Source organism: Bradyrhizobium sp. MI1.10, from assembly GCF_055811035.1.
This window is the reverse complement of the sequence record NZ_JBVVPN010000039.1, coordinates 1-57,094: the sequence shown is the minus strand read 5'-3', so window position 1 is coordinate 57,094 and position 57,094 is coordinate 1. Positions and strand designations below refer to the sequence as shown.

General features: G+C 64.6%; 49 protein-coding genes and 1 pseudogene. 25 read left to right on the top strand and 25 right to left on the bottom strand.

Annotation, left to right across the window (positions count from 1 at the left end; all coding sequences use genetic code 11):
• Positions 1-353: 353 nt before the first annotated feature.
• A complete protein-coding gene (locus AC0L3K_RS31370) occupies positions 354-1,502 on the bottom strand; it encodes an ROK family protein (RefSeq protein WP_219681798.1) in 1,149 nt (382 codons plus the stop codon).
• Positions 1,503-1,836: 334 nt separating this feature from the next.
• Between AC0L3K_RS31370 and rplU the strand changes: the two genes are divergently transcribed.
• From rplU to AC0L3K_RS31355, 3 genes are all read left to right on the top strand, one after another.
• A complete protein-coding gene (gene rplU, locus AC0L3K_RS31365) occupies positions 1,837-2,226 on the top strand; it encodes a 50S ribosomal protein L21 (protein ID WP_007598925.1) in 390 nt (129 codons plus the stop codon).
• Positions 2,227-2,323: 97 nt separating this feature from the next.
• A complete protein-coding gene (gene rpmA, locus AC0L3K_RS31360) occupies positions 2,324-2,593 on the top strand; it encodes a 50S ribosomal protein L27 (RefSeq protein ID WP_007598923.1) in 270 nt (89 codons plus the stop codon).
• Positions 2,594-2,747: 154 nt separating this feature from the next.
• Positions 2,748-3,341, top strand: coding sequence for a GNAT family N-acetyltransferase (locus tag AC0L3K_RS31355; protein ID WP_007598921.1), 594 nt, complete (start codon positions 2,748-2,750; stop codon positions 3,339-3,341).
• Between the two features lie 169 nt (positions 3,342-3,510).
• Here AC0L3K_RS31355 and AC0L3K_RS31350 read toward each other — a convergent pair whose 3' ends face one another.
• Positions 3,511-4,425 carry a DMT family transporter gene (locus AC0L3K_RS31350; RefSeq protein WP_354169779.1) on the bottom strand — a complete coding sequence of 305 codons (915 nt, stop codon included), beginning with the start codon at positions 4,423-4,425 and terminating at the stop codon, positions 3,511-3,513.
• A 272-nt stretch (positions 4,426-4,697) separates the two neighbouring features.
• Here AC0L3K_RS31350 and AC0L3K_RS31345 point away from each other — a divergent pair, with 272 nt between their 5' ends.
• The 3 genes from AC0L3K_RS31345 to AC0L3K_RS31335 all read left to right on the top strand — a co-directional run bounded on the left by AC0L3K_RS31345 (position 4,698) and on the right by AC0L3K_RS31335 (position 8,175).
• Positions 4,698-5,177, top strand: coding sequence for a MaoC family dehydratase (locus AC0L3K_RS31345; protein WP_354201497.1), 480 nt, complete (start codon positions 4,698-4,700; stop codon positions 5,175-5,177).
• Positions 5,178-5,278: 101 nt separating this feature from the next.
• Entirely contained in the window at positions 5,279-6,319 is a 1,041-nt protein-coding gene (gene obgE / locus AC0L3K_RS31340; RefSeq protein WP_354201498.1) for a GTPase ObgE, read from the top strand.
• 221 nt (positions 6,320-6,540) lie between these two features.
• Complete coding sequence (locus tag AC0L3K_RS31335; protein ID WP_354201499.1) at positions 6,541-8,175, top strand: alkaline phosphatase family protein; 1,635 nt, start codon at positions 6,541-6,543, stop codon at positions 8,173-8,175.
• Positions 8,176-8,308: 133 nt separating this feature from the next.
• Here AC0L3K_RS31335 and AC0L3K_RS31330 read toward each other — a convergent pair.
• Positions 8,309-9,120, bottom strand: a pseudogene (locus AC0L3K_RS31330) (tripartite tricarboxylate transporter substrate-binding protein).
• A gap of 319 nt (positions 9,121-9,439) precedes the next feature.
• Between AC0L3K_RS31330 and proB the strand changes: the two are divergent.
• The 10 genes from proB (at position 9,440) to AC0L3K_RS31280 (ending at position 19,174) form a co-directional block, all read left to right on the top strand.
• Positions 9,440-10,561, top strand: a complete 1,122-nt coding sequence (gene proB / locus AC0L3K_RS31325) for a glutamate 5-kinase (RefSeq protein WP_354169787.1) — start codon at positions 9,440-9,442, stop codon at positions 10,559-10,561.
• Between the two features lie 227 nt (positions 10,562-10,788).
• A complete protein-coding gene (locus tag AC0L3K_RS31320; RefSeq protein WP_354201501.1) occupies positions 10,789-12,084 on the top strand; it encodes a glutamate-5-semialdehyde dehydrogenase in 1,296 nt (431 codons plus the stop codon).
• 20 nt (positions 12,085-12,104) lie between these two features.
• Complete coding sequence (locus tag AC0L3K_RS31315) at positions 12,105-12,749, top strand: nicotinate-nucleotide adenylyltransferase (protein WP_354201502.1); 645 nt, start codon at positions 12,105-12,107, stop codon at positions 12,747-12,749.
• 238 nt (positions 12,750-12,987) lie between these two features.
• Complete coding sequence (gene rsfS / locus AC0L3K_RS31310; RefSeq protein ID WP_007598906.1) at positions 12,988-13,344, top strand: ribosome silencing factor; 357 nt, start codon at positions 12,988-12,990, stop codon at positions 13,342-13,344.
• Between the two features lie 96 nt (positions 13,345-13,440).
• Positions 13,441-13,923 carry a 23S rRNA (pseudouridine(1915)-N(3))-methyltransferase RlmH gene (rlmH, locus tag AC0L3K_RS31305; RefSeq protein ID WP_007598905.1) on the top strand — a complete coding sequence of 161 codons (483 nt, stop codon included), beginning with the start codon at positions 13,441-13,443 and terminating at the stop codon, positions 13,921-13,923.
• Positions 13,924-13,956: 33 nt separating this feature from the next.
• Positions 13,957-15,303, top strand: coding sequence for a murein hydrolase activator EnvC family protein (locus tag AC0L3K_RS31300; RefSeq protein WP_354201503.1), 1,347 nt, complete (start codon positions 13,957-13,959; stop codon positions 15,301-15,303).
• On the top strand, positions 15,300-16,655 hold the full coding sequence (locus tag AC0L3K_RS31295; protein ID WP_007598902.1) for a S41 family peptidase: 1,356 nt from the start codon (positions 15,300-15,302) through the stop codon (positions 16,653-16,655). The genes AC0L3K_RS31300 and AC0L3K_RS31295 overlap by 4 nt, the downstream gene beginning before the upstream one ends.
• Positions 16,656-16,798: 143 nt before the next feature.
• A complete protein-coding gene (locus AC0L3K_RS31290) occupies positions 16,799-18,031 on the top strand; it encodes a divergent polysaccharide deacetylase family protein (RefSeq protein ID WP_473367506.1) in 1,233 nt (410 codons plus the stop codon).
• A 75-nt stretch (positions 18,032-18,106) separates the two neighbouring features.
• Entirely contained in the window at positions 18,107-18,610 is a 504-nt protein-coding gene (locus AC0L3K_RS31285; protein WP_007598900.1) for an RNA pyrophosphohydrolase, read from the top strand.
• A gap of 63 nt (positions 18,611-18,673) precedes the next feature.
• On the top strand, positions 18,674-19,174 hold the full coding sequence (locus AC0L3K_RS31280; protein WP_007598899.1) for an RNA pyrophosphohydrolase: 501 nt from the start codon (positions 18,674-18,676) through the stop codon (positions 19,172-19,174).
• 77 nt (positions 19,175-19,251) lie between these two features.
• Here AC0L3K_RS31280 and AC0L3K_RS31275 read toward each other — a convergent pair whose 3' ends face one another.
• The 6 genes from AC0L3K_RS31275 to AC0L3K_RS31250 all read right to left on the bottom strand — a co-directional run bounded on the left by AC0L3K_RS31275 (position 19,252) and on the right by AC0L3K_RS31250 (position 26,142).
• The gene (locus AC0L3K_RS31275; protein ID WP_473367505.1) at positions 19,252-20,883 is read right to left on the bottom strand and encodes an adenylate/guanylate cyclase domain-containing protein; all 1,632 of its coding nucleotides are present in this window, start codon (positions 20,881-20,883) and stop codon (positions 19,252-19,254) included.
• 151 nt (positions 20,884-21,034) lie between these two features.
• Positions 21,035-21,442: a F0F1 ATP synthase subunit epsilon gene (locus tag AC0L3K_RS31270; protein ID WP_007598897.1), complete on the bottom strand. Its 408-nt coding sequence runs from the start codon at positions 21,440-21,442 to the stop codon at positions 21,035-21,037.
• 86 nt (positions 21,443-21,528) lie between these two features.
• Complete coding sequence (gene atpD, locus AC0L3K_RS31265) at positions 21,529-22,971, bottom strand: F0F1 ATP synthase subunit beta (protein WP_007598896.1); 1,443 nt, start codon at positions 22,969-22,971, stop codon at positions 21,529-21,531.
• Positions 22,972-23,023: 52 nt separating this feature from the next.
• Positions 23,024-23,899, bottom strand: a complete 876-nt coding sequence (locus AC0L3K_RS31260; RefSeq protein ID WP_007598895.1) for a F0F1 ATP synthase subunit gamma — start codon at positions 23,897-23,899, stop codon at positions 23,024-23,026.
• Positions 23,900-24,052: 153 nt separating this feature from the next.
• Complete coding sequence (gene atpA / locus AC0L3K_RS31255) at positions 24,053-25,582, bottom strand: F0F1 ATP synthase subunit alpha (RefSeq protein WP_007598893.1); 1,530 nt, start codon at positions 25,580-25,582, stop codon at positions 24,053-24,055.
• Positions 25,582-26,142 (bottom strand): F0F1 ATP synthase subunit delta, encoded by a 561-nt coding sequence (locus tag AC0L3K_RS31250; RefSeq protein WP_007598889.1) that lies wholly within the window; start codon positions 26,140-26,142, stop codon positions 25,582-25,584. Before AC0L3K_RS31250 ends, atpA begins: the two co-directional genes overlap by 1 nt.
• 647 nt (positions 26,143-26,789) lie before the next feature.
• Here AC0L3K_RS31250 and AC0L3K_RS31245 point away from each other — a divergent pair.
• On the top strand, positions 26,790-27,299 hold the full coding sequence (locus AC0L3K_RS31245) for a septal ring lytic transglycosylase RlpA family protein (RefSeq protein ID WP_007598887.1): 510 nt from the start codon (positions 26,790-26,792) through the stop codon (positions 27,297-27,299).
• Positions 27,300-27,650: 351 nt separating this feature from the next.
• On the opposite strand, the gene AC0L3K_RS31240 is transcribed toward AC0L3K_RS31245, so the two are convergent.
• Positions 27,651-29,861 (bottom strand): primosomal protein N', encoded by a 2,211-nt coding sequence (locus tag AC0L3K_RS31240; RefSeq protein ID WP_354201507.1) that lies wholly within the window; start codon positions 29,859-29,861, stop codon positions 27,651-27,653.
• 111 nt (positions 29,862-29,972) lie between these two features.
• Here AC0L3K_RS31240 and AC0L3K_RS31235 point away from each other — a divergent pair, with 111 nt between their 5' ends.
• Both AC0L3K_RS31235 and AC0L3K_RS31230 read left to right on the top strand, forming a co-directional pair.
• Entirely contained in the window at positions 29,973-30,938 is a 966-nt protein-coding gene (locus AC0L3K_RS31235; RefSeq protein WP_219681807.1) for a tyrosine recombinase XerC, read from the top strand.
• A 100-nt stretch (positions 30,939-31,038) separates the two neighbouring features.
• On the top strand, positions 31,039-31,629 hold the full coding sequence (locus AC0L3K_RS31230) for a DUF4337 domain-containing protein (RefSeq protein WP_007598882.1): 591 nt from the start codon (positions 31,039-31,041) through the stop codon (positions 31,627-31,629).
• Between the two features lie 119 nt (positions 31,630-31,748).
• Here AC0L3K_RS31230 and AC0L3K_RS31225 read toward each other — a convergent pair whose 3' ends face one another.
• From AC0L3K_RS31225 to zapE, 10 genes are all read right to left on the bottom strand, one after another.
• The gene (locus AC0L3K_RS31225; RefSeq protein WP_219681808.1) at positions 31,749-32,279 is read right to left on the bottom strand and encodes a hypothetical protein; all 531 of its coding nucleotides are present in this window, start codon (positions 32,277-32,279) and stop codon (positions 31,749-31,751) included.
• 33 nt (positions 32,280-32,312) lie between these two features.
• Positions 32,313-33,710 carry a dihydrolipoyl dehydrogenase gene (gene lpdA / locus AC0L3K_RS31220; RefSeq protein ID WP_473367504.1) on the bottom strand — a complete coding sequence of 466 codons (1,398 nt, stop codon included), beginning with the start codon at positions 33,708-33,710 and terminating at the stop codon, positions 32,313-32,315.
• Positions 33,711-33,766: 56 nt separating this feature from the next.
• On the bottom strand, positions 33,767-34,528 hold the full coding sequence (locus AC0L3K_RS31215; protein WP_088941101.1) for an SDR family oxidoreductase: 762 nt from the start codon (positions 34,526-34,528) through the stop codon (positions 33,767-33,769).
• Between the two features lie 52 nt (positions 34,529-34,580).
• Entirely contained in the window at positions 34,581-35,825 is a 1,245-nt protein-coding gene (gene odhB, locus AC0L3K_RS31210) for a 2-oxoglutarate dehydrogenase complex dihydrolipoyllysine-residue succinyltransferase (RefSeq protein WP_473255393.1), read from the bottom strand.
• Between the two features lie 182 nt (positions 35,826-36,007).
• Positions 36,008-38,977 (bottom strand): 2-oxoglutarate dehydrogenase E1 component, encoded by a 2,970-nt coding sequence (locus tag AC0L3K_RS31205; protein ID WP_007598875.1) that lies wholly within the window; start codon positions 38,975-38,977, stop codon positions 36,008-36,010.
• Positions 38,978-39,114: 137 nt separating this feature from the next.
• Entirely contained in the window at positions 39,115-39,999 is an 885-nt protein-coding gene (gene sucD, locus AC0L3K_RS31200) for a succinate--CoA ligase subunit alpha (RefSeq protein WP_007598874.1), read from the bottom strand.
• 34 nt (positions 40,000-40,033) lie between these two features.
• Entirely contained in the window at positions 40,034-40,513 is a 480-nt protein-coding gene (locus AC0L3K_RS31195) for a DUF1579 family protein (protein ID WP_007598873.1), read from the bottom strand.
• A 4-nt stretch (positions 40,514-40,517) separates the two neighbouring features.
• On the bottom strand, positions 40,518-41,714 hold the full coding sequence (sucC, locus tag AC0L3K_RS31190; RefSeq protein ID WP_473367503.1) for an ADP-forming succinate--CoA ligase subunit beta: 1,197 nt from the start codon (positions 41,712-41,714) through the stop codon (positions 40,518-40,520).
• Positions 41,715-41,931: 217 nt separating this feature from the next.
• Complete coding sequence (gene mdh, locus AC0L3K_RS31185; protein ID WP_007598869.1) at positions 41,932-42,900, bottom strand: malate dehydrogenase; 969 nt, start codon at positions 42,898-42,900, stop codon at positions 41,932-41,934.
• A 262-nt stretch (positions 42,901-43,162) separates the two neighbouring features.
• Positions 43,163-44,347, bottom strand: coding sequence for a cell division protein ZapE (zapE, locus tag AC0L3K_RS31180; protein WP_007598866.1), 1,185 nt, complete (start codon positions 44,345-44,347; stop codon positions 43,163-43,165).
• 139 nt (positions 44,348-44,486) lie between these two features.
• Between zapE and AC0L3K_RS31175 the strand changes: the two genes are divergently transcribed.
• A complete protein-coding gene (locus AC0L3K_RS31175; RefSeq protein ID WP_007598864.1) occupies positions 44,487-44,741 on the top strand; it encodes a type II toxin-antitoxin system VapB family antitoxin in 255 nt (84 codons plus the stop codon).
• A gap of 68 nt (positions 44,742-44,809) precedes the next feature.
• Here AC0L3K_RS31175 and thpR read toward each other — a convergent pair whose 3' ends face one another.
• Entirely contained in the window at positions 44,810-45,346 is a 537-nt protein-coding gene (gene thpR, locus AC0L3K_RS31170) for an RNA 2',3'-cyclic phosphodiesterase (RefSeq protein ID WP_007598862.1), read from the bottom strand.
• Positions 45,347-45,520: 174 nt separating this feature from the next.
• On the bottom strand, positions 45,521-46,156 hold the full coding sequence (locus tag AC0L3K_RS31165) for an arylesterase (protein WP_219681960.1): 636 nt from the start codon (positions 46,154-46,156) through the stop codon (positions 45,521-45,523).
• Between the two features lie 55 nt (positions 46,157-46,211).
• Here AC0L3K_RS31165 and AC0L3K_RS31160 point away from each other — a divergent pair, with 55 nt between their 5' ends.
• The 4 genes from AC0L3K_RS31160 to AC0L3K_RS31145 all read left to right on the top strand — a co-directional run bounded on the left by AC0L3K_RS31160 (position 46,212) and on the right by AC0L3K_RS31145 (position 51,378).
• Positions 46,212-46,934, top strand: coding sequence for an ABC transporter ATP-binding protein (locus AC0L3K_RS31160; RefSeq protein ID WP_007598857.1), 723 nt, complete (start codon positions 46,212-46,214; stop codon positions 46,932-46,934).
• The gene (locus AC0L3K_RS31155) at positions 46,931-49,501 is read left to right on the top strand and encodes an ABC transporter permease (RefSeq protein ID WP_473367502.1); all 2,571 of its coding nucleotides are present in this window, start codon (positions 46,931-46,933) and stop codon (positions 49,499-49,501) included. Before AC0L3K_RS31160 ends, AC0L3K_RS31155 begins: the two co-directional genes overlap by 4 nt.
• Before the next feature lie 270 nt (positions 49,502-49,771).
• On the top strand, positions 49,772-50,563 hold the full coding sequence (locus AC0L3K_RS31150; RefSeq protein WP_007598855.1) for a Bax inhibitor-1/YccA family protein: 792 nt from the start codon (positions 49,772-49,774) through the stop codon (positions 50,561-50,563).
• A 284-nt stretch (positions 50,564-50,847) separates the two neighbouring features.
• Positions 50,848-51,378 (top strand): GNAT family N-acetyltransferase, encoded by a 531-nt coding sequence (locus tag AC0L3K_RS31145; protein WP_473367501.1) that lies wholly within the window; start codon positions 50,848-50,850, stop codon positions 51,376-51,378.
• 93 nt (positions 51,379-51,471) lie between these two features.
• On the opposite strand, the gene AC0L3K_RS31140 is transcribed toward AC0L3K_RS31145, so the two are convergent.
• The 3 genes from AC0L3K_RS31140 to acnA form a co-directional block, all read right to left on the bottom strand.
• Positions 51,472-51,840, bottom strand: coding sequence for a DUF2794 domain-containing protein (locus AC0L3K_RS31140; RefSeq protein WP_007598853.1), 369 nt, complete (start codon positions 51,838-51,840; stop codon positions 51,472-51,474).
• A 596-nt stretch (positions 51,841-52,436) separates the two neighbouring features.
• Positions 52,437-53,213 carry a DUF1223 domain-containing protein gene (locus AC0L3K_RS31135; protein ID WP_473367500.1) on the bottom strand — a complete coding sequence of 259 codons (777 nt, stop codon included), beginning with the start codon at positions 53,211-53,213 and terminating at the stop codon, positions 52,437-52,439.
• Positions 53,214-53,447: 234 nt separating this feature from the next.
• Positions 53,448-56,168: an aconitate hydratase AcnA gene (gene acnA / locus AC0L3K_RS31130; protein ID WP_354201513.1), complete on the bottom strand. Its 2,721-nt coding sequence runs from the start codon at positions 56,166-56,168 to the stop codon at positions 53,448-53,450.
• A gap of 242 nt (positions 56,169-56,410) precedes the next feature.
• Between acnA and ccmA the strand changes: the two genes are divergently transcribed.
• Positions 56,411-57,013 carry a heme ABC exporter ATP-binding protein CcmA gene (gene ccmA, locus AC0L3K_RS31125; RefSeq protein WP_007598847.1) on the top strand — a complete coding sequence of 201 codons (603 nt, stop codon included), beginning with the start codon at positions 56,411-56,413 and terminating at the stop codon, positions 57,011-57,013.
• Positions 57,014-57,094 lie beyond the last annotated feature (81 nt).

Here is a 57,094-nt window from a genome sequence, read left to right as displayed (position 1 = left end):
CGCGAAAATCCGCTGCCCGTTTCACCGCTTTCGCTCTGTTTCTCGCCGCGCAATCAATAACCGGCACGTTTTCCTGGGCTACCCCCCTCCCTGGCCCTCCCCCACAAGGGGGGAGGGAACGCACCTTTATCGGGGCACGAGGCCCGTCTCATTCATTATGCGCTGAAAAAGGGGTGGGACCGCCAGACGCGGTAAACACTGGCGGTCCCGTGCCGCTCATTGAAATACTGGCTGGGAAGGGCGGCTTCGCCGGCCAGGTGAGGCGACGGTTCCACCGTAGCGTGTAACCCGTGCACCGCAACGCAATCCGTTTCTTAACCTAACCAGACAAGGTTACTCCTTGTCATTCTTTGTCATTCTTTGCCTTTTTTCTTCCCGTTCTCCGTGGACTCCCGGTCTTTGCCATTATCTTTGCCGTTACCTTTGCCTTGGCCGTTGTCCTTGCGGCGATTGGTGAAGCGGGCATTGCCGAGGCCGGTGCCGATGGTGAGCACGCCCCAGCGATCGACGTCCTGCATGAACGGCACCTCGGAGAGGCCCTGAACCACGCCGTCATTGTGCATCAGGATCGCGGTATCGTGCTCGCCGATGGAAGGGATGCCCTCGAGCAGGCTCGCCGGCAGGTTGAACTTGCTGCTCTCCCAATTGCCCGGCAGGTTCTGCGCGCCTTTCTCGATCGAGCCGTCCGCGTTGATCACGCCGGGACAGGCAATGCCGATGAACGGCGCCAGCTTGTAGCCTTCTTTTTCGGCCTCGGTGATCAGCCCCTTCAGCATCTTGGTGAGCCGCTTCACCGCGCCTTCGCGCGTCGGCTCGTCGTCGGCATGGCGCCACAGCTCGGACTTCACGACCTTGGCTTTCGACAGGTCTTTTGCCTTTTTCCAGCTGGTCTCCACCAGGCCGCAGCGGATGTTGGTGCCGCCGATATCGACGGCGAGGATGCTGTCATGGGCCTCGAAGATCCAGGACGGCGCCAGATGCAGCGCGCCGATCAGGCCGGCTTCGTCGGGGTGATGGCGGATCGGCATCATGTCGATCTTGAAGTCCTCGGATTTGAGGATGATCTCCGCGCGCGCGATCGCGAGCTCGCCCAGCCGGGAATCGCGGAAACCGCCGCCGACCACGATGCGCTCGGTCTTGGCCCAGGCCTTGGACTTGAGGAAACGGCGGGTGACATAGGCGAGCTCCTGGGCAAAGTCCTCGATCGCGCTGTGCACCAGCGCGGAGGCCTCGGTGTCGTCGCCGACCAGGATGGCGTCCAGCGTCTTCTTGCTGATCTCATCCGACGGCTCCTTGCCGAAAGGGTCCTCGCCGGTCTTGCGCAGCGGCTTGCGCCAGCGATCGAGGATCTCGCGAAACGCGCCCTTGCTGGCGCGGTCGCCGAGAAACCCGTCCTCGTCCTTCATCTCGATGTTGAAGCTGTCGATGTCCACCGACGGCAACCGCTCCGCGCCGTGGGTGGCGATGCCCGTCGTCGTCTTGACCAGCTCGTCCGTTGCCATGGTAAGCCCCTTGCCCGTCTGACTGAATTCGCGGGGACAACGGCGGGGGAACCTGTTGGTTGCCGCGCGGGCCGAAATTCGCCTGCGGGGCCGGATCGGGCCCAAATGCTTCAAATCCGGGCCGTTTTCGCCGGCTTTTCCTTGACTCCGTGCTGTCAGCGGCTATAAATCCCGCAACCGGCGCGGGGCGTTTCTCGCGCCGCTTGTTTTTGTGTGGGTTTTCAAAGGGATAACTCCCGCCCGCACAAAACTCGCATAAACCCATAACGACTGACAAAAAGCCGGCCCCGACGATAAGTCGCGAGGCCGGGAATGAACACGAAGGAAAACAACGATGTTCGCAGTCATCAAAACCGGCGGCCGGCAGTACCGCGTCGTTCCGGATGATGTCCTGGAAGTAGGCAAGATCGAAGGCGAAGTCGGCTCGATCGTGCAGCTCAATGAAGTTCTCCTGGTCGGCGGCGACACGCCGATCCTGGGTCTGCCCACGGTCGCAGGTGCGTCCGTTGCGGTCGAGGTGCTCGACCACAAGCGCGGTCCCAAGGTCATCGCTTTCAAGAAGCGCCGCCGCAAGAACTCGCGCCGCAAGCGCGGCTATCGCGACGAGATCACCGTGCTGCGCATCTCGGAGATCCTGACGGACGGCGCCAAGCCCACCAAGGGGCCGCGTCCGAAGCGGGAAAAGGTCGTCAAGGAAACGACCACCGAAGAGGCCGCCGCATAATTTGATCACGCGCCATCACGAATTGATGCGTGAGAAATTGTGAAATGATTCCGTCAAGGAATTGATCTAGAAATACTCAGGATTTCGGAGACGAGCCATGGCTCACAAAAAAGCAGGCGGTTCATCGCGCAACGGTCGCGATTCCAAGGGCAAGCGCCTCGGTATCAAGGCGTTCGGCGGGGAAGTTGTGATTCCCGGCAACATCATTGCGCGTCAGCGCGGCACCACCTGGCATCCCGGCCTTAATGTCGGCATGGGCACGGACCACACCTTGTTCGCCAAGGTCGAGGGCCGCGTAACGTTCCAGGCCAAAGCCAACGGCCGCACCTTCATCTCGGTGCTCCCGCTCGCAGAGGCGGCTGAATAGACGGTGGATCAAATTTGGAGTCCGCCGGGTCCCAGACCGAACCGGCGGAGTCCTTTAGATCCTAGAGATCGAAGGCTCCAGGGGAGGCGGGAAACCGGCCTCCCCTTTCGTTTGCGTGCTCACTTTCACTTTAGTGACTTCGACGGAGCCGGACATGTTGCAGGATTTTTCGAGCGTGACCTTGCGGGAGGCGAGACCGAGCGTCGTCGCCACCGAACGGCTGACCTTGCGGCGGCCGACCCTCGCCGACGTCAGGACCATCGCCCTCCTCGCCAACGACCGCCGTGTCGCCGAAAACACAAGGCGCCTCCCGCATCCCTATTTGCAGGACGACGCTATCGCCTTCGTCCGCGCCACCGCCGCGCCCGGCGGCGAGACGGTGTTCCTGATCGAGCATGACAACGGCCCCGTCGGCGTGGTCGGCATCGACCGCTCGACGCCCGACAATGCCGAGCTCGGCTATTGGCTCGGCGTCGAGCATTGGGGCCGGGGCTTTGCCACCGAGGCCGCGCGCGGCGCGATCGACTTCTTCTTCGAGGAGTTCGAGGACGATCATCTCTATGCGGGCGCGCGCGTCACCAACCCGGCGTCGCGCAACGTGCTGGAGAAGTGCGGCTTCCAGTGGAGCGGCGTCCAGCTGCATCGCTTCCTGGCGCTGGGCTCGTCCACGCCCGTCGACTGCTTCCGCCTGTCACGCAGTGTGTGGGCGTCGCTGAAGAGCTGGAGCAGTGCGCGGAGGGTGAGGTAGGCGGAAGCGCCTCAATCACAATCGTCGTCCTGGCGGAAGCCAGGACCCATTACCCCAGGGTGAAGTCGTGGCGCGAACTATCAACCACGAATCTTCATCAAACTCCTCCCTGGGGTAATGGGTCCTGGATCTGCGCTCCGCTTGTCCAGGACGACGCCGATGACTGTGATTACGCCGGCGGATTCACATCCACGTCCCCGCGCCCCAGATCGCGCTCACGCAAGTAAATATAGAACCCGGCGCCGATGATGATGGCGGCGCCGACGATGGTGGCGATTTCGGGCACGTCGCCGAACACGACGAAGCCGAAGATCACCGCCCAGACGATCATCGAATATTGATAGGGCACGACGACGCTGGCCGGCGCGAGCTTGAGCGAGCGGTTGACGCAGAACAGCGCCGTGACCGAGACGCATCCCGCCAGCGCGAAGATCACGAGGCTGCCCGGTGTCGGCGGCACCCAGTGGAACGCCGACAGCACCGCACCCAGCAAGAACGTGCCGACGAATTGCGACGACGCCATCACGATATCGGGCGTCTTGCGCAGGCTGCGCGTGATCAGCATCAGCGTTGCGAAGGAAAGACTGCCGCCAAGCGCGATCAGCGCCGGCAGGCTCACCGTCTGTGCCGACGGCCGCAGCGCGATCAGCACGCCGCAGAAGCCGATCAGGATCGCCGTCCAGCGCCGCCAGCCGACCTTCTCGCCGAGAAAGATCGCCGACATCGCGGTGACGAAAATGGGCCCGGCGAGATAATAGGTGATGACGTCGGCGAGCGGCAGGTAGACCGTCGCAAGGAAGAAGGCCGCCACTTCCAGCGTCGACAGCACGACGCGAAAGAGCTGGAGGCCCGGCCGCTCCAGCTGCAGGAACTGGTGACGCTGCCGCCAGACCAGCGGCGACAGCAGCAGCAGCGCTGCGCAGGCGCGCAGGAACAGCAGCTGCCCCACCGAATAAGTCCCGACCAGGAACTTGCCCATGGCGTCGCCGAACGAGAACATGAAGATCGACAGCACCATGAGTGCGATCCCGGCGAGGCGCGCCGAGCGTTCGTCATAGGCCGAGAGATTCTTGAACAGGGGCATTGCTGTCGTTCGTGGAAACTCGTCATTGCGAGGAGCTCTTGCGACGAAGCAATCCAGACTGTTGCCGCGGAGACAGTCTGGATTGCTTCGCTTCGCTCGCAATGACGAGCGGAGAGAGCGTCGGAATGGCGACCGGAGTCGCTTGCGGTCGTTTTAATGACGTGAGCGCCCGCGACAAGCCCGCGCAAGCCGAATTGAACGGATTGCCGCACTCTTCGCGTCGCGGTAGCGATAGGCGACACCGAACGAAAGAGCCAGGAAAGAGCTTAGCCATGACCGACTTCGACCCGGCCCGGCATCGCATGATCCCCGCGCAACGCTGGTTTGAGGATTTCGTGGTCGGCGAGCGCTTTGTGCTGCCGAGCCGCACGCAGACGACGGCCGTGTTCGCGGCGTTCCAGACCGCAAGCGGCGACACCCATCCGGTGCATTACGATGTGGAGTATTGCCGCAGCCGCGGCATGCCGCATCTGCTCGCCCACGGTTTCCAGACGCTGATCCACACCGCACCCGGCGCAGGCCTGTTTCCGTTCATGGTCGAGGACTCCCTGGTCGGCTTCCTCGAGCAATCGAGCCGGTTCCTCAAGCCGGTGTTCGCCGACGACACAATCTATCCCGCGCTAGAGGTCACCGAGCTGGTGCCGGGACGCTCGACCGGCGCCGTGACGCTCAAAAGCACCGTGTTCAACCAGCGCAAGGAGCTGGTGCTGGAGGGTGTGCAGAAATTCCTGATCCGGCGCCGGCCCAACTAACGTCGTCCCGGGGTTAAGCACGCCCCAAAATCGCGGAAATTCGGCCGATTTGCGGGTCTATCCGGGTTGCCGCGCGGGACCGGCTGGCCTACCTATGGCCCATGAAATTCCTTGACGAAGCAAAGGTCTATATCCGCTCCGGCGACGGCGGAAACGGCTGCGTGGCGTTCCGCCGCGAAAAATTCATTGAATTCGGCGGCCCCTCCGGCGGCAATGGCGGCCGCGGCGGCAATGTCATCATCGAGGTCGCAGACGGCCTGAACACGCTGATCGACTATCGCTACCAGCAGCACTTCAAGGCCCAGAAGGGCGAGAACGGCTCGGGGTCGGACCGCCACGGCGCCAACGGCAAGTCGATCGTGCTGAAGGTCCCGATCGGCACGCAGATCTTCGACGAAGATCGCGAGACCATGATCCACGATTTCACCACCGTCGGCGAAAAGTTCGTGCTGGCCGAAGGCGGCAATGGCGGCTTCGGCAACGCGCATTTCAAGACCTCGACCAACCGCGCGCCCCGCAATGCCAATCCCGGCCAGCCCGGCGAGGAGCGCTGGATCTGGCTGCGGCTGAAGCTGATCGCGGATGCCGGCCTCGTCGGCCTGCCCAATGCCGGCAAATCGACCTTCCTCGCCAAGGTCAGCGCGGCCAAGCCGAAGATCGCCGACTATCCCTTCACCACGCTGCATCCGCAGCTTGGCGTCGTGAATGCCGACGGCCGCGAATTCGTGCTGGCTGATATCCCCGGCCTGATCGAGGGCGCGCATGAAGGCGTCGGTCTCGGCGACCGCTTCCTCGCCCATGTCGAGCGCTGCCGCGTACTGCTGCATCTCATCGACGCGACCTGCGAGCACGCCGGCAAGGCCTACAAGACGGTGCGAACCGAGCTGGACGCCTATGCCGGGCAGCTCACCGACAAGATCGAGATCGTCGCGCTGAACAAGATCGACGCGGTCGAGCCGGACGAGCTGAAGAAGCAGAAGGAACGGCTGAAGCGCGCCGCCAAGAAGACCCCGCTGCTGCTCTCCGCCGCCACCGGCGATGGCGTGCAGGAAGCGCTGCGCGCTCTAGCGGATGTGATCGGCGAGAGCCCGGTCTCGGCGAAAGCCAAGAGCGCGGCCGAAGCGGAGCCTTGGTCGGTTTGAACAATCCGGCTTGAAGACCCTCATGGTGAGGAGCGCGGAACGCGCGTCTCGAACCATGAAGGCCCGGCTCTCGCCCGTGGCCATCCTTCGAGACGCCCGCTTGTCGCGGGCTCCTCAGGATGAGGTTCGTTGCTTGTGACGCAGCGGAATCGGACCCCCTGCTTGTCTTCGCGCCCTCGATAGCGCAGCATCGGCCAATCAAGAAACGGCAGGGATGATTCATGGCGCGCGCGAAGAACGTTCTCTGGATCATGTGCGACCAGCTTCGCTATGACTATCTCGGCTGCACCGGCCACCCCACGCTGAAGACACCGAACATCGACGCCATGGCGAAGCGCGGCGTGCTGTTCAGCAAGGCCTATGTGCAGTCGCCGATCTGCGGCCCGTCGCGCATGTCGTTCTACACCGGGCGCTACATGCGTTCGCACGGCTCGCACTGGAACGGCTGGCCGTTGCGCGTCGGCGAGCCCACCCTCGGCGATCACCTCAACAAGCTCGGTGTGCGCAACGTGCTGGTCGGCAAGACCCACATGGCGCCCGATCTCGAAGGCATGAAAGCACTCGGCATCCCGCCGGAATCGATGATCGGCGTGCACGTCGCCGAATGCGGGTTCGAGCCCTATGAGCGTGACGACGGCCTGCATCCCACGGGGCGGCCGCGCCCGAAATACGACGAGTATCTGCGCCAGCAGGGTTTTGATGCGCCCAATCCCTGGGAGCATTGGGCCAATTCCGGCGCGGCCGAGGACGGCTCGCTCCAGAACGGCTGGCTGCTCGTGCATGCCGACAAGGCCGCGCGCGTGCCGGACGAGCATTCCGAAACGCCCTACATGACGCGACGCGCGATGGACTTCATCGGCGAAGCGGAGACCGACGGCAGGCCGTGGTGCCTGCATCTGTCCTACATCAAGCCGCACTGGCCCTACATTGCGCCCGAACCTTACGCCAGCATGTATTCCAAGGATGACATGATTCCGGTGATCCGCTCCGAACGCGAGCGCCAGAATCCGCATCCGGTATTCGGCGCCTATATGGACATGCGCTACTCCCGCAACATGGCGCGCGACAATGCCCGTGAGAAGGTGATCCCGACCTATATGGGTCTGATCACCCAGATCGACGACCAGATGGGCGTGCTGATGAAGTTTCTGGAGGAGCGCGGCCTCTCGGACACCACCATGATCGTGTTCACCTCCGATCACGGCGATTATCTCGGCGATCACTGGATGGGCGAGAAGGACCTGTTCCACGAGCAGTCGGCGAAGATCCCGCTCATCATCATAGACCCTTCGAAGGAGGCGGATGCGACGCGCGGCACGCGCAACGATGCGCTGGTCGAAGCCATCGATCTCGCGCCGACGTTCGTGGATTATTTCGGCGGCAAGGTGCCGGGCCATATCCTCGAGGGACGCTCGCTGCTGCCGCTGCTGCGCGGCGAGAGCCCGCCCGATTGGCGCAAGGTGGCGTTCTCCGAATACGACTATGTCATGCAGGACGTGCGGCTGAAGCTGAACCAGCCGATCGAACGCTGCCGCCTGTTCATGGTGTTCGACGGCCGCTGGAAATACATCCACGCGTCAGGCTTCCGCCCGATGCTGTATGACCTCGAAACCGATCCGGAAGAGTTTCTGGATCGCGGCGACGATCCAGAGTGCGCCGGCATCATCGCACGACTGCAAGCCGAATTGTTCGACTGGGCGCTGCATCCCAACGACCACATCACAACACCGCGCGAGAAGATCGCGGCCTATGCCGACAACCAGCTCCAGGTGAAGGGCGGGATTTTGATCGGCATCTGGGACGAAGCGGAGCTGGCGTCGATCAAGGACGGCATCGCGCAACGCGCGAAGCTCTAAGACCCTCATGGTGAGGAGGCGCGAAACGCCGTCTCGAACCATGCAGGCCGCGCTGTGGCAGTCGGGCCTTTCATCCTTCGAGACGCGCGCAAGAGCGCGCTCCTCAGGATGAGGAGAGAGTGAAGCGCTCGGGTCAATTCTCGATCTTGTACCCCGTCGCCTTCACGATCGGCTGCCAAAAGGCGGTGTTGGCGGCGAGCTCCTTGGCCAGACCTTCCGCACTGCTGCCGACCGGGATCAGCCCGATCGCGGTGAGCTTCTCCTTCACCTCAGGCTTGGCGAGCACGGCGCTTGCGGCCGCGCCGAGCTTGCTGGCGAATTCCGGCGCGCTGCCGGCGGGAAGCCACATGCCGTACCAGGCGTCGGCGACGAGATCGATGCCGCTCTCCTTCAAGGTCGGTACCTCCAAGGCAAACGGCGAACGTTCGGCGCTCGCGACCGCGATGATCTTCACGCCCTTGGCGCGATGCTGCGGCAGCGCATCGGCCAAAGTGACGATGCCGAAGGAGATGTGACCGCCGATGATGTCGTTGAGGAGGGCGCACTGCCGCGATAGGGCACGCGCGTCATGGGAATGCCGAGGTCCTTCTCGAGCTTGGAGCCCATGAAATGCGGGATGGTGCCGTTGCTCGGCACACCGAACGATGCCTTGTCCGGATGCGCCTTCAGCCAGGCGACGAATCCCTTGAAATCCGCGGCATCGATCGTCGGACTGATCACGACGGCGAACTCAAACCGCGCCAGCAGCGAGACCGGGACGAAATCTCTTGCGGTGTCGAAGCTCGGGGTCGTCTCCACCATCGGCAGCAGGTACATCGTGGGCCCGGTGGTCACCAGCACCATACTGCCGTCGGGGCTGCCCCCTTTCACCGCCTTGATGCCGATCAGGCCGTCTCCGCCGGTGCGGTTCTCGACCACGATGGTCCGCTGCAGCGCCGGCGCCATCTCCTGCGCGATCAGCCGGCACAGCGTGTCGCCACCCGCTCCCGCCGCGAACGGGAAGATCATTTTTGTCAGCCCGGTCTGTGCTTGCGAACCGCCCACCTGCGCCAACAACGGCAACCCGAGGCATCCGGCGATGAAGTTGCGGCGATCCATTGGTTTCCTCTTTGAGCCCATTATGGTTGGCGACAGTTAGAGCCAGACGGGCGCTCCGGACAAGCGCCGTTTACCGGGCCTGCCGCCTTGCGCCGGCCATCGTCCTGCTGCAAAAGCAGGCCTTACCGGCGCCGCTCTCCAGCACATACACACACCACATACACACATGGCCAGCCCCGAACTCAGTCAATTCCGCCGCATCGTCGTCAAGGTCGGCTCCGCGCTGCTGGTCGATTCCGACAAGGGCGAGGTGCGGGCGTCCTGGCTTGCCGCGCTCGCCGACGACATGGCCAAGCTGCATCGCGAGGGACGTGACGTGCTCGTCGTGTCCTCCGGCTCGATCGCGCTCGGCCGCAGCCGCCTGAAATTGCCGCGCGGCCCGCTGAAGCTGGAGGAGAGCCAGGCGGCCGCCGCCGTCGGTCAGATCGCGCTGGCGCGGATCTGGTCGGAGGTCCTTGGCGCCCACGGCATCGGCGCCGGCCAGATCCTGGTGACGCTGCAGGACACCGAGGAGCGCCGCCGCTATCTCAACGCGCGCTCCACCATCGGCAAGCTCCTGGAGTGGCGCGCGATCCCCGTGATCAACGAGAACGACACGGTCGCCACCAACGAGATCCGCTACGGCGACAATGACCGCCTCGCCGCGCGCGTCGCCACCATGGCGAGCGCCGACCTGCTGGTGCTGCTATCGGACATCGACGGGCTCTACGACGCCCCGCCGAAGAACAACCCGAACGCCAAGCTCATTCCGGTCGTCGACAGCATCTCCTCGGAGATCGAGGCCGTTGCAGGCGACGCCGAATCCGAGCTCTCGCGCGGCGGCATGCGCACCAAGGTCGAAGCCGCAAAAATCGCGACCACCGGCGGCACGCATATGCTGATCGCCTCGGGCAAGATCGAGCATCCGCTTCAGGCGATCGCCGATGGCGGCCGCTGCACCTGGTTCCTGACGCCGGCCAATCCCATCACGTCGCGAAAACGCTGGATCGCGGGCTCGCTGGAGCCGAAGGGCACGCTGACGATCGACGCCGGCGCGGTCGCGGCGCTGCGCGCGGGCGCCAGCCTGCTGCCGGCCGGCGTGATCAAGGTCGAGGGCCAGTTCGCCCGCGGCGACGCCGTGATCGTGCGCGGCCCCGACACCAGCGAGGTCGGCCGCGGCCTGATCGCCTACGACGCCGACGATGCCGAGCGGATCAAGGGCCGCTCCTCCCCGGACGTGATGGCCATCCTCGGCATCAGCGGGCGGGCGGAGATGATCCACCGGGATGATCTGGTGGTGGGCGGGTAGGGGCCGGCAGGCGCCCAGACCGTCATGCCCGGGCTTGTCCCGGGCAACCACGTTCTTTGCACCGCGTGGCAATCCGTGGATGGCCGGGACAAGCCCGGCCATGACGCCGTAGATGGGTCATTGGCCCAGCCGAACCAACACGTGAAGCCCTGCCATACCCTCCCCGCCCTTCGCAAAAGCGGGATTTCCGTGCTAGGACACCGCCTTAGCAGAAGGTTGAACTCCCCATGGCCGCCCCCCTCAAAGCCGTCGACGGCAATGCCGATCTTCAGGCGCTGATGACCGATCTCGGTACCCGTGCCCGCGCTGCCGCGCGCGTGCTCGCGCTGGCGCCGCCGGAGCAGAAGAACCGGGCGCTCGAGGCCATGGAGCGGGCGATCCGCAACAATGCAGCTACGATCCTTGCTGCCAATGCCGAGGACGTCACCGATGCCCGCGCCTCCGGCAATGCCACCTCCTCCTTCATCGACCGCCTGACGCTGACGTCGGCCCGCGTCGAGGCGATGGCCGAGGGCATCGGCATCGTGCGCGGCATTGCCGATCCGGTCGGCATCGTCACCGAGAGCTGGCAACGGCCGAACGGCATGACCATCGAGCGCGTGCGCGTGCCGCTCGGCGTCGTCGGCGTGATCTTTGAGAGCCGGCCGAACGTTGCGGCGGACGCCGGCGTGCTGTGCCTGAAGTCCGGCAATGCCGTGATCCTGCGCGGCGGCTCCGACAGTTTCCGCTCCTGCCGCGCGATCCACGAATGCCTGGTGCAGGGCCTGCGCGAAGCGGGCCTCCCCGAGGCCGCGATCACGCTGGTGCCGACCCGCGACCGTGCGGCAGTCGGCCAGATGTTGTCGGGGTTGAACGGCGCCGTCGACGTGATCGTGCCGCGCGGAGGCAAGAGCCTGGTCGCGCGCGTCGAGCAGGAAGCGCGCGTGCCGGTGTTTGCGCATCTCGAAGGCGTCAACCATGTCTATATCGACGGCAGCGCCGACCTCGCCATGGCGAAGTCGATCGTGCTCAATGCCAAGATGCGCCGTACCGGCGTCTGCGGCGCCGCCGAGACGCTGCTGGTCGATCGCGCCGCTGCCGGTAAAAACCTGAAGCCGCTGGTCGAGATGCTGATCGAGGCCGGCTGCGAAGTGCGCGGCGACGATGCCGTGCAAAAGACCGATGCCCGCGTCAAACCCGCGAGCGCGGACGATTGGGACACCGAATATCTCGATGCGATCATCGCAGCGAAGGTGGTGGACGGCGTCGACGGCGCGATTGCGCATATCCAGAACCACGGCTCGCACCATACCGATGCGATCGTGAGCGCCGATGAGACCGCTGCGAAGAAATTCCTGAGCGAGGTCGATTCGGCGATCGTGCTGCACAACGTCTCGACGCAGTTCGCCGACGGCGGCGAGTTCGGCTTCGGCGCCGAGATCGGCATCGCCACCGGCAGATTCCATGCCCGCGGCCCGGTTGGCGCCGAGCAGCTGACGAGCTTCAAATATCGCGTTCACGGCACCGGGCAGACGCGGCCGTAGACGACGCAGGGCTCGGGGCATTGAGCAACAATTTCGTCGCGCCACGTTTCTTCGCGCAGGCCATACCAAGCCACACTTCGGGCATGCGCATCGGCCTGCTCGGCGGCTCGTTCAATCCGCCGCACCAGGCCCATCGCGCGATCAGCCAGTTCGCGCTGAAACGTCTCCAGCTCGATCGCGTGTGGTGGCTGGTGACGCCAGGCAATCCGCTGAAGGAGAACGGCGCGTTGCACGAGCTCGGCGAGCGCATGCAGGCGGCGCGCGAAATGGCCGACGACCCCAGGATCGAGGTGAGCTGTCTCGAATCCGTCATTCGCACGCGCTATACTATCGACACGATCAACACCTTGCGCCGCCGCCTCTCGGGCTTGCGCTTTGTCTGGATCATGGGCGCCGACAACCTCGCTCAATTCCATCGTTGGCAGCACTGGCGGCGCATCGCCGGTCAGGTGCCGATCGCGGTCATCGATCGCCCGCCGCAGAGCTTTCGTGCCCTCGCCTCTCCCGCCGCCCAGGCGCTCAGGCGCTACCGCTTGCCGGAGAATGAGGCGCCATTGCTTGCCGATCGGGCCGCCCCGGCCTGGGTATTCCTGACCGGTATGAAGCTGAATCTCTCGTCGACCGGCTTACGGAACCCGGACGGAAGCTGGAAAGGTACGAAGTGAGTCGGATTTGTGCGAACGCCATGCGGCCTTCGGCTCTCTGGCATATTGAAACCCTTAACCCCACATGATGTAGTGTAACCAGTGAGCGCCGGATTCGGCGTTCGCGATACAGTGAAAGGAATGGTCCCTGACCACATCTGTATTGTCCAAGACAGCATCACCCAAGACGGCTTCACCGAAGTCTGTTTTACCCAAGGTTGCCAAGCCGACGCGTAAAACATCGACCAAAGCTGCGGCCTTGAAGGCGCAACCCGACGCCGACAAGACGCTGAGCCTGATCCTCTCCCGCCTCGACGACATGAAGGCGGAAGAGACGGTTACCATCGACCTTCGCGGCAAATCGGCCTACTCCGACTACATGATCGTCACGACCGGCCGGGTGAACCGGCACGTCGGCGCGATCGCGGAGAACGTCGCCAAAGGCCTCAAGGAAAACGGCATCAAGAACATCCACGTCGAGGGCTTGCCCAATTGCGACTGGGTGCTGATCGATTCCGGCGATGTGATCGTGCACGTGTTCAGACCCGAGGTCCGCGAGTTCTACAGTCTCGAGAGATTGTACACGCAGGGCCCAGGGGCGGCGAAGGCGATCTGAGAGGCTGCTGGCCGATTTCGAATCGGCTGACGCGCATGCTAGCGTCGTGCGCGCGCATATCGCGCGCGGTCCAGAAAACGCGACCCTGAACATATTATGCGCATAGCCGTCATTGCGGTGGGCCGGCTGAAGCAGGGCCCCGAACGGGAGCTTGCCGACCGCTATTTCGAGCGGTTCGACGAGGCCGGCCGCAAGCTCGGATTCCGCGAGCTCGCCATCCACGAATTGCCCGAAAGCCGTGCGCGCGATACCGCGACGCGGATGGCCGAAGAGGCCGCGGCGATCTCGGCGCATATTCCCGAAAAATCGGTCCTGGTGGCGCTGGACGAGCGCGGCCAGAATCTGGATTCGACCGTTTTCGCACGGCATCTCGGCCGCTGGCGCGACGAGGGTGCCGGTCACACTATCTTCATGATCGGAGGGGCGGACGGACTTTCGCCCGAATTGCGCCGTAAGGCCAAGCTCGCGATCGCGTTCGGCTCTGCGACCTGGCCGCATCAAATGGTCCGCGTCATGCTTCTGGAACAGCTTTATCGGGCCGCCACCATTCTGGCCGGCCACCCCTATCACCGCGCGTGATCCGCGCCACAACGAGCACCTTTGCCTAAAGCGATGCGAGCGCCTGTCCTCAACCTGCTGCTGATCGCCGGCATGACCGGCGCAAGTATTTTGGGCGCAAGCCTTGCGCAAGCTCAGACGCCTGCACCGCAGACTGCGGCCGTCGCGCCCGATGCGATCAAGCAGCGCGAGCAGGAGCTCGAAGCCACGCGCGCCAGCAAGAAGAGCGCGGAGGAAGCGCAGGCCAAGCTCAAGGCCGAGATCACCTCGCTCGGCCAGGACCGCACCCAGCTCAATCAACAGTTGATCGACACCGCCGCCAATGTGCGCACCGTCGAGACCAAGATCGACGAAGCCGAAGCGCGGCTGCGATCGCTGAACGGCCGCGAGCAGGCGATGCGCAGCTCGCTCGATTCGCGCCGCGCCGACATCGTCGAGGTGCTGGCGGCCTTGCAGCGCGCCGGAAGGCGGACGCCGCCGGCGCTGTTGGTAAGGCCCGAGGATGCCCTGCAATCGCTGCGCACGGCGATGCTGCTCGGTGCCGTGGTGCCGGAATTGCGCGGCCGCGCCGAGAAGATCGCAAGCGAGCTCGGCGAGCTCGTGGCCTTGCGCAAGACCATCGCGACCGAGCGCGACCAGCTTGCCTCCGACCGCGACAAGGTGCGCAACGACCAGACCCGGCTCGCAGCTCTGGTCGACGAGCGGCAGCGCCAGCAGGCGTCGCGCGAAAAGGACCTCGACGCCGAGAATGCGCGCGCCGTCGCGCTCTCACGACAGGTCGGCGATCTCCAGGGGCTGATCGCCAAGATGGAGCAGGATCTGCAAAGTGCCGCCAAGGCGGCTGAGAAGGCGGCTGAGGCCGCCAAGCAGGCCGAGGCAAAGGCCGCTGCAAACGCGGCCGCCAGCGCCAAGACCGGCCCTGGCGCTTTCAAGGATCGTTCCCGGACCACCCCCGCGATGGCCTTTGCCGCGGCCAAGGGTCTGCTGCCTCTTCCGGTTAACGGTAACAAGATCAGGGATTTCGGCGGTTCGGACGGGCTCGGCGGGGTCCAGAAGGGCATTTCGCTGGCGACCCGGCCCGGCTCCCAGGTCACGACGCCGTGTGATGGCTGGGTAGTCTATGCCGGCCCCTTCCGCAGCTATGGACAACTCTTGATCCTCAATGCCGGGGGCGGGTATCATGTGCTGATCGCCGGGATGGAGCGCATTTCGGTCAACATCGGTCAGTTTGTGCTCACGGGGGAGCCTGTCGCGACCATGGGGTCGACTTCTCAAGTCGCCTCCATTCTCGCCACGAACGCGAGTCAACCTGTGCTCTATGTCGAGTTCCGCAAAGACGGCACTCCAATCGATCCAGGCCCATGGTGGGCCGCAAATGAAGGCGAGAAGGTTCGCGGATGATGCGCAAGACTTCAGTTATCCTCCTCAGCGCGGCCACCGGTGCGGCGCTGACGCTGTTCGTGACGCAACCGCGCGCAGTCTTCATGGGCTCCAGCGCGCGAGCCGCCACCGCGGACACCTATCGCCAGCTCAATTTGTTCGGCGACGTCTTCGAGCGCGTCCGCTCGGACTATGTCGAGAAGCCCGACGACACCAAGCTGATCGAATCCGCGATCAGCGGCATGCTCACCGGTCTCGATCCGCATTCGAGCTACATGGACGCCAAGAGCTTCCGCGACATGCAGGTGCAGACCCGCGGTGAGTTCGGCGGCCTCGGCATCGAAGTCACGATGGAAGACGGCCTGATCAAGGTGGTCTCCCCGATCGACGACACCCCGGCCTCGCGGGCCGGCGTCATGGCCAACGACATCATCACCAATCTGGACGACGAAGCGGTGCAGGGCCTGACCCTGAACCAGGCGGTCGAGAAGATGCGCGGCCCCGTCAACACCAAGATCAAGCTCAAGATCATCCGCAAGGGCCAGGACAATCCGATCGACGTCACGCTGGTGCGCGACAACATCCGCGTCCGTTCGGTGCGCGCCCGCATCGAGGCCGACGACATCGCCTATATCCGCATCACCACCTTCAACGAGCAGACCACCGAAGGCCTGAAGCGCGAGGTCGCCAACCTCTCGAATCAGATCGGCGACAAGCTGAAGGGCTACGTCATCGACCTCCGCAACAACCCGGGCGGCCTGCTCGAGGAAGCGGTCACCGTCTCCGACTCCTTCCTGGAGAAGGGCGAGATCGTCTCGACCCGCGGCCGCAATGCCGAGGAGACCCAGCGCCGTACCGCGCATACGGGCGACCTCACCAAGGGCAAGCCGGTGATCGTGCTGGTCAATGGCGGCTCGGCTTCGGCGTCGGAGATCGTCGCCGGCGCGCTGCAGGACCACAAGCGCGCGACCATCGTCGGCACGCGTTCGTTCGGCAAGGGCTCGGTGCAGACCATCATTCCGCTCGGCTCCGGCAACGGCGCGCTGCGTCTGACCACGGCGCGCTACTACACGCCGTCGGGCAAGTCGATCCAGGCCAAGGGCATCGTGCCTGACATCGAAGTGCTGCAGGACGTGCCGGACGAGCTGAAGTCGCGCACCGACACCAAGGGCGAAGCTTCGCTGCGCGGCCATCTCAAGAACGACGGCGACGAGAAGACCGGCTCGCAGTCCTACGTTCCGCCGGACGCCAAGGACGACAAGGCGCTCAAGCTCGCCGACGATTTGCTCCACGGCATCAAGAACAGCGCCTCCGCAGCGCCCACCCCGGGCGGCGACAAGGCCACGACCGACAAGCCCAAAGCGGCGAACTAAGTCGGCGCATCGCGATCTGACGAAAAGGGCGGCTCCCGGAGCCGCCCTTTTTGCTTGGAGCTCCTGATATCCCCGGCCTATCCCGGCCTGCCGCCGCTTGACCCCGGCGTGGTATCGTCATCTCGAGTGATTCGGGATCGCGCATGACTGAAACGGCCGATGATCTGAGCGCCCCGCTCGGACGGGACAAGCCGCGCCGGAAACGCCGGCTGCGGCTGCCGTTCACCGCCATGCAGCTGCTCGCAGTCCTGCTCGGCCTGTTCCTGGTCACCTTTGCCGGCTTCGCCATCTTCAACAAGGACCCGCTCGGCGGCGAGCCGATGACGCGGCTCGCGATCCGCGAGCCCGGTGCCGCAGACAAGGCCGGCGACGACAAGCCGGCCGCCGCCAGCCACGGCCAGGACAGCAAGCAGGAAAGCAAGCACGAGGCCAAGGAGGCACTGAAGCAGGCGGGCGAGCAGAAGACCGTCACCATGATCGACGGTTCCACCGGCACCCGCCACGACGTGGTGATCGGCGGCGATGCCGCCGGCAAGAGCGAGGCGGCCTCAGCCTCCGCACCGCCGCCCGTCATGGCCGGGATCGACACAAAACTCCTCGAGAAATCGCGCTACGGCATGATCCCGGCGATTTCCGGGGATCTGAAGCCGTTCAACGTCTATGCGGCGGATGCCGATCGCGCCAAGGCCGCCAAGATGCCGGTGGTCGCGATCCTGATCGGCGGCCTCGGCGTCGGCGCCGCCAAGACCACCGATGCCATCATGCGGCTGCCACCGGCGGTGACGCTGGCCTTCACGCCTTATGGGTCCGATCCAGGAAAACTCGCCGAGCGCGCCCGCGCCCAGCGCCACGAGATCTTCCTCCAGATTCCGATGGAGCCCTACGACTTCCCAGACAACGATCCGGGACCGCAGACGCTGCTGACTTCGCTGAGCGCCGACCAGAACATGGACCGCCTGTACTGGCATCTGAGCCGGATGCAGGGCTATGCCGGCCTCACCAATTTCATGGGTGCCCGCTTCATCGCAACGGAGCCGGCGATGCAGCCGATCATCCGCGAGGCGGCCAGGCGCGGCCTCGGCTTCTTCGACGACGGCTCCTCGCCCCGCAGCATCGCACCCCAGGCCGCCGGCAGCCTGGCGATGCCGTTCGGCAAGGGCGATATCGCGATCGACGCAGTGCCGACCCCGGCGGAGATCGACCGCGCCCTGACCAAGCTCGAAGCGGCGGCACGCGAGCGCGGCGTGGCCGTAGGCACCGCCTCCGCCCTCCCGGTCTCGATCGAGCGCATTGGCGTCTGGACCAAGACATTGGGCGACCGAGGTATCCTTTTGGTGCCATTGACAACCGCGATGCTGAAATCAAAATCCAGCTAAATCAACGGATTGGTACGGCACAGGCCCGCGGGGCCTGCTTCAGCCTTACCGACGGCATGCGAGAGGTCTGGCGGAATGGCGCGTTACGAGGATCTGCCCTACCGGACCTGCGTCGGCGTGATGTTGCTCAACAAGGACGGACTGGTGTTCATCGGCCGGCGTGCCGGCGGCATCGAGCATGTCGACGACACCCATGTCTGGCAGATGCCGCAGGGCGGCGTCGATCCCGGCGAGGATAATTGGGAGGCCGCCAAGCGCGAGCTCTATGAGGAGACCAGCGTGCGCTCGGTCGAGCGGCTCGGCGAGGTTCCGGACTGGCTCACTTACGACATTCCGCGCACGGTTGCCGGGCGCGCTTGGAAGGGCCGCTACCGCGGCCAGCGCCAGAAATGGTTCGCGGTCCGCTTCACCGGCAAGGACAGCGAGATCAACGTCGAAAAGCCCGGCGGCGGCCACAAGGCCGAGTTCGTGAGCTGGCGCTGGGAACCGATGAAGAACCTGACCGGGCTGATCATCCCGTTCAAGCGTCCGGTCTACGAGCGCGTGGTGAAGGAATTTTCCGCGCTGGCGCGGGATTAGTTCAGGTCGCCATTCCAGCTTGATGCTAATGCATCGCCTGAAATGACGACGAGAGATCCACGCGTGACCCATGAAAAGCCTTACCGTCCCAATGTCGGAATCGCGCTGTTCAACGCCGATGGCCGCGTGCTGATCGGGCACCGCTTCAAGGGCGACGGACCCGAGATCATCCTGCCGGGCCTCGACTGGCAGATGCCGCAGGGCGGCGTCGACGAGGGCGAGGATTTGCGCGATGCCGCGCTGCGCGAGCTCTGGGAAGAGACCAGCGTCAAGAGCGCAACCTATCTCGGCGAGACCGACTGGCTGACTTACGAATTTCCGCCCTATGACGGGCCGCAGACGCATCGGCTGGCGAAATTCCGCGGTCAGCGCCAGAAATGGTTCGCGCTGCGCTTCACCGGCAAGGATGACGAGATCGATCCGCTGACGCCGCGCAACGGGCAGCCCGCCGAGTTCGACGCCTGGCGCTGGGAGCGGCTCGACCGCGTCCCCGATGTCGTGGTGCCGTTCCGCCGCCACGTCTACAGCGCAGTGGCGCAGCAGTTTGCGCCCTTCGCCAACTAAAAACGCGAAAACAACCCCATGCACAGTAGAACGGGGTTGAAATCATTAGAGAACTTTCGCCGGAAATTTGCGCGAGCCTAATTGATCGGTCCCACCGTGAACGGGCCGATCGCGATGACGTGGCAGTCGCTGTCGCGCTTGGCGCAGTCGGCGAGCGCGGAATTGACGGCGGTCTGCTCGTCCGCGGCCTTGAGGCCGAGGCCCGGCCGGCCCGCGGTGCCGACCGCGACGGCGTTCCAGCCCATGCCGTCGGCGAGCTTGCGCACGACCTCGTCGCGCGCATCTGCGACGATCGAGGCGTTGGACGCCGCGTGGAAGAAGCCGGTGATCCTCAGCAGGGTCGGGATCGGCACGACGAAATTCTCGTCGACCGCAACGACCAGGCAAGCGACGCCGGCGATCGCGCCGCACGATTCCAGCGAACGCCGCGCGGCATCGTCGGCGGATGATGCGCCCATCACCATGAAATATTGACCGCCCGGGCCGAGCGCGACCGCGCGGGATTTTGCAGCGGGCACGAACATGTTCTCGAGGCGGACTTTCGCGGGATCGCGCACCATCGGAAAGTCTTTGGAGGCAAAGGCACGCTCGGTCATGGCATCATGCCGGATGAACGGTTGCGGCGGCATCGGCGGCTTGCCGTGCGTGTAGACAATGTTGTTGCCGACCGCATAGAGCTCGCAGCGCCGCGGCGACTGCGCGGCATCGGCGCGCTTCTGACACTGATCGAGTGCGGCGTTGCGCGCGGCTTCCTCGTTCGGCTGATTCAACGACGCGCCGGTGAACCCGCCGACATTGAGCGCGAACGCCTTGTAGTTGCCGGCAGCGGAATAGTCGCCAGCCAGGTAGTTGCGGATGCGCTCGTTGATAAAGGGGACGCTGTCGGCGGGAAACTTGCCGGCCATCGGTGAAGCCGATGGTGCCGGCATGGGCATCGGCGCTTTCGCTGCCATGGTGGCTGACGGGCTTGGCGCTGCTGCCGCAGCCGCGCTGGGCATCGGACTTGATGCAGAGCTTGGCGCAATCGCTGCAACCGCCGGCGCCCTGGTGGTCTCGAGCTTGGTGAAATAGAGGAAGCCACCGACGCCGATGGCGACGACGGAGACGACACCGACCACCAGCGGCCACATCCAGTTCGGCGCGGCCGCAGCCTTCGCCACCTTCTTGATCTGCGGCGTCGCGTAGCTGCCGTCCCCGCGCCGCATTGCCACCATGTAGGCGTGCACCGGCGTCGGGATGTTCTTGACCTCCTGCGCGCCGATATCGGCGAACTGCACCGACAGCTTGTTGGCGACCTGCTCGTGCACGGCGCGAGAGACGCAGATGCCGCCGACCTCGGCGAGGCCCTCGAGCCGGGCGGCGATGTTGACGCCGTCACCGAGCAGATCGCCATCGCGCTCGACCACGTCGCCGATGGTGATGCCGATGCGGAACGACATCTGCCGGCTTGGCGGATAGGCCATGTTGCGGGTTCGCAGGGATTCCTGAATGTCGATCGCGCAGCGCACCGCATCGACTGCGCTTGGAAATTCCGCGAGCACGGCGTCACCCGCAGTGTTGAAGATGCGTCCGCCCGCCTTGGCAATGAAATCGTCGACAACCTCGCGATAGGAGGCGAGACGCCGCAGCGTCTCCTCTTCGTCTTCCGCGACCAGTCGTGAATAGCCGGCAATATCGGCTGCGAAAATCGCTGCGATCTTGCGTTTCATTTGCGGCCGGCCCCCGGAACAAAGTTCGCGAGCGCAGAATGGCGCGATCGGCGGCGCGGTGCAACAAAGTTTCAGCGCCCGCCACTTCCGTGACGAGCGCTGAACTTATTCAGGAATTTTCAGTTCGGGCCCCGGCGCGATGCACCGGGGCTTAGTGCATAGCCGTGCTGCTGAGCTGCTGCTGGATGCTCTTGAAATGGTCGAGCCGCGCGATGGCTTGATCGAGCTCGTTGCCTTCGTGCTCCTTCAATCCCTCTTCCATCTCCGAGATAGTCGCGGCGAACTGGGCGCGATCGAGCTCGGCCAGCGAGGTCGCGACGTCGGCGAGTACCGTCAGGCCCTTGTCGGAAACTTCGGCGATACCGCCGAGCACGATGATCTTCTCGTGCTTGCCGCCGGTGGTGACGGTGAGAATGCCGGGCCGGATCGCGGCCACGACCGGAGCGTGTCCCGCCAGCACGCCGAAATCACCTTCGACGCCGGGGATATCGACCTGGTCGACCTCGCCCGAGAAGGCGAGCTTTTCCGGCGAGACGAGATCGAAGTGGAAGGTGGCCATTGGAAACCTGCGAATGGTGAGTAGCGAATTGCGAATGGAGCGGGAGCAGCGCGACTATTCGCTACTCCCTGCTCGCCCTTCGCAGCTTAGGCCGCCTCGGCCGCCAGCTTCTTGCCCTTCTCGATCGCCTCTTCGATGGTGCCGACCATGTAGAAGGCGGCTTCCGGCAGGTGATCGTACTTGCCTTCGCAGAGGCCGCGGAAGCCCTTGATGGTGTCCGCGAGGTCGACGAACTTGCCGGGCGAGCCGGTGAAGATTTCGGCGACGTGGAACGGCTGCGACAGGAAGCGCTCGATCTTGCGGGCGCGGGCCACCGTCAGCTTGTCCTCTTCCGAAAGCTCGTCCATGCCGAGAATGGCGATGATGTCCTGCAGCGACTTGTAGCGCTGCAGCACCTGCTGGACCTGACGCGCGGTGTCGTAGTGCTCCTGGCCGACGACGAGCGGCGAGAGCATGCGCGAAGTCGAGTCGAGCGGGTCCACCGCCGGATAGATGCCCTTTTCCGAGATCGCGCGGTTCAACACCGTGGTGGCGTCCAAATGCGCGAACGAGGTCGCGGGCGCCGGGTCGGTCAAGTCGTCGGCCGGAACGTAAATGGCCTGCACCGAAGTGATCGAACCCTTCTGCGTGGTGGTGATGCGCTCCTGCAGCGCGCCCATGTCGGTGGCAAGCGTCGGCTGGTAACCCACGGCGCTCGGGATACGACCGAGCAGCGCCGACACTTCAGAACCGGCCTGGGTGAAGCGGAAGATGTTGTCGACGAAGAACAGCACGTCCTGGCCCTGGTCGCGGAAGTGCTCGGCGACGGTCAGACCGGTGAGGCCGACTCGGGCGCGGGCGCCGGGCGGCTCGTTCATCTGGCCGAACACCAGCGCGCACTTCGACTTGACGCTCGGATCCGGATTGTGCGGATCGGCGTTGACCTTGGACTCGATGAACTCGTGATAGAGGTCGTTGCCCTCGCGGGTACGCTCACCGACGCCGGCGAACACGGAGTAACCACCGTGGGCCTTCGCGACGTTGTTGATCAGCTCCTGAATCAGCACGGTCTTGCCGACGCCGGCGCCGCCGAACAGGCCGATCTTGCCGCCCTTGGCGTAGGGCGCGAGCAAGTCGACGACCTTGATGCCTGTGACGAGAATTTCAGCTTCGGTCGACTGGTCGGTGTAGCTCGGCGCTTCCTGGTGGATGGCGCGCATGCCTTCGGACTGGATCGGGCCGGCTTCGTCGATCGGCTCGCCGATCACGTTCATGATGCGGCCGAGCGTGCCCGCGCCGACGGGAACCGAGATCGGCTGACCGGTGTCGGTCACTTCCTGGCCGCGGACCAGACCTTCGGTCACGTCCATCGCGATCGTGCGCACGGTAGACTCACCGAGATGCTGCGCAACTTCCAGCACGAGGCGGATGTTGCCGTTCCTGGTTTCCAACGAATTCAGAATGGCCGGCAGATGGCCTTCGAACTGAACGTCGACGACGGCGCCCATGACCTGGGTGACACGACCGACCTGGGTAGCTGCTGTAGCCATGAAGCTCTCCTTCGAAATTCTTTACTTGAACGACCGTCGTTTGGTTCGTGCGTCAGACCGCCTCGGCGCCGGAGATGATCTCGATCAGCTCCTTGGTGATCTGGGCTTGACGGGTTCGGTTGTAGATCTGGGTTTGCTTGCGGATCATTTCGCCCGCGTTGCGGGTGGCGTTGTCCATCGAGCTCATCTGCGCGCCGTAGAACGAGGCGTTGTTTTCCAGCAGCGCGCGGAAAATCTGCACCGCGATATTCCGCGGCAACAGGCCGGAGAGGAGTTCGTCTTCCTCCGGCTCGTAGTCGTAGGACGTCGACGGCGCGTTCGCCGCCTTTTCTTCCACGGTCAACGGAATGATCTGCTGCGCGGTCGGGACCTGGGCGATCACCGACTTGAACTGCGCGTAGAACAGCGTGCAGACGTCGAATTCGCCGTTGTCGAAGCGGGCCAGGACCTTCTTGGCGATGTCCTCGGCGTTGAGGAAGCCGAGCTGACGAACGCCGCGCAGGTCGAGGTGCTCGATGATCTGCTTGTCGTACAGGCGGCGGAGCTGCTCGTAGCCCTTGCGACCGACGCAGAAGAATTTGACTTCCTTGCCCTGCGCGATCAGCGCCTGGGCGCGCTCGCGCGCGAGACGCACGATCGAGGAGTTGAAGGCGCCGGACAGACCACGCTCGCCGGTGCAGACCAGCAGCAGGTGAACCTGATCCTTGCCGGTGCCGCCCAGCAGCACCGGAGCGCCGGGCGAACCGGCGGCAGCGCTGGCGATGTTGGAGATCACCGCGCTCATCTTGTCGGCATAGGGCCGCGCCGCCTCGGCCGCCTGCTGGGCGCGGCGCAACCGGGACGCCGCGACCATCTGCATGGCCTTGGTGATCTTCTGCGTCGCCTTGGTGGAGGCGATGCGGACGCGCATGTCTTTAAGTGACGCCATTCTTCGTTCACCCCGGCGGTTCGACCCCTTGGATCAAGCCGCTAGCCTATCCCAGTCGTCATGCCCGGGCGTGTCCCGGGCATCCACGTCTTCGTTTCCATGCAGTGAGGCACGGAAGGCCGGGACACGAAGCCCGGCCTTGCGACCGTTCTCTTATGCGAAGCTCTTGGCGAAACCTTCGACCACCGACTTCAGCTTGGCGGCACTGTCGTCGGAGAGATCGCGGCTATCGCGGATCGCGTTGAGGATATCGACGTTCTTGCCGCGCAGCAGCGACAACAGACCGTCCTCGAACGCGCGCACCTTGTTGACCGGAAGCGGATCGAGATAGCCGTTGGTGCCGGCCCAGATCACGCAGACCTGCTCTTCCATCTTCAGCGGCGCGAACTGCGGCTGCTTCAGGAGCTCGGTGAGACGCGAGCCGCGGTTGAGCAGGCGCTGGGTCGAGGCGTCGAGGTCGGAGCCGAACTGCGCGAACGCCGCCATTTCGCGGTACTGCGCCAGCTCGCCCTTGATCTTGCCGGCGACCTTCTTGGTGGCCTTGGTCTGCGCCGAGGAGCCGACGCGCGACACCGACAGACCGACGTTCACCGCGGGGCGGATGCCCTGGAAGAACAGGTCGGTTTCGAGGAAGATCTGGCCGTCGGTGATCGAGATGACGTTGGTCGGAATGTAGGCCGACACGTCGTTGGCCTGGGTTTCGATGACCGGCAGCGCCGTCAGCGAGCCCGAGCCCTGGTCCTTGTTCAGCTTCGCCGCGCGCTCGAGCAGGCGGGAATGCAGATAGAACACGTCGCCCGGATAGGCTTCGCGGCCCGGCGGGCGGCGCAGCAGGAGCGACATCTGGCGGTAGGCGACGGCCTGCTTGGACAAATCGTCATAGATGATGACGGCGTGCATGCCGTTGTCGCGGAAGTACTCGCCCATGGTGCAGCCGGTGAACGGCGCGATGTACTGCATCGGTGCCGGATCCGACGCGGTGGCGGCGACGATGATCGAATATTCGAGCGCGCCCTGCTCTTCCAGCACCTTCACGAACTGGGCAACGGTCGAGCGCTTCTGGCCGATCGCGACGTAGACGCAATACAGCTTGATGTTCTCGTCCGGCTGCGCGTTGAGCGGCTTCTGGTTGAGAATGGTGTCGAGCGCGATCGCGGTCTTGCCGGTCTGACGGTCGCCGATGATCAGCTCGCGCTGGCCGCGGCCGATCGGGATCAGGGCGTCGATCGCCTTGAGGCCGGTCGCCATCGGCTCGTTCACCGATTTGCGCGGAATGATGCCGGGCGCCTTGACGTCGACGCGCATGCGCTTGTCGGCCTGGATCGGGCCCTTGCCGTCGATGGGGTTGCCGAGCGCGTCGACGACGCGGCCGAGCAGGCCCTTGCCGACCGGCGCGTCCACGATGGCGCGGGTGCGCTTGACGGTCTGACCTTCCTTGATCTCGCGGTCGGCGCCGAAAATGACGATACCGACGTTGTCGGTTTCGAGGTTCAGCGCCATGCCGCGGGTGCCGTTCTCGAACTCGACCATTTCACCGGCCTGGACGTTATCCAGACCGTAAACGCGGGCGATACCGTCGCCGACGGACAGCACCTGTCCGACTTCGGAGACTTCAGCTTCCTGGCCGAAATTCTTGATCTGGTCCTTGAGGATCGCGGAAATTTCCGCGGCGCGGATGTCCATCAGCCTGCCTCTTTCATCGCGTGCTTGATCGAATTGAGTTTGGTGCGAAGCGAGCTATCGATCATCCGGCTGCCAAGCTTGACCACGAGGCCACCGATGATCGAGGGATCGATCTTCACGTTGAGCGCGACGTCCTTGCCGGTCACCGACTTCAGGGCAACCTTGAGGGCGTCGAGATTCTTGTCCGAGAGCGCCTCCGCCACGGTGACGTCGGCCGTCGCCTCGCCCTTGAACCTGGCGACCAGGGCGCGATAGGCGCGGATGACGTCAGCCACCGCGAACAGGCGGCGGTTGGCGGTCAGCACTTTCAGGAAATTGGCGGAGATGCCGGCGATGCCCGCCTTGTCCAAAACGGCCGAGAGGGCCCTGGACTGGGCATCGGCCGCGAACACAGGGCTGCGGACGAGGCGCTTCAGATCGGCGCTTTCGTTCAGCATGCCCTCGAATTTTTCGAGATCGGCTTTGACCTCGTCGACCACTTTCTGGTCGCGGGCCAGTTCAAACAAGGCCGTTGCATAACGGCCCGACACACCGGAAACGGACGTATCTTCTGCAGCCACAGACGTGCTCTTTTTGCTGTCAAACTCGCAAGGGAAAAACCGTCGCCACAAAGCGGCGCCTAGCGATCCAAGCCCTTGGAATTCAAGCGGGACTTCGATTTTCGACCCCGCACGGAAGTGCCGGGCTCGTTAAAATCGCGGCTTTGCTAACATAGCAGGCGCGCACGTGCAACATGACGCCAAATTAAAGGCATGACGTTCTGTCGCCAGTTCGTCGCACTCCACGACGACGGCGACGACGACCTGCCATGCCGCGGAATTGCCACAGCCCCTAAGCCCACCCCCGAGCCGATGCCGGCCATTGGTTCCTGCCCTCAGCGCATAGCGGCCATGAACACGGATCGCTGAGGCGTGATTCCGGCGCATCCAGCTTCACTCGCCGAATACTTTCCGAATTCTAAATGCGGAAAGCGATGACTTCGTTTTACAGTATTCGCGAGTAATTTAGAGGTTAACGAATCGTTAAATTCCAATATTACGGAATGTCGGCTGAATATCTCCGCCGGTAACAAGATATTACACGGCGACACAGAACGGATTTACTGCCCAATTCACGCCTCATTAGGAATCGAAACGCGGTCCCGCTCGCAAACTTACGGGGGCTCCACTTGCCACATATGTGGCAATACTAGCTTAGGGACCAATATATGCTTTGTTTGAAGACGCTGGGCTCAGTGACCCGGCCGCGTACGGCGATCGCTTTTGTTGCCGCGACTCTTCTCATCGGGGGAACTGCCACCGAAGCTTCCGCCAAATCCCGGCATCACCATCGGTATTCCCACCATCATCACCGCCACCAGGCCCAGAACGATGCCAACACGTCCTCCGATTGGCGTAACGCCAATGCGTCGATGACGCCGTCGCAGGGCACCGGACGTGCCTTCTCCGGCATGGCTTCCTTTTACGGGAACGAGTCCGGCAGCAGGACTGCCTCGGGCCAGCGCTTCAACCAGAACGCCATGACCGCGGCGCACCGTTCGCTGCCGTTCGGCACCAAGCTGCGGGTCACCCATGGCGGCTCCAGCGTCATCGTCACCATCAACGACCGTGGCCCGTTCGTTCGCGGCCGTGTCCTCGACCTCTCCACGGGCGCTGCCCGCGCTATCGGCCTCACCGGCGCCGGCGTCGGCCGCGTCACCGCGGAAGTCGTCTCCTAAAGCGCGCGACGCGTGAAACAAGCCCGCCGTCTTGGGGGACGGCGGGCTTCGTGCATTCCGGGGGCGCGCCGCCCGCCGCCCGGGGGCCAGGCCCACCGCGGGGGGGGGGGGGATGTCTTTCGGGGGGGGGGGGGGGGGGGGGGCCCGCGGGGGGGGGGGGGGGGGGGGGGGGGGGGGGTAGGGGTCCCCAAACCCGGCCCCCGGGGTAAACCACCCCCGCGGTGTGGGGGGCGGGGGGGCTTCGTCATTCCGGGGCGCGCGCAGCGCGAGCCCGGAATCCATCGAACAGCAGGGTCGGTGGATGAATGGATTCCGGGTTCGCGACTTCGTCGCGCCCCGGAATGACAGCGGCTACAAAAAGCTCTGCGGATCGACGTCGACCTCGAGCTTTTGATTGCCCTTCGGCTTCGGGCATACGGCAAGCCAGTTGCGCAGATAATCCGACAGGTCGAAGCCGCGCGCCGATTTCACCAGGATGCGGAAGCGGTAGCGGCCCTTGATGACGGCGAGCGGGGCTTCCGCTGGGCCCAGCACCACCACCCGCTCGTCGCGCGGCGCGAGCGCAACGAGGTGGCGGCCGAAGCCTTCGGCGCTCGGCCGGTCGCCGGCGGAAATGATCAGGCTCGCGAGCCGCCCGAACGGCGGATACAGCGTGCGTTCGCGCAAATCGATCTCGCTGTCGTAGAACGCTTCACGGTCGCAGGCGATCAGCGCCTTCATCACGGGATGGTCGGGCTGGTGGGTCTGGAGATAGCCGACGCCGCGGCCCTGCTCGCGCCCGGCGCGGCCGATCACCTGGTTGAGCAATTGCCAGGTGCGCTCGGAGGCGCGCGGATCGCCATTGGACAGGCCGAGATCCGCATCGACCACGCCGACAAGATTGAGCCGCGGGAAATTGTGGCCCTTGGCGACGAGCTGGGTGCCGATGATGACGTCGACGCGGCCCTCCGCAATGTCATTCAGCTCGGAGCGCATCGTCTCGATCGAGGTGATGAGATCGCTCGACAGCACCATGGTGCGCGCCTCCGGGAACAGCGCGGCCGCCTCTTCCTGCAAGCGCTCGACGCCGGGCCCGACCGCGACCAGCGATTCCTCCGCCGCGCAATGCGGGCAGGTTTGCGGACGCGGCATCGAGAAGCCGCAATGGTGACAGACGAGGCGCTGGCGGAAGCGGTGATCGACCAGCCAGGCGTCGCAGATGGTGCAGGCAAAGCGATGGCCGCAGGCGCGGCACAGCGTCAACGGCGCATAGCCGCGGCGATTGAGAAACAATAGCGCCTGCTCGCGCCGCTCGATCGCGGTCCTGATCTCGGACGCCAGCCGCGGCGAGATGAAGCGGCCGCGCGCCGGCGGCTCGCGGCGCATGTCGATGGCCTCGATATGCGGCATGTGCTGGCCGCCGAAGCGTGACGGCAGCGCGATGCGCTGATAGCGGTTCTTGCGCGCATTGACCTCGGACTCGACCGACGGCGTCGCCGATGCCAGCACGATCGGAACCTTCGCGATATGCGCGCGCACCACCGCCATGTCGCGGGCGTGATAATGCACGCCCTCGTCCTGCTTGTAGGCCTGGTCGTGCTCTTCATCGACCACGATGAGGCCGAGATTGGCGTAGGGCAGAAACAGCGCCGAGCGCGCGCCGACCACGACCGGCGCGCTGCCCTCGGAGATCGCCGCCCAGTTGCGTGCGCGGGTGCGCGGCGTCAGCTCGGAATGCCATTCCAAGGGACGCACGCCAAAACGCTGCGCGAAGCGATCGAGAAACTGGCCGGTGAGCGCGATCTCCGGCATCAGGATCAGCGACTGTTTTCCGCGGCGGATCGCCTCGGCCACGGCTTCGAAGTAAACCTCGGTCTTGCCCGAGCCGGTGACACCGTCGAGCAGCGCGACGTGAAAGCTGCCGTTGGCCGCGAGCGCGCGCATCGCATCGACTCCGGCGCGCTGGAGCGGCGAAAAATCCGGCCGGCTGAAATCCGGATCGGGCGCCGGCGGCGGTGGAGGCGGCGGCATCGGCTCGACCGTGAGCGTGCCTTCGTCGACGAGGCCGTCGATCACGCCGGCCGAAACGCCGGCCTCCTTGGCCGCCTCGGACTTGCCGTGCAGCAGCCGGTCCGACAGCACCTCGATCAGGCGCTGCCGCGCCGGCGTCAGTCGCCGCGGGAGATCGCCGGTCAGGCGCACGCCGGCGCGCACCCGCTCGGGGCCGAGGTTCTCGCCCATCCGCAGGCACATGCGCAGCACCATGCCGCGCGGGCTCAGGGTGTAATTGGCGATCCAGTCCACGACTGCACGCAGCTCGGGCTTCAGCGGCGGGATGTCGAGCTTTTCGCTGACCTCCTTGAGGCGGTTGTGCAGGCGCGGATCCGGATTGGCGTTTTCGGCCCAAACCACGGCCAGCACCTCGCGCGGGCCGAGCGGCACGCCAATAATGTCGCCCGCCTTCAGCTCCATCCCACGCGGCACCTTGTACGAATAGGTCTGGTCGAGCGCGACCGGCACCAGCACGTCGACCATGCGGGTCGCGTTGGCGGAGACGGCGTTGCTGCGCGACGTGTGGTCCATGGAGGGGAATCGGAACCCGGGGGCTTCAAGGCTAGCGCCCTGAGGCGGCCTTAGCGAACGATAAACGAGTGTGATGCGATATACTGAGTGGAATCACCACGTCCAGAGCGCATGAGCAAAGCGGCCGCCCCACAGATCGAGCTCGCCAGCGCCGATCCTGACATCGCGCAGGAGATGACGCGCTGGCTGTCGCATCTCGGCGCGGAGCGACGGCTGTCGCCGAAGACGCTCGAGGCCTATGGCCGCGATTTGCGGCAGTGCCTGAATTTCCTCTGCGGCCATTGGGGCGAGCGGGTGACGCTGAAGCGTTTCGCCGCGCTGGAAGCCACCGATATCAGGGCCTTCATGGCGATGCGCCGCGCCGATGATATTGCCGGGCGCTCGCTGATGCGCGCACTCGCGGGCCTGCGCTCGTTTGGCCGCTTCCTCGAACGCGAAGGCAAGGGCAAGGTCGGCGCACTCTCGGCGATCCGCGCGCCGAAAGTCGCAAAGAGCCTGCCAAAGCCGCTGCCGATGGCGTCGGCCAAACGTCTTGCGGACGCCGACGAGCGCGCCGGCGAGGATCGCGAGACCTGGATTTTGGCGCGCGATGCCGCGGTGATGGCACTCCTCTACGGCTCGGGCCTGCGCATCTCCGAAGCGCTGGGGCTGACGCGCCGCGAGGTGCCGCGTCCCGGTGAAGGCGACGTGCTGATCGTGACAGGCAAAGGCAACAAGACCCGCATGGTGCCGGTGCTCCAGAACGTGCTCGCGCTCGTGCAGGAGTATGTCGCGATGTGCCCGTATCCGCTGCCGGCCGAAGGCCCGATCTTCGTCGGCGCACGCGGCGGGCCGTTGAGCCCGCGCATCATCCAGCTCGCGATGGAGCGGCTGCGCGGCGCGCTCGGCCTGCCCGACAGCGCCACGCCGCACGCGCTCCGGCATTCCTTCGCCACGCATCTGTTGTCGCGCGGCGGCGATTTGCGCGCGATCCAGGAATTGCTCGGCCATGCCTCGCTCTCGACCACGCAGATCTATACCGGCATCGATGCCGAGCGGCTGCTGGAAGTCTATGCCAGCGCGCATCCGCGGCGCTGATGCTGACATGAAGCTGTCATAGCAAGCCTCGCGGCGCGCATGCCTCTTGCGCGGCGCCCGCGGTTCGGTCAATCGTGGGGAACCGAGCCAGGAGGAATTTATGAGCGCACATGAAAGCATGGAGCATGCCGAGCACGCCGAACACGCGTCCGGCTCGAACAAGAAGATCGCGCTCCTGATCGCGGTCCTGGCGCTGTTCCTGGCGATCTCCGAGACGCTCGGCAAGGGCGCCCAGACCGAATCGATCAGCAAGAACGTCGAGGCCTCCAACCTCTGGGCCTTCTTCCAGGCCAAGAGCATCCGCCGCACCGTGGTGCAGACCATGGCCGACCAGGGCAAGCTCATCCTCGGCGCGGCGAGCGACGAGGCCAACAAGGTGGCCGTGCAGAAGCAGATCGAGGACTGGCAGAAGACCGCGCAGCGCTACCGCTCCGAGCCCGAGACCGGCGAAGGCACCGAGCAGCTGGCCGAAAAGGCCAAGCACGCCGAGCATGAACGCGACGAGGCGACTGCGAAATATCATCACTTCGAGCTGGCGTCCGCCGCCTTCCAGATCGGCATCGTCCTGGCCTCGGCGACGATCATCACCGGCATGCTACCGCTCGCCTGGATCGCGGGCCTGCTGTCGCTTGCCGGACTTGGAATGACCGTGCTCGGCGCATGGTCGCCGCATCTGCTGCATCTGCATTGAGGCTCGTAACCCGCATGAGCGCAGCGACATGCGGGGAGCCACAATAAGGAATCCCGGATATCGCTTTGCTCATCCGGGCTACGCGACGCTCATTGCGTCGACGCTCATTGCGTCGACGCTCAACGCGCTTCGTGCACGCTCTTGCGAAAACGCTGGATCAGGCGGAGGGTTCGTGAGGACCAGCCTTCGCCGTTGCCGGCGATCAGCTCCTTGATGCGCCGCTTGACCGGATCGACCAGCTCGGCGGCCTTGGCACGCAGCTTCAGCACCAGATCATAAAGCCGCTCGAACCAGTGCATCTCCATCAGCTTGTCGCGCGTCACGTCGAACACGAAGGCGGTGACACCGACCCCGAGCAGCTTTGCGAACACGATGGTGAAGACCGCGCTGGTCCAGTATTCGTGCGTGAGCAGCCACAGGCCGACCAGCTTGAGCGGAAACAGCGGGATGATGGGCACGGCGAACACGATCAGCGTCATCGCCGGCGACAGCGCATCGACGCGGTCCGACAGCCATTGCTTGAACCGGGCGAGCGGGACAATTGCGACAACCCGCGCGACGATCGGTTCGAGATGGTCCCACAGCCAGGCTTCGATCAGGAAGATGATCGCAAGCAGGACCCAGACCGGTTGAAGCAGGCGGCGTAGCATGTGTTTCCCGCCCGATTCGGCGCTGGGCGCCACCTACATATGGATGGCCCGCTTGCCGACTGCAAGCGCGGCTTCCTTGATGGCCTCGGAGCGGGTCGGGTGCGCGTGGCAGGTGCGCGCGAGATCCTCCGCGCTGCCGCCAAACTCCATGAGAACGGCCGCCTCATGGATCATTTCGCCGGCCTCAATGCCGATAATGTGCACGCCGAGCACGCGATCGGTCTTCGCATCTGCGAGAATCTTCACAAAGCCGTCGGTGGTCTGGTTGACCTTGGAGCGGCCGTTGGCGGTAAAGGGAAACTTTCCGACCGTATAAGCCACGCCCGCCTGCTTCAGCTCCTCCTCGGTCTTGCCGACGGAGGATACTTCCGGCGTGGTATACACCACGCCTGGGATAACATCGTAGTTCACGTGGCCGGCCTGCCCCGCGATGATCTCGGCAACCGCGACGCCTTCATCCTCGGCCTTGTGCGCGAGCATCGGGCCCGCGACGACGTCGCCGATGGCATAGACGCCCTTCACGCTGGTGGCGAAGTGCGGATCGATCTGCACGCGGCCGCGATTGTCGAGCGCAACGCCGGCTTCCTTCAAGCCCAGCCCATCCGTGTACGGCACACGGCCGATACAGACGAGAACGACATCGGCTTCCAGCGTCTCGGCAGCGCCGCCGGCGGCGGGCTCGACCGTCGCCTTCAGCGCCTTGCCGGAGGTGTCCACGCCCGTGACCTTGGCACCCAGCTTGAACGCAAAGCCCTGCTTCTCCAGGATGCGCTGGAATTGCTTGGCGATCTCCCCGTCCATGCCGGGCAGGATGCGGTCGAGGAATTCGACGACGACGACTTCGGCGCCGAGACGCTTCCACACTGAGCCGAGCTCGAGGCCGATCACGCCGGCGCCGACGATCAAGAGCTTGCCGGGGACCTTGTCCAGCGACAGCGCGCCGGTCGACGACACGATGCGCGTCTCGTCGATCTCGATGCCCTTGAGCCGCGCGATGTCCGAGCCGGTGGCGATCACGATGCTCTTGGTCTCGATCACTTGCGACTTGCCGTCGGCGGAGATCTCGACCTTGCCGGTGCCGAGAATCTTGCCGGCGCCCTTGAGCACGTCGATCTTGTTCTTCTTCATCAGGAACTCGACGCCCTTGACGTTGCCGTCGATGCCCTGCTGCTTGAAGTTCATCATCGCAGACAAATCGAGCTTCGGCGCGGAAACGCTGACGCCCATCTTGGCGAAGGAATGCCCGGCCTCCTCGTACATTTCGGAGGCGTGCAACAGCGCCTTCGACGGCATGCAGCCGACATTGAGGCAGGTGCCGCCGAGCGTCGCGTTCTTTTCCACCACGGCGACTTTCATGCCGAGCTGCGCTGCACGCACCGCGCAGACATAACCGCCCGGTCCGGTGCCGATGACGACGAGATCGTATGCCATGAGAGAAAGTCCCGTAAGTTTAGCGTTGAGGGATGTGTCAGCGTCCGCGCGGCGCGTCAGCGTCCGCCGGACACATCGAGAATGGCTGAGGTGACGTAGGAGGCCTCGTCCGACATCAGCCAGACGATGGCATTGGCGACTTCATCGGCAGTACCGACGCGCTTCATAGGCACCATATGGGCCAGACGATGGGCGCGGTCGGGCTCACCGCCGGCAGCGTGGATTTCGGTGTCGATCAGGCCGGGCCGGATGCCCGCGACACGAATGCCCTCGCCGGCAACCTCATGGCCGAGGCCGACGGTGAAGGAATCGATCGCGCCCTTGGACGCGGCATAGTCGACATAGGTGTTCGGCGCGCCGAGCTTGGCAGCAACCGACGACAGATTGACGATGACGCCGCCCTGGCCGCCGTGCCTGGTCGACATCCGCTTCACCGCTTCGCGCGCGCAGAGGATGGAGCCGGTGACATTGACCGCCATCACGCGCTGGATGCGCTCGGCCGACATCTCGTCGACGCGCACGCCGCTGGTCCCGACAATACCGCCATTGTTGACAAGCGCCCCGAGCGTGCCGAACGCGTCCGCGGCCTTGAACAGCGCCAGGATATCGCTTTCCTCGGCGACGTCGCATTTCACCGCGATGGCCTTGCCGTTGCTGGCCGCGATCTCGGCGACCACCTCGTCGGCGGCGGTCTTGTTGCTGGCATAGCCGACCACGACGCGAAAGCCGCGCGCGGCCGCCGCAATCGCGGTCGCCCGCCCGATGCCGCGGCTGCCGCCGGTGATGACAACGACTTTATCCGTCACGCGCGTCTCCATGGTTCGACACGCGCCGTCGCGTAAGGCGACGGCGCTCGCAGAGCATCAGCGATCAGAGATCGAGCACCAGGCGCGCCGGATCTTCCAGGCTCTCCTTGACGCGAACAAGGAAGGTCACGGCTTCCTTGCCGTCGATGACGCGGTGATCGTAGGACAGCGCCAGATACATCATCGGGCGGACCTCGATCTTGCCGCCGACGACCATCGGCCGCTCCTGGATCTTGTGCATGCCGAGAATGCCCGACTGCGGCGCGTTCAGGATCGGGGTCGACATCAGCGAGCCGTAGATGCCGCCGTTCGTGATGGTGAAGGTGCCGCCCTGCATCTCGTCGATCTTGAGCTGGCCGTCACGGGCGCGGCGGCCGAAATCGGCGATGCCCTTCTCGATGTCCGCGATCGACTTGTTGTCGCAGTCGCGCACCACGGGCACGACGAGGCCCTTGTCGGTGCCGACGGCGACGCCGATGTGGTAGTAGTTCTTGTAGATCAGATCGGTGCCGTCGATCTCGGCGTTGACGGCCGGGATGTCCTTCAGCCCCTGCACGACGGCCTTGGTGAAGAAGCCCATGAAGCCGAGCTTCGAGCCATGCTTCTTCTCGAACGCATCCTTGTAGTGCGCACGCAGCGCCATGACGTTGGTCATGTCGACCTCGTTGAAGGTCGTGAGCATCGCGGCGGTGTTCTGCACGTCCTTGAGGCGGCGCGCGATGGTCTGGCGCAGCCGGGTCATCTTGACGCGCTCTTCGCGGGCTGCGTCATCGGCCGGCGACGGTGCGCGGACCTGAACCGCTGCGGCGGGCTGGTTGACCGGGGTCGGCGCCGAGGCCGCACGCTCGATTGCGGCGAGCATGTCGCCCTTGGTGACACGGCCGTCCTTGCCGGAGCCGGGAACGGTCGAGGCGTCGATGCCGGTCTCGGCCGAGAGCTTTCGCACGGATGGCGCGAGCGGCGAGTCGGCCGGCGGTGCTTTCGACGCGGCCGGGGCGGCGGATGGAGCCGCCGCGGCGGGAGCAGGCGCGGGCGCGGCAGCCGGCTTGGCGGGCGTCTTTGCGACGCCGGCCGTGCCCTCGGTGATCTGCCCGAGCAGCGCACCGACCGCAACGGTCGTGCCATCTGCGGCGATGATCTCGCTCAGCGTGCCCGCGGACGGCGCCGGGACTTCGATGGTGACCTTGTCGGTCTCGAGCTCCACCAAGGGCTCGTCGACGGCGACGGGATCGCCGGCCTTCTTGAACCAGCGGCCGATGGTGGCCTCGGTGACGGATTCGCCGAGGGTCGGCACACGAATTTCAGTCATGGTCTTTTCCTTAAGGAGATCGCCAATGCGGTCGGGAATTTTCAGGTGTCATCGGCCGGCGAAAAGCAGGCCATCCAGCAAGCCGAAACGTTCGCATTCACCACGGACGCCACGGTTTGCCGGATGCCCCGCTCCAGTGCGCCATGGCACACAAGGCGGGGCATGACGCAGCTCGAAAAAGTTCAGCTCAATGCTTCGTCCAGGAACGCCTTCAGCTGCGCCTGATGCTTCGACATCAGACCCGTGGCGGTCGCAGCGGAGGCGGCGCGACCGACATAACGCGGACGCCGGCTCGCACCGTTCACCTGGTTCAGCACCCATTCCAGATAGGGCTCGATGAAGTGCCAGGCACCCATGTTGCGGGGCTCTTCCTGGCACCACACGACTTCGGCCTTCTTGAAGCGCGACAGCTCGGCCACCAGCGCCTTCAGCGGCACCGGATAGAGCTGCTCGACGCGCATCAGGTAGATGTCGTCCATGCCACGCTTCTCGCGCTCCTCGTAGAGGTCGTAATAGACCTTGCCCGAGCAGAGCACGATGCGGCGGATCTTCTCGTCGGGCACGAGCTTGACCGCTTCGCCCGGCAGCATCTGGGCGTCGTCATACAGGATGCGGTGGAAGGTCGTTCCCTTCGCGAGCTCCTCGAGGCGCGACACCGCCCGCTTGTGACGCAGCAGCGACTTCGGCGTCATCACGATCAGTGGCTTGCGGATCTCGCGATGGAGCTGCCTACGCAGCACGTGGAAGTAGTTCGCCGGCGTGGTCGGATAGACCACCTGCATGTTGTCTTCCGCGCACATCTGGAGATAACGCTCCAGACGCGCCGAGGAATGCTCCGGTCCCTGGCCCTCATAGCCGTGCGGCAGGAGGCAGACGAGGCCGGACATGCGCAGCCATTTGCGCTCACCCGAGGAGATGAACTGGTCGAACACGACCTGCGCGCCGTTGGCGAAGTCGCCGAACTGCGCTTCCCACAGAGTCAACGTGTTCGGCTCGGCGAGCGAGTAGCCGTATTCGAAGCCGAGCACGGCTTCTTCCGACAGCAGCGAGTTGATGACCTCGTAATGGCCCTGCTCGTGACCGAGATGGTTGAACGGCGTGTAGCGGCTCTCGTCTTCCTGGTCGATCAGGACCGAGTGGCGCTGCGAGAAGGTGCCGCGCTCCGAATCCTGCCCTGACAGGCGGACATGATGGTTCTCGTTGAGCAGCGTGCAGAACGCCAGTGCCTCGCCGGTCGCCCAGTCGATGCCCGTGCCGCCGTCGATCGCCTTGGCGCGGTTTTCGAGGAAGCGCTGGATGGTGCGGTGGACGCGGAAACCATCCGGCACCTTGGTAATCTTGCGACCGATGTCCTTCAGGGCGGTGATGTCGACGCCGGTGACGCCACGCCGCGCATCTTCTTCCTGATCCGCGATCTTGAAGCCGGCCCATTTGCCGTCGAGCCAGTCGGCCTTGTTGGGCTTGTAGCCGGAGCCGGCTTCGAGCTCGGCATCGAGCCGCGCGCGCCAGTCGGCCTTGGCCTTCTCGACCTCGCCCTCCGTCAGCACGCCTTCGCTGATGAGACGGCGGGCGTAGAGCTCGAGCGTCGACGGATGGGCCGCGATCTTCTTGTACATCACCGGCTGGGTGAAAGCCGGCTCGTCGCCCTCGTTATGGCCATGCCTGCGGTAGCAGAACATGTCGATGACGACGGGCTTGTGGAATTTCTGCCGGAACTCGGTCGCGACCTTGGCCGCGAACACGACGGCTTCCGGATCGTCGCCGTTGACGTGGAAGATCGGCGCGTCGATCATCTTCGCCACGTCCGACGGATACGGCGACGAACGGGAATAACGCGGATAGGTGGTGAAGCCGATCTGGTTGTTGACGATGAAGTGCACGGATCCGCCGGTGCGGTAGCCCTTCAGGTCCGACAGGCCGAAACATTCCGCGACCACGCCCTGGCCGGCGAACGCGGCGTCGCCATGCATCAGCAGCGGCATCACCGAGATGCGCATATCCGGCGGATCGCCGTGCTGGTCCTGCTTGGCGCGGACTTTTCCGAGCACCACGGGATCGACGATCTCGAGATGCGAGGGGTTGGCGGTCAGCGACAGATGGATGCGGTTGCCGTCGAACTCGCGATCCGAGGACGCGCCGAGGTGATATTTGACGTCGCCCGAGCCTTCGACCGCATCAGGATTGGCCGAACCGCCCTTGAACTCGTGGAACAGCGCGCGGTGCGGCTTGCCCATCACCTGGGTCAGCACGTTGAGGCGGCCGCGATGCGGCATGCCCAGCACGACTTCTTTCACGCCGAGATTGCCGCCACGCTTGATGATCTGCTCGAGCGCGGGAATCAGCGATTCGGCACCGTCCAGGCCGAAGCGCTTGGTGCCGGTGAACTTGGTGTCGCAGAACTTCTCGAAGCCTTCGGCCTCGACCAGCTTCATCAGGATGGCGCGGCGGCCTTCGCGGGTGAAGGAGATTTCCTTGTCCGGCCCCTCGATCCGCTCCTGAATCCACGCCTTCTGCGCCGCGTTGGTGATGTGCATGAACTCGACACCGAGCGTCTGGCAATAGGTGCGCTCGCAGATCGCTGTGATTTCGCGCAAGCTGGCGTATTCGAGACCGAGCACATGGTCGAGGAAGATCTTGCGGTCGAAATCGGCTTCGCTGAAGCCGTAGGTCCGCGGATCGAGCTCTTCGCGATTGCGCTGGGCTTCGATGCCGAGCGGATCGAGCTTGGCGTGGAAGTGGCCGCGCATGCGGTAGGACCGGATCAGCATCAGGGCCCGGACCGAGTCGCGGGTGGCCTGGAGCAAATCGGCGGAGGAGAGGCCGCCGCCCTTGTCGCCACCCTTGGCCTGCGCTTTGGCCGCGATCTTGGCGCCGACCGTCTTCTCGACTTCCGCCCAATTGCCGTCGAGCGCGGAGGTCAGATCGTCCTGCGGGGTCAGCGGCCAATTGGCGCGCTCCCAGGACGGGCCTTGGGCGTTCTTGCTGATGTCGCCCGGCTGGTCGTTGAGGCTCTTGAAGAAGTCCTGCCACTCGGCATCCACCGAGGACGGGTCCTTCTCGTAGCGGGCGTAGATTTCGTCGATGTAGGTGGCGTTGGTGCCCTGCAAAAAGGAGGAGAGGGCAAAGGCTGCGTTCGCGTCTTGGCGAGACATACTTGAGTTCCTGGCGATTTCGGTTCGCGCATAACAAACGGCGCTGGCGCTGGGCTCCCCGGCAGAGGACCAGCGCGACAGGCACCATTTACCCTATTTGCTGCGAAACTTCGCCCGGAAAATTACGAAGGTGTGAATCAGGCTTTCAATTTTTCGGCAAGCGTGTGCCCGAGCCGAGCGGGAGACGGGGACACTGTAATTCCAGCCGATTTCATCGCGTCGGTCTTGGAACCGGCGTCCCCCTTGCCTCCGGAAATGATCGCGCCGGCGTGGCCCATGCGGCGGCCGGGAGGGGCTGTGACACCGGCGATGAAACCGACCATCGGCTTCTGGCGGCCGCGCTTGGCCTCGTCCTTGAGGAACTGGGCGGCGTCTTCCTCGGCGGAACCGCCGATCTCGCCGATCATGATGATCGACTCGGTCTTGGGGTCGCCGAGCAGCATTTCCAGCACGTCGATGAACTCGGTTCCCTTGACCGGATCGCCGCCGATGCCGACCGCGGTGGTCTGGCCGAGGCCTTCCTGGGTGGTCTGGAACACGGCTTCGTAGGTCAGGGTCCCCGAGCGGGAGACGATGCCGACGCTGCCGGTCTTGAAGATGTTGGCCGGCATGATGCCGATCTTGCACTCGCCGGCGGTCATGACGCCCGGGCAGTTCGGCCCGATCAGGCGCGACTTGGAGCCCGCCAGCGAACGCTTCACCCTGACCATGTCGATGACCGGGATACCTTCCGTGATGCAGACGATCAGCGGGATCTCGGCATCGATGGCCTCGCAAATCGCATCGGCCGCGCCCGGAGGCGGCACGTAGATCACGGACGCATCGGCGCCGGTCTTCTCACGCGCCTCGCGCACGGTGTCGAACACCGGCAGGCCCAGATGCGTCGCGCCGCCTTTGCCCGGCGAGGTGCCGCCGACCATCTTGGTGCCATAGGCAATCGCAGCCTCCGAGTGGAAGGTGCCGTTCTTGCCAGTAAAGCCCTGGCAGATGACCTTGGTGTTCTTGTCGATCAGGATGGACATGAGGTCTGCTTTCGCGAAACTAACGAGTGAGAGGTCAGTGGATGCGGCGGTAGACGCCGGTGAGCACGTCGGCCCAGCCTTCCGCGTCCGGCGAGAACTGGATCTTCAACGAATAGGAATCGTCGTCGATGATTTCATAGACGTGGCGCGCATTGCCGCGGAGCGAGCCGCGCACAAGCGTCAGGGTCTTGCCGACCCATCCGCCGGAGGCAGGCGAGGGCGGCGTGTAGCCGAGCGAATCGTACCAGAACAATTTGTAGGTCCGGTCTTCGCGGTCGAAGGTGAAGATGCCGTGGGTGGCGAAGCTCTGCTTGCCGTCGCGGGTCTGGACCGAGTCCTGGATCAGGTAGAAGCCGTTGAGATCCATGTGGGCCACGACGTGAGAGGTCGCCGTCCCGCCCTCCGTCCAGCGCGACGGAAAGACCACCTCTTCGCCATTCCATTCACCGGCGAACGCGGCAAGACGCGCGTGCTCCGGCAGCGGGGATGATGCAGCGAGATGGTCCTGGGTCATGGCCTCAGCCTCCCTTGACGGCCTTCACGATCTTCTGCGCGGCGTCGTCGAGATTGTCGGCCGGCACCACATTCAGGCCGGACTCACGGATGATCTTCTTGCCCAGCTCGACATTGGTGCCTTCGAGGCGAACCACCAGCGGCACGCTGAGACCGACCTCGCGCACCGCAGCGGTGACGCCCTCGGCGATCACGTCGCACTTCATGATGCCACCGAAGATGTTGACCAGGATGCCCTTTACGTTCGGGTCCGCTGTGATGATCTTGAAGGCGGCCGCGACCTTTTCCTTGCTGGCGCTGCCGCCGACGTCGAGGAAGTTCGCCGGCGCCATGCCGTAGAGCTTGATGATGTCCATCGTCGCCATCGCGAGGCCGGCGCCGTTGACCATGCAGCCGATATTGCCGTCGAGGGTGACGTAGTTCAGGTCGTATTTCGACGCTTCGATTTCCTTGGCGTCTTCCTCGGTCTCATCGCGCAGCGCGAGCACCTCGGGATGACGGAACAGGGCATTGTCGTCGAACGACACCTTGGCGTCGAGCACGCGGAGCTGGCCCTGCTTGGTCACGACCAGCGGGTTGATCTCCAGCATCGACATGTCCTTGGCGACGAACGCCGCGTAGAGCTGCGCGGTGAGCTTCTCGGCCTGCTTGGCGAGATCGCCGGAGAGTTTCAGCGCGTTCGCGACGGTGCGGCCGTGATGGCCCATGATGCCGGTCGCGGGATCGATCGAGAAGGTCACGATCTTCTCAGGCGTGTTATGCGCGACGTCCTCGATGTTGACGCCGCCATCGGTCGACACCACGAACGAGACGCGAGAGGTCTCGCGGTCGACCAGGATCGAAAGGTAGAATTCCTTGTCGATGTCGGAGCCGTCCTCGATGTAGAGGCGGTTGACCTGCTTGCCGGCGGGGCCGGTCTGGATGGTGACGAGCGTGGCGCCGAGCATCTGCTTGGCGAATTCGGAAACCTCCGCGGCCGACTTGGCGATGCGGACGCCGCCCTTGTCGCCGGCCGAGGCTTCCTTGAACTTGCCCTTGCCGCGGCCGCCGGCGTGGATCTGACTCTTCACAACCCAGACCGGGCCCGGGAGTGCCTTTGCCGCCGCGTCCGCATCGGCCGCCTTCAGGACCGGAACGCCCTTGGAGATCGCGACGCCGAACTCGTTCAGCAGCGCTTTGGCCTGATATTCATGGATATTCATATGGTCGCTCCCTGAACCCGCGGGCGGTGACCTCGTAGGCCCACCTCAGTCTTGTGGCTGGCATACCATATACCACAGGAACTGCAACCCGGATTCTCTGACATCGATCTCTGGACTTGCGGACCAGGACCCGCCCCAACCTTAAACAAGGTTTGGCGGACCCCGGAAATGAAACCGCCGAAGACCGGTTTTCGATCTTCGGCGGAATGTTTCGACCTTAGCGGCCCAGAAGATCGGGTGCGATCTTCTTGCAGGCATCAACCAGACCCTGCACCGCGCCGACCGACTTGTCGAAGGCTTCGCGATCCTTGCCGACGAGCTCGATCTCGACGACGCGCTCAACGCCCTTGGAGCCGATCACGACGGGCACGCCGACATACATGTCCTTCACGCCGTATTCGCCGTTCAGGTAGGCGGCCGAGGCCAGCACGCGCTTCTTGTCACGCAGATAGCTCTCGGCCATCGCGATCGCGGAAGCCGCCGGCGCGTAGAAGGCCGAGCCGGTCTTGAGGAGGTTGACGATCTCGGCGCCGCCGTTGCGGGTACGGTCGACGATCTCGTCGAGGCGCGCCTGCGAGGTCCAGCCCATCTTGACGAGATCGGGCAGCGGGATGCCGGCGACGGTGGAGTATTTTACCAGCGGCACCATGGTGTCGCCATGGCCGCCCAGCACGAAGGCGGTGACGTCTTCGACCGAAACGTTGAACTCGTCGGCCAGGAAGTAGCGGAAGCGCGACGAATCCAGCACGCCGGCCATGCCGACGACCTTCTTGTGCGGCAGGCCGCTAGCCTTCTGCAGCGCCCAGACCATCGCGTCGAGCGGGTTGGTGATGCAGATGACGAAAGCGTCGGGGGCGTATTTCTTGATGCCGGCGCCGACCTGTTCCATGACCTTGAGGTTGATCGAGAGGAGGTCGTCGCGGCTCATGCCGGGCTTGCGCGGCACGCCGGCGGTGACGATGCAGACTTTTGCGTTGTCGAGCGCCTCGTAGGAGTTGGCGCCGGTGTAGTGCGCGTCAAAGCCGTCGACCGGCGAGGACTGCGCGATGTCGAGCGCCTTGCCCTGCGGCACGCCCTCGGCGATGTCGAACATCACCACGTCGCCCAGCTCTTTCAGGCCGATGAGATGAGCCAGCGTTCCGCCGATCTGACCGGAGCCAATCAAAGCAATCTTGTCGCGCGCCATGTGAACCTGTCCTTTAGACACGTAAGGAGGGGAAAACTGAGACGGGTGGTTATCCCTTTCGCCTCCCCCGTTCAAGTCACGGGTTGCCCAATTGTCGGGCTTGCCGGGATAGCAGCCAGAATACCCAGGCCGTCATTCCGGGATGCGCCAACAGGCGCAGGCCCGGAATCCATGAGGCGGTAGAGTCGGCGGCAGGATGGATTCCGGGCTCGCGACTTCGTCGCGCCCCGGAATGACGCCGGAGAAGATGGTGAAATAGGACTTAAGTCTCCACCAACCCCTTGGTCGAACCGCTGGCGGTGGAATCCTTGCGACCGTGGGGCAGTGCCAGATAGGATTCCGAGCTCATTTCGATCAGGCGCGAGGCGGTGCGCTTGAACTCGTTGGCCTCGTTGCCCTCATTGGCGAGATAGAGCGAGATCGGGTTGGCATCGGCCGAGGCCATCAGCTTCACGGCATTGTCATAGAGCGTGTCGATCAGCGTAATGAAACGCTTGGCGGCGTTGCGCTGGGAGAAATCCATCACTGGAATATGGTCGACCAGGATGGTGTGATAGTCGTGCGCCAGCCTGAGATAGTCGGATGCCCCGAGCGGCTTCTCGCAGAGATCGGCGAACGCGAAGCGCGCCACGCCGTGGGCCGAGCACGGCACGTGCAGGATGCGGCCCTTGATCGAAATATCGCGCGACTTGCATTTGGCGCTGCCTGACATCTTCGACCAGGCGCGGTCGAGCGCGGCGTCGGCCTCGGTGTCTGCCGGCGTCAACCACATCGGCACGCCCTGAAGCTTTTCCAGCCGGAAGTCGGTGCGCGCGTCGAGCCGCAGCACGTCCATGTGGTCGGTGATCTGTTTGATAAAGGGCAGGAATAGCGAACGGTTCAGACCGCCCTTGTAGAGGTCGTCAGGCGCGACGTTGGAGGTCGCAACCACCACGGTGCCGAGCTCCAGCAGCTTTGCGAACAGGCGGCCGAGGATCATCGCGTCCGCGATGTCGGTGACGTGGAATTCGTCGAAACAGAGCAGCCAGCTCTCCTCGAAGATCGCATGCGCCGTCAGCGCGATGACGTCGCCGTCGGCGATCTCGCCGCGGGCGATGCCCTGGCGAAAATCGTAGATGCGCTCGTGCACATCGGCCATGAATTCGTGGAAATGCGCGCGCCGCTTGTGCTCGACGGTCGAGTGCTGGAAGAACAGATCCATCAGCATGGTCTTGCCGCGGCCGACCTCGCCATGGACGTAGAGCCCATGCGGCGCCTCGTCCTTGTCGCTGCTGAACAGGCGGCTGAGCAGGCCCTGCTTGCGCTGCGGCTTGTAATCGGCGAGCCGCTGGTCGAGCGCCGCATAGGCGTCGGCGATTTCGGCCTGCGCAGCGTCGGGCTCGATCGCGCCGGACGCGATCTGGGCCTGATAGGCTTCGCGGAATGAGGAACTGGGGGTCGAGAGCATGCTCTTTACCGCCAGAGATGAGCGGAAATTGCAACTCCGTATTGGCGCAAGGGCTTATGCGCTCCGCCCACATCCACGTGGTCGGAGGCGAGTAATTGAGATATCACAGGGCTAAAGCGGCTACTTTGAGGTTCCTGGCATGGCCCTTAGTATCGAGGACTCCGAGGTCGAACGGCTCGCGAGGCGTCTGGCGCAACTCACTGGCGAGACGGTTGCTCTTGCTACGAAGCGAGCTATCGAAGAGCGCCTCAGGCGCATCGACAATCAGTACTGCAAAACTGCTCTTTTGGAGGATATGGCCGCAATCCGTCGACGCTGGAGCGAGCTGCCTGTGGTAGCCGACCGGATGCCCGACGAAATAGTAGGATACGACGAACACGGATTGCCATTCTGACTTCAGTCGATGCTAGGCATCTACGCGCCATATGGGTCGGCGTCGCTCCGTCTTCTGCGAGCCAAGACTCACTCACACAACTCATAAGCGTCCTCGACCACATACGGGCCGCCGCCCGTCGATGCGCGGGACGAGAACAGCACGAAACGTTCGGCCGTGAACGCCTTGCTGGGAAAATAGCCGCGCAGCGAAAGATAATCGGCGACGTCACGGTCGGTGGCGTCGTGCAGCCGGGCCAGCGTGACATGCGGGATGAACTTGCGGCCTTCAGGGTCGAGGCCGATCCGCTGCATCAGGCGCTCGAGCTCGGCCTGCAATTCCATCAGCGGCTTGCTCGGCACGATGGTGGCGACCACCGCGCGCGGCTTGCGTCCGCCGAAACTCTGCAAACCCTGCACCTTCACCTCGAACGGCTTGCGGTCGACGCGAAACAACATCGAGGCGATTTCGTTGGCGGACATGCCATCGATATTGCCGATGAAGCGCAGGGTGACGTGATAATTTTCGGGATCGATCCAGCGGGCGCCGGGAAGGCCGCCCCGTAAATTGGAAAGCGACTGGCCAATCTCGGCCGGAATTTCCAGACCAGTGAACAAACGCGGCATCGTTTCGCACTCCCGATGCTTGGGCATGATCCCAGGGCAAGATCATATCCAAATTTTAGAGCCGGCGACGAATCACCGGTACCTCAATTCCTATCGCAGTTGTGTGACTCTGCGAAGCATCGCGCGCCTCACCCCGGTAAAACCCTGGGAATTACGGTTAGCGTTGCCTGCTTTTCAACGCCGCTGCTCAGCTATCGTGCCAATGAATGCCTCAACCGTGGGCAAGATATTCCTGACGATGATGTCGACGCCGGCCGCGGTCGGATGAATGCCGTCGGCCTGGTTGAGCTTGGCATCAGCCGCGACACCGTCGAGAAAAAACGGATAGAGCGGCACGCCGAATTTTTTCGCCAGATCCGGATAAATCGAATTGAAGCGCGCGGCATAGTCCGCGCCGTAATTCGGCGGCGCCAGCATACCGCACAGCATCACCGCGATCTTGCGCGCCTTGAGGCGCTGGACGATCTCGGTCAGCGCGGTGCGCGTCAAATCGGGATCGATGCCGCGCAGCGCATCGTTGGCGCCGAGCTCGATGATCACACCGTCGGTTCCGTTGGGGACCGACCAGTCGAGCCGGTCACGACCACCCGAGGAGGTGTCGCCGGATACCCCGGCATTGGTCATGTCGACCTCTATGCTTTTGTTTTGCAAGGCTTTTTGAAGTTTTGTGGGGAACGCCTCCTGGGCCGGGAGGCCAAGGCCGGCGCTCAAGGAATCGCCGAGAACCACCAGCTTGATCGGCTTCGCAGCCTCGGCCCATGCCGGATTTGGCACCGTCATCAAAGCGAGCATCAACACGGCTATGTGCATGAACAATCCGTAACGCCTCTCGACCGCGCGTGCGGAGTTGCCATATGACCGGACCATGGATACTCGCATCTCTTCCTCGTCGCTTGCCGACAGCTCGGCGGACACCATCGCCATCTCCAACGTCAATCTGTCATTGGGTACGGGCGCGGCACGCGTTCACATTCTCAAGGATATCAGCCTGCGCGTCGGCCGGAGCGAGACGATCGGCCTGATCGGCCCGTCAGGTTCGGGCAAATCCACGCTGCTGATGGTGATGGCGGGGCTGGAGCGTCCTGATAGCGGAGAGGTGGTGGTCAGCGGCACGCCTTTCAATGCCCTCGACGAGGACGCGCTGGCCCGCTTCCGCGGCCGCCAGGTCGGCATCGTCTTCCAGTCCTTCCATTTGATCCCGACCATGACCGCGCTGGAGAACGTCGCGGTGCCGCTCGAGCTTGCGGGCAATCCCGACGCCACAAAGCGCGCGGCGCAGGAGCTGCAATCGGTCGGGCTCGGCGACCGTCTGCATCACTATCCGACGCAGCTCTCCGGCGGCGAGCAGCAGCGCGTCGCGCTGGCCCGCGCGCTGGCACCCGATCCCGCGATCCTCGTTGCCGACGAGCCGACCGGCAATCTCGACGAAGCCACGGGACAACAGATCGTCGACCTGCTGTTCAGCAAGCATGCCGAGCGCGGCATGACGCTGGTGCTGGTCACGCACGATTCCTCGCTGGCGCATCGCTGCGATCGCGTGATCCGCCTGCGCTCCGGGCGCATCGACACGCAGTCGGCGCCGGCATGAGCCTCGCTGCCGAACCGTTTGCGAAGCCCAATGGCGTTGCGCTGTCGCTGCGCTACGCGCTGCGCGAATTGCGCGGCGGCCTGCGCGGCTTCTACGTCTTCATTGCCTGCATCGCGCTCGGCGTGATGGCGATCGCCGGCGTCGGCTCCGTATCGGCGAGCCTGAGCGACGGCCTCGCCCGCGAGGGCCGTACGCTGCTCGGCGGCGACGTGTCCTTCGTCTTGTTCCAGCGCGAGGCGAAGCCGGAGGAAGTCGCCTTCCTGCGTTCGCGCGGCACCGTCTCGAGCGCCGCCACACTGCGCGGCATGGCGCGCTCGGCTGAGGGCAAGCTGGCGCTGGTCGAGATGAAGGCCGTCGACGACACCTATCCGATGCTGGGACAGCTGACGCTGGCGCCGCCGCTGCCGATGTCCGACCTGCTCGCAGAGCACGACGGCGCGTTCGGCGCGGCCGCCGATCCGACGCTGCTGGCGCGGCTGTCGCTCAAGACCGGCGATCGCGTCACCGTCGGGACTGCCACGTTCCAGATCCGCAGCGCCGTCGAAGCCGAGCCTGACAAGCTCGCCGGCGGCATCGGCTTCGGCCCGCGCTTCCTGATCAGCGAGGCGGGCCTGCGCGCCACGGGGTTGGTCCAGCCCGGCAGCCTGGTGCGCTGGGTCTACCGGGTGAAGCTGCCGGAGATCGCCAATAGCGAGCGCGCCACCGACGCCTTCATCGCGGACGCCCGCAACGCCGCGCCGCAGGCCGGCTGGGAGGTCCGCAGCCGCTCCAATGCGTCGCCGCAGCTCGAGCGCAACATCAACCGCTTCACGCAGTTCCTGACGCTGGTCGGCCTCGCCGCGCTGCTGGTCGGCGGCGCCGGCGTCGCCAATGCCGTCAAGGCCCATATCGATCACAAGCTCGAGGTGATCGCGGCCTTCAAGGCCGTCGGGGCCACCGGGCGCGACGTGTTCGGCATCTATCTCGCCCAGGTTCTCCTGCTCGCCGCGATCGGCTCGGTGATCGGCCTCGCGCTCGGCGCCGCCATGCCCTTCGCAATCGTCGGCCTGTTCGGCAAGCTGCTGCCGCTGCCGGTGGTGCCGGCGGTGCATGCCGACGAACTCGCGCTGTCGTTCGTCTATGGGCTGCTGACGGCGCTTGCATTCGGCCTGTGGCCACTCGGGCGGGTGCACGACGTGCCGGTGGCCGCGCTGTTCCGCGACACCATCAGCTCCGAATGGCACCGGCCGCGCTGGAGCTATCTCGTCTTCATGGCCGTCGTGATCGCGCTGCTCATCGCGGTCGTGATCGGGCTATCCTTCGACAAGCGCATCGCCGCGGTGTTCGTGGCCTCCTCCGTGGTCGTGTTCGCGCTGCTGCGCGGCATTGCCGCTCTGCTGATGACGATCGCACGGCGGCTGCCGCGCACGCGGTGGCCGATGCTGCGGCTTGCGATTGCCAACATCCACCGGCCGGGCGCGCTGACGCCCTCCGTCGTGCTGTCGCTCGGGCTCGGCCTCGCCGTGCTCGTCACCATCACCCAGATCGACGGCAATCTGCGCCGGCAGTTCCTGGCGGCACTGCCCGAGCACGCACCGTCGTTCTTCTTCATCGACATTCCGAGCACGCAGGCCGAGCAGTTCGACTCATATCTGCGCCAGCTCGCCCCTGGCGCGAAGGTCGATGACGTGCCGATGCTGCGCGGGCGCATCGTCGGGGCCCGCGGCGTCCGCGCCGAGGAGCTCAAGCCCAGCACCGATTCCGAGTGGGTGCTGCAGAGCGACCGTGGCCTGACCTATACCGCCGAGCTGCCGAAGGGCTCCAAGGTGGTCGAGGGCGAGTGGTGGAGCGCCGATTATTCCGGCCCGCCGCTGGTTTCGATGGAGAAGAAGATCGCGGACGGACTCGGCCTCAAGCTCGGCGACGAGGTCGTGGTCAATATCCTCGGCCGCGACATCCCCGCGAAGATCAGCAATCTGCGCAGCATCGACTGGCAGGGCCTCGGCATCAATTTCGTCCTCGTGTTTTCGCCGAACGCGTTCAAGGGCGCGCCGCACACCCACATCGCGACGCTGACGGAAGCCGGCGGCGATGCGGCCGGCGACGGCAAGATCATCAGGGAGGTGGCTGACGCCTATCCGATGGTGACGAGCGTGCGCGTGCGCGAGGTGATGGAGACGGTCGGCTCGGTCGTGACCAACCTGGCGCTGGCGATCCGCGGCGCCAGCGCGGTGACCCTGATCTCGGCGATCCTGGTGTTGGGCGGCGCGCTCGCCGCCGGCCATCGCCACCGGGTCTACGATGCTGTAATCCTCAAGACCCTGGGCGCGACCCGGCTGCGGCTGCTCGGCGCCTATGCCCTCGAATACCTCCTGATTGGCCTCGCTACGGCGGTGTTCGGCGTTTTCGCCGGCAGCGTCGCGGCCTGGATGATCGTGACCCGGCTGATGACCCTCACTTTCGTCTGGCAGGGCGGCAGCGCCGCCGGCGTGGTCGCGGCTGCCTTGGTCGTCACGGTCGGCCTCGGGCTCGCCGGCACGCTGCTGGCGTTGAACAAAAAGCCCGCCACGGTGTTGCGGAATTTGTGACAAATGGTAGCGGGCGGCGGCACGGGAGCGAAATCGCACGATTCCGGCGATTAACCACGTCCGCTCGTCTGGATTGCAGGGAAGGGCGACATTCAGCCGCGCGTGGACGGTTGCAGCGGATGTGTTAGTTTCCCACATATCGAGTGGGTTCGGAGCCCCGATTGTTAGCCAAAATTTAGTCGGCAGACATCGGTATCCGAGATAGAGTTTGACGAACCGGCGGCATGGCGACCCTCATGCCGGACCGGACCAACCAACGGGAATTCGACCATGTCGGACCTAGACCGCAATTACGCTTCTCCTTTCGGCAGGGCCGCCGGGCGTGTTGACGCCGCGACGGTCGATGCCGGCCTGCGCGCCTACATGCTGCGCATCTACAACTACATGAGCATTGGCCTCGCCATCACCGGCTTGGCCGCGCTCGGCGTCTACATGGCCGCCGTGACGGATGTTCCGACCCCGGAAGCCGTCCGCGTCGGCAAGCTGTTCCTGACGCCGTTCGGCTACGCGATGTTCGTCAGCCCGCTGAAGTGGCTGTTCATGCTCGCGCCGCTCGCCATGGTGTTCGTGATCTCGGCGGGCATCAACCGTCTCGCTCCCTCGACCGCCCAGATCCTGTTCTGGGTGTTCGCGGCGCTGATGGGCGTCTCGCTGTCCTCGATCTTCCTGGTGTTCACGCACACCTCGATCGTGCGGGTGTTCTTCATCACCGCGGCGACCTTCGGCGCGCTCAGCCTCTACGGCTACACCACCAAGCGTGACATGAGCGGAATGGGTTCGTTCCTGTTCATGGGCCTGATCGGCATCGTGATCGCGAGCCTGGTAAACCTGTTCCTGGCGAGCTCGGTGCTGCAGTTCGTGGTGTCGGTGGTCGGCGTGCTGGTGTTCGCGGGCCTCACCGCCTGGGATACCCAGCGGCTGAAGAACGACTACATCTACGGCTACGCCTCGGCCGGCGGTGACATCGCAGAGCGTGCGGCCATCACCGGCGCGCTGTCGCTGTACCTGAACTTCATCAACCTGTTCACGCTGCTCCTGCAGCTCCTCGGCCAGCGCGACTAAGCGCTGAGGCGAGAGGACGGACACGAACCCCGGCCGAAAGGCCGGGGTTTTTGTTTGGGTGGGCCGGACGTCGTCATCGCCCGCCTTGTGCGCAATTGCGCACTGGGGCGGGCGATCCAGTACGCCGCAGCGCCTCGATCCTAGCCGTGCTGTCTCGGAGTACTGGATGCCCCTCCTACGCGGGGCATGACAGCGCAGAAGATGGAGGCTGCTTCCCTCGCAATGACGCGTGGGGAGGCCGTTCGCCTCTTCCAGCCGTTCCAGGAAGGCTCTAATCTTGCCCCATGTCCGCACCCGATATCAGGCCCACCACTGAGGCCGACCTCCCCGCCATCACCGCCATCTACCAGCAGGCCGTCCGCGAGGGCACCGCGACGTTCGAGCTGGAGCCGCCCGATCTCGCCGAGATGACGCGCCGCTACCGTACGCTGATCGACGGCGGCTACCCCTATTTCGTCGCCATCCTCGACGGGCGCGTCGCCGGCTACGCCTATGCCGGCGCCTACCGGCCGCGGCCGGCCTACCGCTTCACGGTCGAGAACTCGATCTATCTCGATCCGTCCTTCCACCGCCGCGGCATCGGAGCGCTCCTGCTGGAGCGGCTGATCGTCGAGTGCGAGGCGCGCGGTTTCCGCCAGATGATCGCCGTGATCGGCGATTCCGCCAATGCGGGTTCGATCGGCGTGCACAGCAAGGGCGGCTTCAAGATGATCGGCACGCATCCCAGCGTCGGGCTGAAATTCGGCCGCTGGCTGGACACGGTGATGATGCAGCGGGATCTTGGCGAGGGCGCGAAGAGCGTGCCGGGGAAGTAAGGCCCGTAGCCCGGGTGAGCGAAGCGATACCCGGGAAGGCTGCAAGCAAAGACCCGGATGTCGCTACGCTCATCCGGGCTACTGGATCCCTGCTCACACCACCGCCAATTTGCGATCGATCACCAGGAGCACGCGCTCCAGTTCGTGGCCGCGGCGCAGGATCAAGCCCGTCGCCGAGATCACGCTGTACATGCCCTGCTTGCGCGCGAGGCGCGGATCCTTCTCGATACGATAAATTGGCACTTCCGAGGCGCGGCGGAAGACCGAGAACACGGCGCGATCCCTGAGGAAGTCGATGGCATAGTCGCGCCACTCGCCGTCGGCGACCATCCGGCCGTAGAGATTGAGAATACGGTGCAGCTCGAGCCGGTTGAACGTCACGCGGCTCAGCTGCGCATTCGAAGCGGCGGGGCGCGCCGCCGCGCGCTGTTCGCTCGGATCGGCATCCTCCGACAGACTCATAGGTCGCCTCCTGTCGCATCAGCATGACCGCGTCCGCGAAGAACCGTCCCCGGAACCGCGGATCATGACAGTTGCATGATCGCGCCAACTGTTCCCCACCGCAAGGGGCCCCTGGAAGGACACTGGACCGGAGCAAACCGCCCACACGCAGCGGTGGAACTCTGTCGCGGCAAACCGTCACGGGATCGTTAGCAGGAATCATAGTGTCGCCGCTTTTCCGCCAAGCGACTGCCGCCCTGCATTGCGAAAAGACTTGTGTGCGTTGACCCGGTCCTTTCGGTTCCGGATTCCTCAGCCCCCAGCCCCCCGGGGCCGTCAGGATCGGGTCTGTTCGCACGACAAGGAGGGCCAACGCGAGTTGGTCCTTTTTTGTTTGGGTCGGTTTTGTCTGTGTCGGGATGTTTCTGCCTCGACGCATATCTCACCATCTCCGCACAAACTCTCTCCCCTCATCCTGAGGAGCCGCGAAGCGGCGTCTCGAAGGATCGAGGCCGAGCTGCCTCAGTAGGGCCTGCATGGTTCGAGACGGCGCTGACGCGCCTCCTCACCATGAGGATTGAGAGCGTGCTTGAGTCGGAAGATTCGAAGTGTGCGCGTCAGTGCAGCGACGTATACGCCGCGCCCAGCATCGGGCCCGGCTTCTCGCGGCTGCCGTCCTGAACATAGACCACGGCACCGTCGACGCCGTCGCGCGTGAGGTTCTCGATCGGCACCGTCCAGCTTTCCGGACGGCCGGTCCAGTCGCCGACCTTGAGCAGGTTGCGCACCACGTTGTGATAGATGACCTGCTGTCCACGATTTTCGCCGCGGCTGATTGCGATCGGGACCGATTTCGCAATCGAGCAGATCCAGACCTCGCCGTGGGACGCCGTCGGCTCGTTGCTCGCGGCGACCGAGACGTTGATCTGCTTGCCAGCGAGCGACATCGTCACCGGCACGCTCATCACACCAGTGCCCTTATCGGTTTTGCCGATCGCGCTTTCGATGCCGGTGCGGTCGCTGCCGACGACATGCGTGGAGCCGTTGACCACGACCTGCGGCGTGTAGACTTCGCGGTCGCCGCGCATGCGCGAATAGGCACGCTGCCGTGCAGAGAAGCGCGAATCGGCCAATGTGTCCTTCCAGCCGAGATAGTCCCAATAGTCGATCGGCATGCTCAGCGCGATGATCGAGGGATCGCGGGCGAGGTCGCCGATGATCTTGTCGGCCGGCGGGCAGGAGGAGCAGCCCTGCGAGGTAAACAATTCGACAACGGCGCGGGGATCAGCCTCGGCAGGACGAATGACGGCGACGATTGCACAGAGACCAAGAGCTCCCGACCAGAGGGCGCCGGACCAGCGTGAAACCAGATGAGAAGCCGTCATTGTTGTCATGTCGAACGCCGTACACCATTGCTCGTGAGAGGGAAATCTTACCGCCGGATGGTCACCGTAGTCTTACGGGCCTCACACTTTCGTCCGCCAAAGTAACCGTCCAAAGCGTCGGGTTCTCCGCCGGGCGGGCCCATCTGAAGCCTGCCGCAAACGCGTGAAGGCGGCCTTGTGATAGGCCGCCTTCGTGTAACCTACTACTCACTTCGCAGTGAGCCACCGTTCACAAGTCCGCGCTTACGCCGCGAGCTTGCGCAGCACGTAGTGCAAGATGCCGCCGTTGCGGTAGTATTCCAGCTCGTCCAGCGTATCGATGCGGCAGAGCAGCGAAACGCGCTGCAGCGAACCGTCGCCGGAGACGATCTCCGCGGTCAGCTTCTGGCGCGGCTTGAGCTCGCCGACGAGGCCGCGCAGCGTGACCTTCTCGTCGCCCTTCAGACCGAGCGACGACCAGGAGGTGCCGTCCTCGAACGTCAGCGGCAGCACGCCCATGCCGACCAGGTTGGAGCGGTGGATGCGCTCGAAGCTCTGGCAGATCACGGCGCGCACGCCGAGCAGACGCGTGCCCTTCGCGGCCCAGTCGCGCGAGGAGCCGTTGCCGTATTCGGCGCCGGCGAACACCACCAGCGGCACCTGCTCCTGCTGGTACTTCATCGCGGCGTCGTAGATCGACATCTGCTCGCCGTCTGGCCAGTGTTTTGTCAGACCGCCCTCAGGGATATTTCCATCCGCGCCCTTGAGCATGAAGTTCTTGATGCGGATATTGGCGAAGGTGCCGCGCATCATGACTTCATGGTTGCCGCGCCGCGTGCCGTACTGGTTGAAGTCGGCCGGACGTACCTGGTGTTCGCTGAGATATTTGCCGGCGGGCGAGGTGAGCTTGATCGAACCGGCCGGCGAGATGTGGTCGGTGGTGATCTTGTCGCCGAACATGGCGAGGATGCGGGCCTCGACGATGTCGGTGACCGGCTCCGGCTCCTTCTTCATGCCTTCGAAATAGGGCGGGTTCTGCACATAGGTCGAGCTCATGTTCCAACGATAGGTCTCGCTCTCGACCGTCTTGATCTTGCGCCAGTTGGTGTCGCCCTTGAACACGTCGGCATACTTCTTCTTGAAGATCGACGCGGTCACGAACTTCTTCATGAAGGCGTTGATCTCCTTCGTCGTCGGCCAGATGTCCTTCAGGTAGACCGGCTTGCCGTCCTTGCCTTCACCGAGCGGTTCGATAGCGAGGTTCTTGGTGACGGTGCCCGCGAGCGCGTGGGCGACCACGAGCGGCGGCGAGGCCAGATAGTTCGCCTGCACGTCCGGCGAGACGCGGCCTTCGAAGTTGCGGTTACCGGAGAGCACGGCAGCCGCGACGATGCCGTTGTCGTTGATCGACTTCGAGATCTCCTCGGGCAGCGGACCGGAATTGCCGATGCAGGTGGTGCAGCCGAAACCGACCAGGTTGAAGCCGACCTTGTCGAGATCGGCCTGGAGACCGGAATCGGCGAGATAGGCCGCCACCACCTGGCTGCCCGGGGCGAGCGAAGTCTTCACCCACGGCTTTGCCTTGAGGCCCTTCGCGGCGGCGTTGCGCGCCAGCAGACCGGCGCCGATCAGCACGCTCGGGTTCGAGGTGTTCGTGCAGGAGGTGATCGCGGCGATCACGACGTCGCCATGGCCGATGTCGAACTTCTTGCCCTCGACGGCAAAGCGCTTCGCCGGCTCCTCGGCCTTCTTGTATTCGCTGGCGAGCGCGAGCGAGAAGCCCTCGGCCACGGACGGCAGCGCAATGCGGCCTTCGGGGCGCTTCGGACCGGCCATCGACGGCACGACGTCACCGAGGTCGAGCGTCAGCGTCTCCGTGAACACCGGATCGGCCGACTTGGCGGTGCGGAACAGCCCTTGCGCCTTCGCATAGGCCTGCACCAGCGCGACGCGCGCCGAGGCGCGGCCGGAGGTCTTGAGATAATCGAGCGCGGCGGCGTCGACCGGGAAGAAGCCGCAGGTCGCGCCATATTCGGGCGCCATGTTGGCGATGGTCGCCTTGTCGGCGACCGAGAGATGGTCGAGGCCGGGGCCGAAGAACTCGACGAACTTGCCGACAACGCCGAGCTTGCGCAGCATCTGCGTCACCGTCAGCACGAGGTCGGTCGCGGTGACGCCTTCCTTCATCGCGCCCTTCAGCTTGAAGCCGACGACGTTGGGCAGCAGCATCGACAGCGGCTGGCCGAGCATGCAGGCTTCGGCCTCGATGCCGCCGACGCCCCAGCCGAGCACGGCGAGACCGTTGACCATGGTGGTGTGGGAATCGGTGCCGACCAGCGAGTCGGGATAGGCGACCTCGAAGGTGCCGGTCTTCTTGCCGACCGTCATCTTCTCCTTCTTGGTCCAGACCGTCTGGGAGAGATATTCGAGATTGACCTGGTGGCAGATGCCGGTGCCGGGCGGCACGACGGAGAAGTTCGAGAACGCCTTCTGGCCCCATTTCAGGAACTCGTAGCGTTCCTGGTTCTGCTTGTATTCCTCGGTGACGTTCTTGCCGAACGCCTTGTTGTCACCGAAGAAGTTCACGATCACGGAGTGGTCGATGACGAGGTCGACCGGCACCAGCGGATTGATCTTCTCGGCATCGCCGCCAAGCTTCTGCATCGCGTTGCGCATCGCGGCGAGATCGACCACGGCGGGGACGCCGGTGAAGTCCTGCATCAGCACGCGCGCCGGGCGGAAGGCGATCTCATGCTCCAGCGACTTCTTGCGCAGCCACTTCGACACCGCGACGATGTCTTCCTTCTTGACCGAGCGGCCGTCCTCGTTGCGGAGCAGGTTCTCGAGCAAGACCTTCATCGAATAGGGGAGTTTCGAAATTCCCTTCAGACCATTCTTCTCGGCCGTGGGCAGGCTGTAATAGACATAAGTCTTGGCGCCGACCTTGAGGGTCTTTTTGCATTTGAAGCTGTCGAGCGAGGTCATGTAGGAAATCCCAATTGTTAGTTATACCCGGCAGGGTATTTTAACACCGTCAGCGTAGGCAGGCTGAGTCGCTTGCAGGGGCAGGTTGAGTTGCTGCATCAAGTAGTTCCGGGCTTATAGAAGCTTTCTAACCGCGCCGCCACAGCCACAAACGTGCCGCGGCAATCCGCGAGCCAAAAATTCCCATACGCTACCCCAAGTTTTCCTGAGGCCTGACGTTGAGCGGGTTGGTACGAGGCGAGATGCAGCTTTCCGGACATGGGGTCACATGCGTGCGGGGCGGCCGCGAGGTGTTTGCCGGGCTCGATTTCGGGGCCGGCTCCGGCGAAGCCGTGGCGGTCGTCGGCCGCAACGGATCGGGCAAGACCTCGCTGCTGCGGCTGATCGCGGGCCTGCTCATTCCGGCGGGCGGCACGATCGCGCTGCACGGAGGTGACGCCGAGCTGACATTGCCGGAGCAATGCCATTATCTCGGTCATCGCGACGCCCTGAAGCCGGCCCTCAGCGTGGCGGAGAATCTGACGTTCTGGGCCGATTTCTTGGGCGGCGAGCGTTTCGACGCCGGCGAGAGCCTCGCCACCGTCGGGCTCGACCATGCCGCCGATCTGCCCGCCGCCTTCCTGTCCGCAGGCCAACGCCGCCGGCTCTCGCTGGCCCGCCTGCTGACCGTCCGCCGGCCGGTCTGGCTCTTGGACGAGCCGACCACGGCGCTGGATGTCGCGGGCCAGGACATGTTTTCCGGATTGATGCGCGAGCACTTGGCGCGCGGCGGCCTGATCGTCGCCGCCACCCACGCCCCCCTCGGGATCGATTCGCGGGAGCTGCGGATCGGGGGTGCGGTGTGATTCCGATGGACCCTCAGTTTTCCGAGCGGCGGGGTGCCGCTCTCTCCGTTCCCTCCCCCCTTGTGGGGGAGGGTCAGGGAG

Coding starts and splice junctions, on each gene's coding strand:
- AC0L3K_RS31370 (WP_219681798.1), bottom strand. CDS start 1,502: ATGGCAACGGACGAGCTGGTCAAGACGACGACGGGCATCGCCACCCAC.
- rplU (WP_007598925.1), top strand. CDS start 1,837: ATGTTCGCAGTCATCAAAACCGGCGGCCGGCAGTACCGCGTCGTTCCG.
- rpmA (WP_007598923.1), top strand. CDS start 2,324: ATGGCTCACAAAAAAGCAGGCGGTTCATCGCGCAACGGTCGCGATTCC.
- AC0L3K_RS31355 (WP_007598921.1), top strand. CDS start 2,748: ATGTTGCAGGATTTTTCGAGCGTGACCTTGCGGGAGGCGAGACCGAGC.
- AC0L3K_RS31350 (WP_354169779.1), bottom strand. CDS start 4,425: ATGCCCCTGTTCAAGAATCTCTCGGCCTATGACGAACGCTCGGCGCGC.
- AC0L3K_RS31345 (WP_354201497.1), top strand. CDS start 4,698: ATGACCGACTTCGACCCGGCCCGGCATCGCATGATCCCCGCGCAACGC.
- obgE (WP_354201498.1), top strand. CDS start 5,279: ATGAAATTCCTTGACGAAGCAAAGGTCTATATCCGCTCCGGCGACGGC.
- AC0L3K_RS31335 (WP_354201499.1), top strand. CDS start 6,541: ATGGCGCGCGCGAAGAACGTTCTCTGGATCATGTGCGACCAGCTTCGC.
- proB (WP_354169787.1), top strand. CDS start 9,440: ATGGCCAGCCCCGAACTCAGTCAATTCCGCCGCATCGTCGTCAAGGTC.
- AC0L3K_RS31320 (WP_354201501.1), top strand. CDS start 10,789: ATGGCCGCCCCCCTCAAAGCCGTCGACGGCAATGCCGATCTTCAGGCG.
- rlmH (WP_007598905.1), top strand. CDS start 13,441: ATGCGCATAGCCGTCATTGCGGTGGGCCGGCTGAAGCAGGGCCCCGAA.
- AC0L3K_RS31300 (WP_354201503.1), top strand. CDS start 13,957: ATGCGAGCGCCTGTCCTCAACCTGCTGCTGATCGCCGGCATGACCGGC.
- AC0L3K_RS31295 (WP_007598902.1), top strand. CDS start 15,300: ATGATGCGCAAGACTTCAGTTATCCTCCTCAGCGCGGCCACCGGTGCG.
- AC0L3K_RS31290 (WP_473367506.1), top strand. CDS start 16,799: ATGACTGAAACGGCCGATGATCTGAGCGCCCCGCTCGGACGGGACAAG.
- AC0L3K_RS31285 (WP_007598900.1), top strand. CDS start 18,107: ATGGCGCGTTACGAGGATCTGCCCTACCGGACCTGCGTCGGCGTGATG.
- AC0L3K_RS31275 (WP_473367505.1), bottom strand. CDS start 20,883: ATGAAACGCAAGATCGCAGCGATTTTCGCAGCCGATATTGCCGGCTAT.
- AC0L3K_RS31270 (WP_007598897.1), bottom strand. CDS start 21,442: ATGGCCACCTTCCACTTCGATCTCGTCTCGCCGGAAAAGCTCGCCTTC.
- atpD (WP_007598896.1), bottom strand. CDS start 22,971: ATGGCTACAGCAGCTACCCAGGTCGGTCGTGTCACCCAGGTCATGGGC.
- AC0L3K_RS31260 (WP_007598895.1), bottom strand. CDS start 23,899: ATGGCGTCACTTAAAGACATGCGCGTCCGCATCGCCTCCACCAAGGCG.
- atpA (WP_007598893.1), bottom strand. CDS start 25,582: ATGGACATCCGCGCCGCGGAAATTTCCGCGATCCTCAAGGACCAGATC.
- AC0L3K_RS31245 (WP_007598887.1), top strand. CDS start 26,790: ATGCTTTGTTTGAAGACGCTGGGCTCAGTGACCCGGCCGCGTACGGCG.
- AC0L3K_RS31240 (WP_354201507.1), bottom strand. CDS start 29,861: ATGGACCACACGTCGCGCAGCAACGCCGTCTCCGCCAACGCGACCCGC.
- AC0L3K_RS31235 (WP_219681807.1), top strand. CDS start 29,973: ATGAGCAAAGCGGCCGCCCCACAGATCGAGCTCGCCAGCGCCGATCCT.
- AC0L3K_RS31230 (WP_007598882.1), top strand. CDS start 31,039: ATGAGCGCACATGAAAGCATGGAGCATGCCGAGCACGCCGAACACGCG.
- AC0L3K_RS31225 (WP_219681808.1), bottom strand. CDS start 32,279: ATGCTACGCCGCCTGCTTCAACCGGTCTGGGTCCTGCTTGCGATCATC.
- lpdA (WP_473367504.1), bottom strand. CDS start 33,710: ATGGCATACGATCTCGTCGTCATCGGCACCGGACCGGGCGGTTATGTC.
- AC0L3K_RS31215 (WP_088941101.1), bottom strand. CDS start 34,528: ATGGAGACGCGCGTGACGGATAAAGTCGTTGTCATCACCGGCGGCAGC.
- odhB (WP_473255393.1), bottom strand. CDS start 35,825: ATGACTGAAATTCGTGTGCCGACCCTCGGCGAATCCGTCACCGAGGCC.
- AC0L3K_RS31205 (WP_007598875.1), bottom strand. CDS start 38,977: ATGTCTCGCCAAGACGCGAACGCAGCCTTTGCCCTCTCCTCCTTTTTG.
- sucD (WP_007598874.1), bottom strand. CDS start 39,999: ATGTCCATCCTGATCGACAAGAACACCAAGGTCATCTGCCAGGGCTTT.
- AC0L3K_RS31195 (WP_007598873.1), bottom strand. CDS start 40,513: ATGACCCAGGACCATCTCGCTGCATCATCCCCGCTGCCGGAGCACGCG.
- sucC (WP_473367503.1), bottom strand. CDS start 41,714: ATGAATATCCATGAATATCAGGCCAAAGCGCTGCTGAACGAGTTCGGC.
- mdh (WP_007598869.1), bottom strand. CDS start 42,900: ATGGCGCGCGACAAGATTGCTTTGATTGGCTCCGGTCAGATCGGCGGA.
- zapE (WP_007598866.1), bottom strand. CDS start 44,347: ATGCTCTCGACCCCCAGTTCCTCATTCCGCGAAGCCTATCAGGCCCAG.
- AC0L3K_RS31175 (WP_007598864.1), top strand. CDS start 44,487: ATGGCCCTTAGTATCGAGGACTCCGAGGTCGAACGGCTCGCGAGGCGT.
- thpR (WP_007598862.1), bottom strand. CDS start 45,346: ATGCCGCGTTTGTTCACTGGTCTGGAAATTCCGGCCGAGATTGGCCAG.
- AC0L3K_RS31165 (WP_219681960.1), bottom strand. CDS start 46,156: ATGCACATAGCCGTGTTGATGCTCGCTTTGATGACGGTGCCAAATCCG.
- AC0L3K_RS31160 (WP_007598857.1), top strand. CDS start 46,212: ATGGATACTCGCATCTCTTCCTCGTCGCTTGCCGACAGCTCGGCGGAC.
- AC0L3K_RS31155 (WP_473367502.1), top strand. CDS start 46,931: ATGAGCCTCGCTGCCGAACCGTTTGCGAAGCCCAATGGCGTTGCGCTG.
- AC0L3K_RS31150 (WP_007598855.1), top strand. CDS start 49,772: ATGTCGGACCTAGACCGCAATTACGCTTCTCCTTTCGGCAGGGCCGCC.
- AC0L3K_RS31145 (WP_473367501.1), top strand. CDS start 50,848: ATGTCCGCACCCGATATCAGGCCCACCACTGAGGCCGACCTCCCCGCC.
- AC0L3K_RS31140 (WP_007598853.1), bottom strand. CDS start 51,840: ATGAGTCTGTCGGAGGATGCCGATCCGAGCGAACAGCGCGCGGCGGCG.
- AC0L3K_RS31135 (WP_473367500.1), bottom strand. CDS start 53,213: ATGACAACAATGACGGCTTCTCATCTGGTTTCACGCTGGTCCGGCGCC.
- acnA (WP_354201513.1), bottom strand. CDS start 56,168: ATGACCTCGCTCGACAGCTTCAAATGCAAAAAGACCCTCAAGGTCGGC.
- ccmA (WP_007598847.1), top strand. CDS start 56,411: ATGCAGCTTTCCGGACATGGGGTCACATGCGTGCGGGGCGGCCGCGAG.